Source organism: Mucilaginibacter polytrichastri (assembly GCF_001911425.1).
GTDB classification, from domain to species: domain Bacteria; phylum Bacteroidota; class Bacteroidia; order Sphingobacteriales; family Sphingobacteriaceae; genus Mucilaginibacter; species Mucilaginibacter polytrichastri.
This window is the reverse complement of the sequence record NZ_MPPL01000001.1, coordinates 3736412-3794082: the sequence shown is the minus strand read 5'-3', so window position 1 is coordinate 3794082 and position 57671 is coordinate 3736412. Positions and strand designations below refer to the sequence as shown.

Below are 57671 nucleotides of genomic sequence, written 5' to 3'. Positions count from 1 at the left end.
CTTCTATAACCGCCAAGGCGATAGAGCCGGGCAAGTATACCGTGATATTAGAGCCGGCCGCAGTAATTGTATTGCTGGAAAACATGCTTTACGAACTGGATGCCCGTAATGCCGATGAAGGCCGGAGCTTTTTAAGCAAGCCGGGCGGCACCACCAAGTTAGGCGACAAATTGGTAGACGAACGCATAAATATTTATTCCGACCCGCAAAATGCCGATCTTCCTACAGCAACCTGGGCCGGCGATGGCCGCCCGCAGGAAAAAATTGCCTGGATTGATAAAGGCGTGGTGAAAAACCTGTTCTACTCGCGCTATTGGGCGCAGAAAAAAGGCGTAAAGGCCACTCCGCAACCCGATGCCGTAATTATGGAAGGCGGTAGTGCATCGCTCGAAGAATTGATTAAAGGTACAGAGCGCGGTATATTGGTTACCCGTTTATGGTATATCCGCTCGGTAGATCCACAAACGCTGCTCTTTACCGGCCTTACCCGCGACGGTACTTTCTATATCGAGAACGGTAAAATCGCATTCCCAGTTAAGAATTTCCGTTTTAATGAAAGTCCGGTTATTATGCTCAACAACCTGGAAGCCCTTGGTAAATCAGAACGTACCGTAAGTGGCGAATCTGGCCAGGGGGCGATGATCCCACCGTTGAAGATCAGGGACTTTACGTTTACGTCATTGTCGGACGCGGTTTAGGAAGAGAATTAAAATTAATATATTAAAGGAAAGCCATTCTGGTTCAGAATCGCTTTCTTTGATTTAGCTTTTCACGTCATTGCGAACGAAGCAATGACGTGTTTTTATTATAAAGACTTTTTAGTTAACTTTATAAATATGAAAACGCTTACTTTTGATATACCTGAAGATGTTGATGAAAGCGAAGTAAGGTTATCTGTCGCTTATGTGTTGTTTGACAAAGGTAGTATGTCATCAGGCGAAGCTGCGCAGTTTGCAGGGGTTTCTAAAAGGTGGTTTCTGGAAAATGCTGCGCGTTATGGAACATCTATTTTTGGTGAATCAGAGGAAGATTTAAGATCTGCAGATTGAAGTGAGTAACATTGTGATATCTGATACAAGTTGCCTTATCGCTTTAGACAGAATCGGGTACTTAAATATTTTGCATGAAACTTTTCCTGTAATTTATATCACTCCCAAAATAAAAGAGGAGTTTGAATTCCCATTACCTGATTGGATATTAGTTAAACAAATTTCGAATCAAGAACAATTAAAGTCTCTTGAAAATATTCTTGACGCAGGAGAGGCGAGCGCAATTACATTGGCGTTGGAAATTAAGGCTATTTTAATTATTGACGAAAGGAAGGGACGGTCTGTAGCAAAAGCTATGGATATTAAAATAATGGGCACCTTAAAAGTTTTATTGCTTGCGAAACAAAAAGGAGTTATCAATTCTGTAAAGGAAATTATAGATTTATTAGAAGAACATTCTTTTAGATTTAGCAAGAATATTAAGGATGAAGTTTTAAAGCTCGCAAACGAGGACTAATCTACACCAACCTATCCTTCACCACCAAAGTCCCAGCCATCATATCATGCAAACACTGTTGCTTTTTGTTGAAAAAGTTGAGGACGTACCCAACCCCCAAAGTAAGCACAGAAAATATCTTGGCGAAGTTTCTACCTGTTGCAGCGCTGCTGTTAATGGGGTAGCCCTGCATGTCGGTTACTTTAATTTTTAAGATCTGCTTGCCGTAAGTGGCTTGCCTGGGGCCGCTTTCCATTACAATATGGTAAATGAGGTAGGCAATGGGGATTATAGCCAGTAAACTGCCGCTGAGTATCATGTTAAACATTTTGCCCTGCGATATTAATACGATGAGTAAGGCAGGTATCACAAATACTGCGGTAACAATCAGCCAGTCTATTACAGCAGCAAGCAAACGCTGGTCGAAACTGCCGAAGTATTGCGGAATAACCGGCGGCTTGCTAAAGCCAAGCACCTCGCGCAGTTCGGGTATTTCGTGGGCTTCTTTGTAATCAATCATGGCTTCGGTTTTAACAAAGTCGGCAGGTTTAAGTCCTTTGGCTTTTAGCTCTGTAATGCTGAAAGGGCCTTCGGGTTTACCGCCTATGACCATGATATATGTTTGAGACATTGTTTAAATATAAAAAAACCGCTTTGTAAATCACAAAGCGGTTAAACTATGGTAGTGTTTGGTTTTAGTATCTGCGAACTTTAAAATCTGATAAGCCACCGCTTATGGTAATGTAGATCTTGTTTTTGGCGGCATCAAATCCCGGGGTTTTGTATTCGTTATCGCCGTTATTGCTAAAACCGTCGAAGTTGTTTGACGACAGGCCTGTACTGCTATTAATCATGCAGGCTGCATCTTTAGGCACGCTCACGGTAATGTCAGACACGCCGGATGAAATATTAACCCGGGTATTGTTTTCTACCGGCTGGCCCAGCTTAATGCTGAATGAGGCTGCGCCGCCGCTTAATACCAACGACCGTACTTTAAACTTAGCGAGGTCAAAGTCCAAACTAGTTGCACCCGCTTTGATGTTTACATCCCATAGCGGGTTCGGGTTTAATTTCAGCGTGGCCGTATTGGCTTTATTATCGCCCCAGGTAAAGCTTTTGCGATGCTGATTGTTCATGTTAAAATCAACCACGCTTACAGAATCGTCGGTATGGTTTTTCAACGTGTAACGGCCCGAGAACTCTTTTACGTTAGCCGCAAACAGGTCATTAGTGGTATCGCTCAGGTTGTAAGTGGTACCGCCGCCGCTTAAGTTTAAACGCGCTATCCGGGTGCCTGGTGCAAAGGCGGTGTGGTAAAAACTATTGCCATCAACCTTAACAATATCGCTTGTATTAGTAGTAGTGCTGTCGCTATCGTCTTTATCATCGCCCAGGTCAATATCCATATCGTCGTCATCATTGTCTTTATGATGATGCCCGTTAAAGTAAAAGGTTGGGAAAAACCTGTTCCGGTCGCCAAAATCGCCAAATAGCAATAAACCAACACCAACCACTATAACAGTTAGCTTTATAACCGTAGCCCAGATGCTGCGGTTATTGGCAAATATGAGGTTAACACCACCAATCACTAAAAATATAGGCCACAGGTGCAGTATGTTGCTCCAGTGAAAGTGTAGGTATCCAAAATTTCTCAGCAGGACAACGGCCCCAATGAGCACCAGGATAACACCTGGTGTAAGTCTGTCTCTTCTCATTATAATTCGGTTGAAGGGTTATCGGTTGCTGGTTCTTCTTTTACTTCGGATTTTACAGGCTCTGCCGGTTGCTGCCATGCTTGTGCCGGTTTGGGTTTGTTGCCGCCTTTAAAAATTAAGGCAATACCAATTACCACCAATATTACCGGCCACCATTGGTCAAAACGCCAATCGGGGATAATGTCAAACTCGTCCAGTAAAAAACCTCCGCCTAAAAGTATTAATACTAAACCGCCAATTAATGCGGCTGTTGTTGGGTGCTTTTGTGGTTGCGGCACAAAAGTAGGCGTAGGCTGGTATGGGTTTGCAGCATTATATTGTTGATAAGGCGAACCCGAGCCCGGAGGCACGGTATAATCAACCGGAGGTACAAAGCTGAATGGTTTTTTAGGTAATACAATCCAAAGTACAATGTATAGCAAACCGCCGCCGCCTTTTAAAATTAAAGTTAATACAAAAACCAGGCGTACAATAGATACATCAATACCAAAGTAATCGGCTAGTCCGGCGCAAACACCACTTATTACTTTGTGCTGTTCGTCGCGATATAATTTCTTTTCCATAACAATTAGTTTTTTGAGTGATTTTATAACTGGCCGAAAACGGGTGTTATGGTGATCTCGTTAACATTGGCTCCGGCGCTCATATTATAAATCGCGATTACTGCCGAAGCGATGTCGTCTGGTAATACCATTTTGTTGGCATCAACCGCAACTCCATCCCAGGAAGAAGTTAAGGTTGAGCCCGGAATTACCGAGGTTACTTTTACACCATATTGTTGCATTTCCAGCCTCATTATACTACTAAGACTAAGTGTCGCTGCTTTTGTTACACTATACATACCGGCATTTACTACCGGGTTTATAGCCGCTATAGAGCAAATGTTAAAGATGTGCCCGTTTTGTGCAGCGGCCAGCTTTTTGCCAAAATAGCGATAAAGTTCGTAAGCCGGGCGCAGGTTGGCGCTTAACTGAAAATCGAAGGTGTCTTCGGCATCATCTAAAATAGAGGTAGGCTGGTAAATGCCCACATTATTAACAATTACGTGGATATAGCCCAGCTGAGCCTCGGCAGTTTGGGCAAAATTTAGCAGCTGATCTTTTTTGGTAGCGTCGGCTTCAACGGTTATTATGCTGATCTGTTGATTAATACTGAGCAGTTCTGCTTTTATTTGTTCTAAATCTTTTATATTTCGTGAACAAATTGCAAGGTTCAATCCTTGTTTAGCGAAAGCAAAAGCGATAGCCCGGCCCATGCCCTTGGTAGCACCTGTAATTAGAGCGGTTTTCATGCTTAAAATTACCCATTTGTTATAAGCTGTAAAGCCTGCTGATTAAAAAATGTATTTTTGAATCAAATTATTTAAAATAGTAGCATGTTTACTTCTTTTGGCAGATACATCTTGTTGTTGCGTTTAAGCTTCAGAAAGCCCGAAAAATTTAGTGTTTACTGGGGCGAAGTAATGCGCGAAATGGTATCAATCGGTATTGGGTCTCTCGGTATCATTAGTATCATTTCTGTGTTTATCGGTGCAGCAACTACCATACAAATTGCGTTTCAGCTGGCAAGCCCTTTAATACCACGCAGTATTGCCGGTAGTATTGGGCGCGATACCACCATCCTGGAGTTTAGCCCCACCATATCATCATTGGTGCTGGCGGGCAGGGTAGGCTCGAGCATTGCATCACAAATTGGTACCATGCGGGTTACCGAGCAAATAGACGCTTTAGAGATTATGGGTGTTAATGCGCCCGGATATCTCATCGCCCCTAAAATTATTGGTGGCATAACCATGGTGCCTTTGCTGGTAATTGTATCTATTTTTTTAGGTATTGGGGGTGGTTACTTGGCCTGTTTTACATCAAGTGATGTATCTACATCAGATTATGTTTCCGGTTTGCGAGATGGTTTCGATCCGCTTACCATCCAGGTAGCGTTAGTTAAATCATTGGTTTTTGGGTTTATCATCACTTCTATTTGTGCTTATCAGGGATTTTATACCAGCGGCGGCGCTTTAGAGGTTGGCCAGTCTGCCACCCGTGGCGTTGTATACAGCTGCGTAATGATTTTATTTGCTGACCTTGTTATTACCCGTTTAATGTTATGATTGAGATTAAAGATATTTATAAAACGTTTGGTGATAACGATGTTTTAAAAGGCATTACTGCAAATTTTAAACCCGGCAAAAATAATCTCATCATCGGTGGCTCCGGTTCTGGTAAAACTACTTTGCTTAAATGCATAGTAGGCTTACACGCCCCAACCAAGGGAGATGTAATTTTTGACGGTGAAAATTTTACCGATATGGATTTTGAGCAGCGTGTGCCTATCAGAAAGCAAATTGGTATGTTGTTTCAAAACTCGGCATTGTTCGATTCGATGACGGTGGAGGATAATATTATCTTCCCGCTCAATTTGTTTAGTACCATGTCCAAATCAGAAAAACTTGACCGTGCTAACTTTTGTTTAGAGCGTGTTAACCTGGAGGGGAAAAATAAGCTGTTTCCGTCAGAACTTTCGGGTGGTATGAAAAAACGGGTGGGTATAGCACGCGCTATTTCTATGGAACCCAAATATCTATTTGTGGATGAGCCAAACTCTGGCCTCGACCCACAAACATCTATTGTAATTGACGAACTGATTAGCGAATTAACCCTCGAATACAAGATCACAACCGTAATGGTTACCCACGATATGAACTCGGTAATGGGTATTGGCGATAATATTTTGTTTTTATACCAGGGTAAAAAATGGTGGGAGGGTTCTAACAAAGAAATAGCCCATACCGATAATAAAGAACTGAACGACTTTGTATTTGCCAGTAAATTTACACAGGCAGCCCGCGAAAAGTTATAATTCTTATGTCAGAAGTCATGAGTTCTTAGTCATTGGTAAATATTATCTTTGCAGTATATAAGTCTGTAATACGACTTCATATACAGGAAACTTTAAAACTTGTGGCCAGTAACCCTGACTCGCAATTCGGCACTCAAAACTAAAATATGATCCAACTCCTTACGCCTCAGCACTGGAAAGACTACGAATTAATTGATTGCGGCAATTTTGAAAAGCTGGAACGTTTTGGCGATGTAATATTGGTTAGGCCCGAGCCACAAGCCGTTTGGGCTAAAATATTGCCGGATAGCGAATGGCTGCGTTTGCAAACCATCCGTTTTAGAGGCCGGTCTGCCACATCGGGCGATTGGGTGAAAAAGAATCCTAAAACGGCCGACCGCTGGCACATTGGCTATAAGAATGATGATGTGGCTATCCAGTTTCGTTTAGCATTAACATCATTTAAGCACGTAGGTATTTTCCCCGAGCAGGCTGTAAACTGGGATTATATTTCCAGCCATGTTAAACAAATAAAAGCAAAAAGCCCCAAAGTACTTAACCTGTTTGCTTACACCGGTGGCGCCTCGTTAATAGCCAGGGCTGCAGGTGCAGATACCACACACGTAGATTCGATACGCCAAGTGGTAAGCTGGGCTAATGAAAACCAGGAACTGTCAAACCTCGAAAACATCCGCTGGGTGGTAGAGGATGCCTTGAAATTTGTGAAGCGCGAATTAAAGCGTGGTAAAAAATATAATGGTATCATCCTTGATCCTCCGGCTTACGGGCATGGCCCCAATGGCGAAAAATGGAAACTGGAAGATCATATCAATGAAATGATGCATGATGTAGTGCAACTCCTCGACCCCGAAGAGCATTTCCTCATCCTCAACACTTATTCAATGGGCTTTTCATCTGTTATTGTAGAAAACCTCATCCGCAGTGCTTTTCCGCAGGTAGAAAATCTGGAGTGCGGCGAGCTTTATCTACAAGCCACATCTGGTATTAAATTACCGTTGGGCGTATTTGGTAAGTTCTATAAAACAAAAAAATAACTGCTGGTTAATTATTGTACGAATGTTTTACGAAATTAAATCAACTATCAAATAATTTTAAGCATATTCGGGCCTAATTTGAAACCTTAGCGCTGCATACTTTACAATAACATCAAATGAAATTTAAAGCTTTCTTACTAACGGGCTCCATGGCTTTGGCATCCGTATTACTGTTTACCAATTGCAGTAACGGTACTAAAACCACCGCAAAAACTACCACCACCAAAACAACAACTAAAGACAGTACAGGCACTGCTGCGGCAACCGATACTGATACTTTATCTGTTGTAAAAACAACCTACCCGCCGCTTGACAAAGCTAAGTATGATTCATTAATGAAATATTTGGCAAATGGCGATACTACTGGTAAATGGCCTGTTAAAAATGCACCTTACCCGTTAGATGGCGCAATATTACCGTTTAAAAGGGTAGTAGCTTACTATGGTAACTTATATTCTAAAAAAATGGGCATTTTGGGCGAATTGCCACCCAATGAAATGCTTGCCAAATTAAAAGGCGAAGTAAAAGCATGGGAAAAGGTAGACCCGAAAATACCCGTACAGCCTGCCTTGCACTACATTGCAGTAGTGGCCAGCGGCGATGCCGGTAAAGATGGTAAATACCGCCACCGTATGCCGTTTAAACAAATTGACAGCATTTTGGTACTGGCCAAAAAAGCACATGCTATTGTGTTTTTAGATGTGCAGGTATCGTTAAGCACCATACAGGCAGAATTACCTTTGCTGGAAAAATACCTGATGATGCCGCAAGTGCATTTTGGTATGGACCCTGAGTTTTCGATGAAAGATGGCTCGCTTCCGGGTAAAAGAATTGGTACTTATGATGCTGCCGATGTAAATTATGTATCTGGCTACCTGGCTAACCTGGTTACTAAATACCACTTGCCTCCCAAAATTTTAATCGTACACCGCTTTACTAAAAAAATGCTGACTAACTATCAGAACATTAAACTGCGTAAAGAAATTCAAATGGTTATTGATATGGATGGCTGGGGCGAACCAGACCTGAAAACAGGTACTTACCGTTACTTTATCCATAATGAGCCGGTACAGTTTACAGGTTTTAAATTGTTCTACAAAAACGATATCAAGAAAGCGCCGCACCATATGTTTACGCCTGCCGAAGTGATAAAAAATTACAAACCACACCCTATCTACATTCAATACCAATAAAAGGTGTATGGTACGCTGGGGTATAATAGGTACCGGCCGGATATCGCACCGGTTTATGCAGGGGCTTGCCACTGTTAAAACTGCAACCTTAACGGGTGCATGGTCGCGCAGGGCAGCGCCGGTAGCAGAATTTATAACTCAGTACGGAGGCAGGGCATTTGCATCTGTCGATGAACTTTTAGCCGCATCAGATATTGATGCGGTTTATATTGCCACCCTGCCCGATAGCCACATGCAATACAGCATTGCAGCACTCAAGGCAGGCAAGCACATGCTTTGCGAAAAACCGTCGGCTGTAAACCTGGCTCAGTTAGAAGAAATATTGGCTGTTGCCAAACAGCAAAACTTATTATTTATGGAGGCCATGAAGCCTCCATTTTTTCCTTTATACCAAGCCCTCAAAAAACATCTCGAAACCGACCCGATCGGCCCGGTTGGTTATGTACGTGCCGGCTCGTCTGTCGCCGGTTTAGAGCCAGAGCATCCTAATTTTAGTCACGCAGGTATTGGCGGCGGCTTAATGGCTATTGCACCCTACGAAGTATTCCTGGCGGCCGACTGGCTCGGCCAAGCCCTCGAAGTGCAAACCATGGGGCATTTTGGCAATAAAAAGGTGGATATGTTCAGCATGTTTCAGACCAGGCACCAAGGCGGTTATGCCCAGCTTTATTGTGGGTTTGAGCTGCATGGCAAAGGCGATGCGCTTATTTGCGGTACGCTCGGTAATATCAAGATCCACAAAAACTGGTGGAACCCATCAAAAGCTACCATTGATTATTTAGACGGGCACGTGGTTGAATTGGACGAACCTTTCACCGCCGGCGGCCTTAATTATGAAATTGAGCATTTTTGCCGGTTGATTGAAAAAGGCTCAATTGAAAGCACGGTGATTACACATGATCTATCCCGTGAGATGATGAGTATGCTGGATAGAGCACGAGCGCAGATAGGGCTGAAATTTGATGGGGATTGAAGGCACGGCTGGCAGAAGCAGAGCGACACAATAGTTTGTTTCTCTTTTTGTTTTAACGTGGTTTTAAATTATGTATCTTGATTTTCAAATCATTACCCCAATGAAAATCAAATTCCTATTCCTCACATTTATACTATTTAGCCAGCTAAGCTTTGGCCAACTTACTGCTAAAACGAATGCAGTTATTAGCCTGATCGGCAATCAGATCAATAGTGATCTTCAAAAAGATAATCTGCATGGCAGCATTTCAGTAGCCATTTTGAAAAATGATCGGGTGATCTGGGCCGGTGCTTTTGGGCATTCGCAAATGGAAAAAGATGTGCCTGCTGATACCAATAATATTTACAGGATAGGCTCTATCACCAAAGTTTTTACCGCTACTTTATTGATGCAGATGGTAGAAGAGGGTAAAATTAAACTGGACGACCCGGTTGAAAATTACCTGCCCGAAATTAAGAATCTGAAGGATTATGATAAATACAGCAAAATTACCTTCAGGCAACTGGCCTCACACACCGCAGGATTAAAACGTGAACCCGAGCTACGTGGTGCCGATGTTGGCCCGCTGGATCAATGGGAACAAAAAGTTTTAGCATGTATTTCCAAAACATCCTATAATAGTAAGCCTGGCGAACAATTTCTGTACTCTAATATTGGTTTTGCCATGCTTGGGCTGGCTATTTCGAGAGCCGCCGGAGTGCCTTACATGCAAATGGTACAGCAGCGCATCCTGGATCCGCTGCATATGACCGATACTTATTTTGCGTTAACAGATGATAAACTATCGCGACTGGCGCAAGGCATGTCTAACGGAAACGGAGGAGTAAATATTGATTTACCGGCGCGCGAATTGAAAGGCCGTGGCTATCGTGTACCAAACGGAGGTATCTACTCAACCCCGCGCGATCTGGCTAAGTTTGCGATGTCGCTGACAGGCAAGCTTGCCTTGCTTTCAGCTAAAAGCTGGAAACAAATGCAGGAAGTGCCGCCTGGGGGTGAAAAATACGGACTTGGATTGATGCTCTACAAAAGTGCAGATCTGGATGTGATTGGGCATAATGGTTCGGTACCGGGTTATACTTCAGAAATGGGTATCGATCAACCAAGTGGTTATGCCGTTATCTTGATGCGTAATTATAATATAGGCAGTACTAATTTAACGAGCATAGCGCATTTGGCTTTGAAAGCGTTGAAGCAGGCTGATTAAATAAAAAAGCGGCACAAAATATTGTGCCGCTACATTCATGTTTTCCGTAGAGACACAATACCTTGTGTCTCTTTTTAAGTCCTTATTTAACCTTAATAGCCACACTCGCCCCCTGCAACCCTTCACTCTCCGCAGTTAAATTAACAACCCCGCCTTTTTCCTTCGCCTGTATAATGGCTAAGGCCAGGCCATGGAATGCTTTGCGGTAGCTGGCTTTAAACGGATCGTGGCTTACAGGATCGCCGTTATCAACACTGGCTATAAAACCCTGGCCGTTAATTTTAAAGTTAACGCGGTTCTCGGCATCTGGCACCACGTTGCCGTCTTTATCTAATATTTTAACGGTTACGAATGATAGGTCTTTGCCATCAGCTTTAATATTGCTGCGGTCTGCTGTCAGCTCAATTTTTGCAGCTTTGCCTGCGGTGTTGATAGTGCGGGTTAGTACCACTTTACCATTTAAGCGCGATACTGCTTTTAATGTTCCGGGCTCAAAAGGGATACGCCACATTACGTGCAGGTCTTCGCCTTGTTTCTTTTTAATACCTAGTGATTTTCCATTCAAAAACAATTCAACTTCATCGGCATGGTTGTAGTATGCCCAAACGTCAACCACTTTGCCGGGCTGCCAGTTCCAATGCGGGAAAATGTGGAGCACAGTTTTATCGGTCCACTCGCTTTGGTACATATAGTAAACATCTTTAGGGAAACCAGCCAGGTCAATAATACCAAAGTACGAACTGCGCGAAGGCCAGCTATAAGGCGTGGGTTCGCCCAGGTAGTCAAAGCCGGTCCAGATGTACATGCCCGACAGGTAATCGTTTTTCTTAATCAGTTTCCAGGTTTCTTCATGTAAAGATCCCCATGGGGCCGAAACATTGTCATAGGCAGATACCACGTTGCCCAACCCTCCAGGATGTTTAAAACTATCACCAATTGGCCACCTACGGATACTATCAGACGGCATCTCATAATAACCACGGGTTTCTAATGCTGAGGTAGTTTCGGTGCCGATGAATTTCATGCCCGGAAAATCGTCATGGAATTTCTCATAAATCTGGTGATGGTAATTATAACCAACCAAATCAAGAGCGCCAGATTTAATGATCTGGTTATTTTTATTAGGCCGGTCATTAGCTGTAGTAATTGGCCTGCTCACATCCAGGCTGTGTACAATACGTGCCAGTTCGGGTGCTATGCGCAATGCGGCAGTATCAGTCTGTTGCGGAATTTCGTTACCAATGCTCCAGATAAAAACGCTTGGGTGGTTACGGTCGCGCAGTATCTGATCTTCCAGATCGCGTTTGTGCCATTGTTTAAAATACAGGTGGTAATCATAATCAACCTTGCCTTTTTCCCAGCAATCAAAAGCCTCATCCATCACAATGAACCCCATTTTATCGCACAGGTCTAAAAGCTCGGGTGCTGGTGGATTGTGCGACGTACGGATACCGTTACAGCCCATCTCTTTTAAAATTTGCAGCTGGCGCTCCAAGGCACGGGTGTTAACGGCCGAACCTAAGCTGCCCAGATCGTGGTGATCGCATACGCCTAAAATTTTAAGCGGTTTGCCATTCAGGATAAAACCTTTATCGGCATCAAAAACAAAAGAGCGGATGCCTACCGTAGTTGCATAAGTATCGAGCAAGGTTTTGCCTTGGGTAATTTTGGTAACCGCATTGTATAAATAAGGTTGATCTACCGACCATAATACCGGGTTTTTAACCGTTAAGGTTTGATTTACGGTTGATATAGAATCTGACAGGTTAATATCGTTGTTAGTTATGGTTGATACGGCCTTGCCCTTGGCATCAAAAATGGTAGTACTTACAGTAACGTTTGATGAAGAAGACATTTTTAGCCTCACCTTAGTACTCAGCAATACTTCGGCAGCCGCTGCGCTTACCTTCGGCGTGGTTACATAAGTGCCCCAGTGATTTACCGCAATTTTGTTGGTTTTAACCAGCCATACATTACGATAAATGCCCGAACCGGAGTACCAGCGCGAGTTAGGCTGAACGGTATTATCAACCTTAACAACAATAACGTTTGTACCACCGAATTTTAGATAAGGAGTAAGCTCGTACCGGAAAGAGATATAGCCATTGGGCCTGAAACCCAGGTGATGCCCGTTGACCCATACATCGCTTTTTAGGTAAACACCGTCAAAATCGATATAAATAAGTTTGTTTTTGTCTGTAGCTGGTACAGTGAATGTTTTACGGTAAAAACCTAAGCCACCGGGTAAAGCGCCACCTTCTGGAGTAGCTTTGTTCTCTTTACTAAAGGTGCCTTCAATGCTCCAATCGTGCGGTAAATCGAGTGTGCGCCATTGCTGGTCGTTAAATGAGGTACTTTCTACATTTTTAACATCGCCCAAATGGAAACGCCAGCCTTTGTCGAAATTGAGTGTAGTACGGGGCGATTGTGCTTTAACCTCACCAAAAGATAAAAGTGTTACCGCAACAAGCAGTAACCGGCCGGCCTTATTGGGCCATGTTTTAAATGAATACATAGTTATTTGATATTAAATGTAATAACGACACTAATTAACAATAATTAAAACGTATTATCAAAAACTAAAAATGATAACGCTTCTAAAATTTGGCATAAACTACCTTGATTTTATTTAATTCGTCGTTTTTAATAAAGGTTCTTAACTTTTTATCGTAAGTTATTTTCAATACATCATTAGATAACCATGTTAACCGAACAGCATTTGAATCGAGCCTGGTCGAATCATGGTTTGCGTCGACTGTAAATACATTACCAACTGTAGTACTATCCATTTTATCTTTAGAATTTAAAATTGAAACCTGAAATGAATCTTCGCTTAATGCTGTGGTTTTTGAAAAGAGAACTGCTTGTAGAGATTTAGAAGGACAATATCTTTTATAAATTAGAGTATTGGGCCCCATGCCATCTAATTGAAAGCAACTGCTAATAAAGGTGCAACAAATTACTAATAAGCAGATATGCCATCTTAGAGAAATCATACTTTGGATTTATATTATCAAAAACTAAATGAAGCGTCAGCCTCGGGGTTATCCAGCTTGGTGCTTTTGCGTTCGCCGTTTACGGTGGCATGTATCATATTAATTTGTTCGGGGTGTGCAGGGTACAGCAAATCATCATGCACGGTAAGCTGTTTTACTTTGCTAATGCCCTTTACTTCGAAATAACTCCATGCACCATCTTCCTGTATTTCGTAACCTACAAAGCTTAAAGTTAATATTTTACCATCAGCTTTAATGGTCAGGTGTTTTTTTACATAGTCGGTAATCATGCGGTTTACTTCGGTCTTGTCTTTCGGTTTCACAATATCAATCTGGCTATGGTTGGTTTTATTCAACTCGCGCTCCAGATCGTCATAAAACATCCGGCAACTAATCTCTATCGATTGATTTTTGGCGTTATGGTTGATCTCGGTAACGCTTACATAGAAGGGGTGGAACAGCGAAAGCCAGCAAATAGTTAAAAATTGTAACATCATTGTGTTTAAACATGGAATTTAGGCCAAAATACACTAATATTATCCTTTTATTTTTAGCCCGTGCAAGATTTTGGTTTATATTTCGAGTTAGGTTGGCAACATATATGTAATTGGGCTGGTTATGACCATATTTTGTTTGTAACCGTACTCTGCGGAATGTATTTATTAGCCGATTGGCGTAAAGTTTTAATCCTGGTTACTGCATTTACCATAGGCCATTCGGTAACTTTGGCTTTGAGTGTACTAAATGTGATCCATATTAATAGTTCTTTGATCGAATTTTTAATTCCGGTTACTATTGTTTTTACCAGTTTGGTTAACATCCTGAAAACGCAGCGCAGCAGTGCCACCATGAAGCTGAATTATGTGCTTGCAATGTTTTTCGGGCTGATCCATGGCATGGGGTTTTCTAACTATTTAAAAAGTTTGCTGGGTACCAGTACTAATATTGTAGGGCAATTATTTGCCTTTAACCTGGGGCTCGAGTTTGGGCAGGTGCTTATTGTGCTGGCTGCCTTATTTATATCTTTTGTGTGTATTAATTTTATGAAGGTAAAACGGCGCGACTGGACCCTGTTCCTGTCGTCGGCCATATTTGGTATTGCCTTTATTATGTGTATAGAACGTTTTCAATTAATAAAATTTAGATGAGAAAAATCTACATTTCGGTTTTTGCTTTATTAGTAGGTTCTGCCGCGTTTGCGCAGAACGACAACAACCCCAAATCTAACCACGGCAACAAGTTTGAACAGTTGGGCCAAATGCTGGCCGACCCGAACATGTACCGTTCGGCATCAGGAGCCCCAGGGCCTAAGTACTGGCAACAAAAAGCCGATTACGACATTACCGCCACGCTTGATGATGACAAACAACGTTTGGATGGTGTTGAAACCATTACTTACTATAATAACTCGCCAGATCCGCTGAGTTATATGTGGATTCAGCTTGACGAAAACCAGCACAAAAAAGATGGGGAAAGCGCCAAGTTTGATGAAAGCAAAATGAAAGACAAAATGACCCTGCGCGATTTGCAAGGTATTATGGGACATAACCTCGATCTGGGCGACCATATTGTGAGCCTGAAAGATGCCGAAGGCAACCCGCTTACTTATATCATTAACGAAACCATGATGCGGGTAGAGCTGCCTAAAACATTGGCCCCTGGCGAGAAATTTAAATTTAAAATTGCCTGGTGGTATAACATATCAGACCGATTGACTATTGGCGGTCGTGGTGGTTATGAATACTTCCCCGAGGATAAAAACTACCTGTACACCATGGCACAGTGGTACCCGCGTATGGCGGTTTACAGCGATTTTCAGGGTTGGCAAAATAAGCAGTTTACCGGCCGTGGCGAGTTTGCGCTAACCTTTGGCGATTTTAAGGTACACCTTAATGTACCGGCAGATCATTTTGTGGGTGGCACAGGCGAATGCTCTAACTATGCGCAAACCCTTACTGCTGAACAACTACACCGCTGGGAACAAGCAAAAACCGCTAAAGAACCGGTAGAGATTGTAACCCTTGCCGAGGTTAAAAAGCAAATGCAGGGCCACGCTACTGCCCGTAAAACATGGGAATTGCACGCCGAAAACGTACGCGATTTTGCCTGGGTATCATCGCGCCGTGTAGTGTGGGATGCTATGGCTACGCATATTGATGGTGGTAAAACCGTAATGGCGATGAGTATTTACGGCCCGGAAGCTTACCCGTTGTACCGCCGTTATTCAACCAAACTGGTTGCGCATACGTTGAAGGTTTATTCTAAACATACCTTCCCTTATCCTTACCCGGCTGCAACTTCGGTTGAGGCATCAAACGGGATGGAGTACCCGATGATCTGTTTCAATAATGGCCGTGCAGATAAAGATGGCACCTACAGCGAAGCGGTTAAATATGCCATGACGGGGGTAATTATCCATGAGGTTGGCCACAACTTTTTCCCGATGATCGTTAACTCAGACGAGCGCCAGTGGAGCTGGATGGACGAGGGTTTAAATACTTTTTGCCAGTTTTTGGCCGAGCAGGAATGGGATAACAAATACCCATCGCAACGTGGCCCGGCTGCAAAAATTGTTGATTACATGAAACTGCCTGCCGATCAGCTGGAGCCGATTATGACCAACTCTGAGAATATTGTTCGCTTCGGCCCTAATGCTTATGCAAAACCGGCTACGGCGTTAAATATTTTGCGCGAAACCGTAATGGGCCGCCAATTATTTGATTATGCATTTAAAACCTATGCACACCGCTGGGCATTTAAGCATCCAACTCCTTCAGACTTTTTCCGCACCATGGAAGATGCTTCGGCAGTTGACCTGGATTGGTTTTGGAGAGGCTGGTTTTATGGGATAGACCCGGTTGATATTTCGTTAGACAGTGTTAAATATTACCGCGTAGATACCAAGAACCCCGAAATAGAAGGTACTTATAATAAGGCTTTGGCCGATAAAGGCTTGCAGCACATCAGCGCGCAGCGTAATAAAGAAGAGGGAATTAAATTTGCTGTAGAGGCCGATACTTCCCTGAAAGATTTTTATGGTAAGTATGATAAGTTTGCCGCTACCCCCTTAAGCAAACAAAGCTACCAGGCCATGTACGATGGTTTGAGCCCGGAAGAGAAAAAATTCTATGAAAATAAAAGCTATTTCTACGAGCTGGATCTGAGCAATAAAGGCGGTTGCGTAATGCCGCTGATTATCGAGTGGACCTATGCCGACGGCACCAAAGAAGTAGAACGGATTTCGGCCTACATCTGGCGTAAAAATGAAAAAAACATCACCAAGGTGTTCGCCAAGACCAAAGAAGTAAAATCGATCAAAATAGATCCGTTTAAAGAAACGGCCGATATTGACGAGAACAACAACTCGTGGCCGCGCGAATACACCCCATCGAGGTTCGAGCTGTTTAAAAGCCAGGCCGGCCCGAGGGGGGCATCATCAGGCAGTAATCCGATGAAAGAATCATTGCAAAAATCAAACTAATAACAAAGAAAGCCCCGATTTTTCATCGGGGCTTTCTTGTTTTAATACATTTACTAAAAGCTTTGTCATTCAGAGCGTAGCGAAGAATCTTCTTCATTTAGCATTTACGTCAATGCATTTACGCAGAAGATTATTCGCTACGCTCTGAATGACAAGAAAGAAATAATAAGTTTTACACCACTGGCTTTGCCGTAAACATTGGCTTGTAATAATTAAAGTACGCATACCCTAAAAATAGATGCACTGCCAATATTCCTACACCCATCGGCATGCCCGCAGGTGCCAGTATGGTATGGAACAAAAAGATATTAAGCGATATAGGGAACAGCACAATTAAAAAGAAAGCGGTAAAACGGTTAATCAATAAAAACAGGCCGCTAATAACTTCCGTCACTTTCAAAAACTGGAAGAAATAACCCGAGCCAAACAATCCACCCTGAAAAGCAGTTGCTGCTGCCGACATTGGTGGTGTTTTCATCGGTATAAAATGAAAGAAAAAATTCAGGCCGAATACCAGGTAAATTAATCCAAGTAATGAACGGGTAATTAATACTGCAATTTTCATAATGTAGTAGTTAGTTATTGGTTGAAGATAAATTTACCAGTTAAGAATTTAAATAGCAATACTTTATGAAAATGAATACGTATTGTTAACCCCTTCTTCTTTGGAGAGCACCGGGGAGAGGTTTTAATAACACAGCGTTAAAACCTTTAATATTTATAATCCTTATCTTTGCATTATCAATTGATTGCTTGTTTATGGATGCTGAAGCATTGAAATTATTACCCGGACGTTATTGTAATTCATTAACCGATTATTCGCGGTTTATTACCCGCGAGGTAACCATTGGCGATGTGCCGATGGGAGGGAACAACCCGATCCGCATTCAGAGCATGACCACCACCGATACCATGGACACCATGGGTACTGTAGCGCAATCCATCCGCATGATTGAGGCCGGTTGCGAATATATCCGTATCACCGCACCAAGCATTAAGGAAGCCCAAAACCTGGCTAATATTAAAAAAGAACTGCGCCAGCGTGGTTATACTGCGCCTTTGGTAGCGGATATCCACTTTACCCCAAATGCTGCCGAAGTAGCCGCCCGTATTGTTGAAAAGGTACGTGTAAACCCTGGCAACTATGCCGACAAAAAGAAATTCGACATTTTAGAATATACAGATGCAGAATACCAGGGAGAGTTGGAGCGCATCAACTCCAAATTTACGCCGCTGGTAAATATTTGTAAAGAGTACGGTACTGCCATGCGTATTGGTACCAACCATGGTTCGCTGAGCGACAGGATTATGAGCCGCTATGGTGATACCCCGCAAGGGATGGTAGAATCGGCTATGGAGTTTATCCGCATGTGCGAGGCCATGAATTATTATAATTTGTGCATCTCCATGAAATCGAGCAACCCGCAGGTAATGGTGCAAGCCTACCGCCTGCTGGTACAAACCATGGTTGCCGAAAATATGAACTACCCACTGCACCTGGGTGTAACCGAAGCTGGTGACGGCGAAGATGGCCGTATCAAATCTGCCGTAGGCATTGGTACTTTACTGGAAGATGGCCTGGGTGATACAGTCCGTGTCTCATTAACCGAAGAACCCGAAGCAGAAGCCCCGGTTGCTATTGCACTGGTAGAACGCTACTCAGCGCGCAGCAAAGCTGCTCAAGAGAATCAAACATCGAGAATCAATAATCAAAATAGCGAAGTCCTTTCCCCCGGAGAGGATTTAGGTGAGGCTTTTACTACAACGCACTCTCCCTACGAATATAAAAAGCGCGAAACCTACGAAGCCAATGCCTTCATTGGCGGCCACATGGTGCCCCGCGTGGTAGTTGATCTTTCTAAAGAAAACCTGAAAGATCCTGCTGTGCTTAACGCAGCCGGTTACCTGTATTCGGCCATGCTGGATAAATATAACATGGCAGACCAGTCGGTTGATTTTGCTTACATGGGCGATCAGTTGCCATCGTTTAACTTCCCCGGTAATTTAAAGCAGTTGTACAATTACAATACCTGGAAAACGCTGGCCAGCAAAACCAATTGCCATCCGTTGTTTACCTTGCAGGAATATATAAATGCCGATGACCGTACATCAACCTTAAACCTGGTACGCATAACCAATGCCGATCTGGAAACTGACCTGTTCGGGCAAATTCAATTGGATAAATCCCTGATATTTGTTTTAGAAACTACCAAACCACATGGCATGGCCGACCAACGCGCTTTCTTCTTCAAAATGGAAGAGTTTGGTTTGGATGTACCGGTGATAGTGAAGAGAACTTATGATTTTGTGGGAAATCAAGATTCTGAAGCCCTCTCCCCCGGAGAGGGTTTGGGTGAGGCTGAACAGACAACCTTCCTCCAACTCTACGCCGCCACAGATTTAGGCGCTTTACTGGTTGATGGTTTCGGCGATGGTATCTGGATCGATGCACCACAGCTATCAACTAACGTAATTACATCTACCGCTTTCGGTATTTTGCAAGCCACCCGCTCCAGGATCTCGAAAACAGAATATATCTCGTGCCCAAGCTGTGGCCGTACGTTGTTTGATCTGCAGGAAACCACACAAATGATCCGTACCCGTACAAGTCATTTAAAAGGTTTGAAAATCGCTATTATGGGCTGTATCGTCAATGGCCCCGGCGAAATGGCGGATGCCGATTATGGCTATGTAGGTGCAGGCCCGGGTAAAATTACCCTATACCGTGGTAAAGAGGTAGTGAAAAAGAATGTGAATACAGTTATCGCTGTTGACGAACTGATCAGTATTATTCAGGGAGATGGTAACTGGGTAGAGCCGGCTATTTAATCTATTTTTTGGAGCCTTTGCAGGCGGTGGAAATCGTGGCTGTAAACGTAGGCGCTCTTTATCATACGGAGGGGCTATCAAGGCCTTTCCAATAAATGAATCTTGCTTATTTAGGTGTTTGCTTTAAAATAACTTCTTTAAGGTTTTTGTCAGCATTACCACATCCGGCAAAATTAAAGCCAATCAACACCATCGCAGCAGAAAACCATCTTTTCCAAAAGGGAATAATTGCTGCGTTGTGTCTAATTGATCTGCTGTAAATCTTCCGAAAATATTGTAATTGTTTTCGGCCAAAATTTTTCTAAACTCATCCGCTTTGCTGTTGGTGAAATCATATACCACTTTATGGCATTGGGTGCAGTGCCTGCCTCCATTTTGGTGAGGTTGCATCGCATCCCATTTTTCTCCGCAGGAGAATTTGAGGTTTATGGAGGTAATATCTTCAGGCATTTGTAATAAAGATAGATGATTATCAAATATAGAAAACTTGAACCTGTTTTCTTAGTTATCTTGACATACATCATTCCCTCAACCCCATGGCTCAAAACGTAGCAGAACAACTGGTAGATATGCTGATATCAGCCGGTATTAAAAGAATTTATGCCGTTACCGGCGATAGTTTAAACGAAGTTAACGATGCCGTGCGCCGTACAAACGGTAAAGTACAATGGATCCATGTGCGCCATGAAGAAGCCGGTGCCTATGCAGCCGCTGCCGAATCTGAACTAAGCGGACTGGCTTGCTGTGCAGGCAGCAGCGGCCCCGGCCATGTGCATTTAATCAATGGTTTATATGATGCCCATCGCTCGGGTACGCCGGTTATTGCCATCGCGTCTACCTGTGCCACCAATGAATTTGGTTCGGAGTTTTTCCAGGAAACCAATACCATTAAACTTTTTGACGATTGCAGCCATTACAACCAGATAGCCACCACACCAGCCCAATTACCACGCATGTTGCAAGCCGGGATCCAGCATGCCTTAGGTAAAAAGGGGGTATCGGTTATCGGGTTACCCGGCGATATTACCAAGATGGATGCTGAGGAAATAACCACTTCGATCATCAATTATGTAACTGCCCCGGTTATTCGTCCGGCAGATCAGGAGTTGCAAAACCTGGCTGCACTGTTAAATTCGCACGAGAAGATCACTATATTTTGTGGTATCGGCGCATCAAAAGCACATGATGAAGTTGTCCAATTATCTAAGAAGCTCAATGCCCCGGTTGGATACTCCTTCCGTGGAAAAATGAGCATTCAGTATGATAACCCCAATGAAGTAGGAATGACGGGCTTGCTTGGCTTGCCATCTGCTTTTCATAGCATGCACGAGTCTGATTTGATTTTACTGCTGGGTACCGATTTTCCTTATACCCAATTTATACCTACTGATATTAAAATAGTTCAGTTAGAAACCAAGCCCGAGCGTATTGGCCGCCGTGCCAAAGTAGATATGGGCTTATGCGGAACTACCGAAGATAGCTTGAAAGCCTTATTGCCGCTGATTGAGCAAAAAGCAGATGATAGCTTTTTGCAAACCCAGTTGAAATTTTATGATAAGGTGAAAGACAATCTGCAAACTTATGTAGATGATAAAGGCACAAAAAATAAGATCCATCCCGAATATGTGGCCTCAACGATCAACAAACTGGCCACCAACGATGCCATATTTACCGTTGATACAGGCATGTGCTGCGTTTGGGGTGCACGTTATATTCACGCTACGGGTAAACGTACCATGATCGGTTCATTCAACCACGGATCGATGGCTAATGCTATGCCGCAGGCTATTGGCGCTGCATTAACCTGCCCCGACAGGCAGGTAATTGCCATGTGTGGCGATGGTGGTATCTCGATGCTACTGGGCGATCTGGCAACCATATCGCAGTATAATTTGCCAATTAAAATTGTGGTGTTTAACAACCGCTCGTTAGGTATGGTGAAACTGGAAATGGAAGTGGCAGGTTTGCCCGACTATCAAACCGATATGCACAACCCTGATTTTGCAATGGTTGCCCAAGCTATGGGCATTAAGGGTGTTACTGTAGATGACCCGGAAATGGTAGAGCAAGCATTACGTGAAGCCCTGATGTTTAACGGCCCGGTTTTATTGAATGTAATGACCGACCCTAATGCCTTGGCTATGCCTCCAAAAATCGAGTTCGACCAGGTAAAGGGGATGGCATTATCCATGTCTAAACTTATCCTGAACGGCCAGATGGACGAGGTTTTAAACACTGTGAAATCAAACTACAAGCATGTTAAAGATTTGCTCTAGTTCATAGATCATAGTTGATGGTTCATAGTAAAACTTAGCTTCGTCTATGAACTATGAACCATCAACTATGATCTAACTACCTATACCTTCTCCACCAGCCCGATATAAATGGGAGGTCATTGATCTGGGTAGGCTGTCCCGGTTCGGGAGCAAACAGCCGGATCTGTTTTTCTTTGGCTAATTGTATCAGGCGTTCAATGGGTTCATACCAGGCATGCAGGGCCAGGTTAAAAGTACCCCAGTGGATAGGCATCATCAAGCCGCCTTTCAGGGCGATATGTGCATTGGATGCATGGTCTGGCCCCATGTGTATATCCGGCCAGTTTGCACCGTAAGCGCCAATCTCCAGCATGGTGAGATCAAATGGGCCGTAGGCTTCGCCTATATCTGTAAAGCCCTCAAACCAGCCCGAATCTGCCCCGAAAAAGATGTTATGTTTATTGCCCTTAATTACAAATGCCGACCACAAAGTTTCGTTGCGATGGGTAATCCCACGGCCCGAAAAATGGCGTGTTGGCGTGGTAGTAATGGTTAGGTCGTCTCCTACTTTGGCGGTATCTCCCCAGTCCATTTCGGTAATACGGTTTTTGGCGATCCCCCATTTTTCGAGGTAAAAACCAACACCCAGCGAACAGTAAAACGGTACCGATAGATTTGCAAAATGTTCGATAGTTGCCTTATCGAAGTGGTCATAATGGTCATGCGAAACAATAATTGCATCTAAAGGCGGCAAGCTATCCAGTGCTATAGGTGCATCAAAAAAACGTTTTGGACCAAAACTTTGCGAGAAAGAGGCACGCTGGCTCCAAACAGGGTCGGTCAGGATTCTCTTTCCGTCAATCTCAATTAATATGCTCGAGTGGCCTATCCAGGTAATGCGCAATCCGCTTTCTGGCGGCGTGTTAAATATCTCGGGATTAGTTGTAAAGGGGCCTAATTGTTTTTTAGGGACAGTTTCGGCTTTGTTTTTGATGTACTCCCACAAAATGGATGGCATTTTGTCAAACCCTGCTTCATCAGTAGGGATCGGGTTTATATATTTCGCCCCTTCTTTTCGGGAGCCTTTTAAGTTGATTGGCATTGATGTTTTTTTCTTTAGTTTTTATTCCCCTCTCGGAGCACGCGCGAAAGCATGTGTTGTTGCAGGGGGGATCTGCGCGGTAAAGAACACACCCCCTAACCCCTCTCAAGAGGGGAATTATATTGTAAAGCTAGTTTTACCCTTTGTTTTGATCGTTCGCTTTTAAAAATGTTACAGATTTTTTGCACAATTCGTGTAATGCTGTCGGCAAGGTATCCTTAAAATACGGATGGTAAGCATTAAATGCATGGTCGGCATTGGGTAGTATCAATAATTCGGCATGGGGTTGCATACGTTTTAAATCGTGCGCATGGCTTATGGCCACGGTATTATCGGCGGTGCCATGTGTAATTAACCAGGGCTGTTTAACGCTGGCAGCTTGCGCAAGTATATTTAAGCGTGCCGCATTTTTATCCAGATCGTCCAGTAAAGTTGCCTTTACCGGCATCTGTTGCCCGGTGCGCGAATTAGGGAAATAGAATGTGCCTGTTAGCTTCCATTGCGCTTCCAGTTGTTTAGGCCACAGGTTACGGAAATTAGCTACCGATGCCATGGTAATTAAATGGCTTACGCGATCATCTTCGGCAGCTTTAATAATGCTGATGCCACCACCCATGCTGTGCCCCAGCAATATAACGCTATCGGCAATTGATATGGCCGAACCACCGGCCACAAAATCAATCACGTAGTTGAGATCTTCCAGTTCGATAGAAAAAGTGTTTTCACTAAAAGCGATCAGGTCACCAAACTCCAGCGGGGCATCGGGCGTTGTGCCATTATGCGAGAAATTAAATTTCAGCACCCGGTAACCGTTTTCGGCAAAGTAACTGGCCACCAGGTGGTGGGTTCCCCAATCTTTAAAGCCCTTAAAGCCATGCACAAAAATAATGAGAGGTGCATTAGGGTTAACATCGTTATAGGTAAGGTCGGCCAGCATTAAACGGCCTTTAGCGCCCGGTATGGTATAAGTTTTATTCTGGATCATTTGGGTGTTATAACGCATGTGAAGATACATTGTTACCAAATAATCATACTTTATACAGTAGGAAAACAAAACGGGAAAAACAAATGTAAATTTGGATATGGAAACAATGATTATGCACCCCAAAAACAAAGAGCAGTTAACTGCTTTGAAGGCAATTGCAAAAGCGTTGAAAATTGATTTTGAAACCAAAAAAAGCCCCTACGATCCGGAATTTGTTAAAGATATTTTACAAGCCAGAGAAGATATAAAAAATGGTAAAGGCGTAAAAACTGCCATTGAAGATTTATGGAAGTAGTTTTTGCTCCCAAGGCTGTTGTACATTTGCAATATTGGAAGCAAACCGGTAATAAATCTATTCAGAAAAAGATTCAACAATTGATAACTGCTATACAAGAAAATCCTTTTGAGGGTATTGGCAAACCCGAGCCATTAAAACATGAGCTTTCAGGTTCGTGGTCTCGGAAAATTAACGGGGAGCATAGGATCATTTATCAGATGTATGCCAAAACAAGATCGTAATTCTGGAAATACAATCGCTAAAAGGACATTATTAATATTAACCCAGCCTACACCCTCGTACTCCACCAGGCCCAATACATTAACGCCGGTTGCAAAAGCAGCCTTGCCCAGGCAATAAAGGGTGTAACTTCGAGCTTCCCTAGCCTCATCGGGGCGTCATAAACCATGGTAATGTGTACCGGTAAAAATGCAGCCAGCATGGCTACAATAAGCCATCCTGCAAGCGGCCGGGTTGCCGGAAAAATCATCATAACGCTGAATATCAGTTCACATGCGCCTGATAGGATGTTCATTAGCGAAGGGTAGGGAATATAATCGGGGATGATCTTGATATATCCCTTTGGATGCCAAAAATGATTGATGCCTGCAATTGCATAAAAAATGACGAGGATCACTACGTTAATATTTCTAAAGATTCGCATATTTGCTGGCTTTGTTTATGTACGTAAACAGCTTAAGTTACAGTTTTAATAACTATTTAAACCTAATTTAAAATCGTTCTATTTTGTTTTCCTTTGACAAATCATTGACAAAGGAAGGATATATTGAACGTAATTTTGTTGAGTCAAATTTATAACGGCATTGAAGTATTTAAAGGTTATAGCATTTTCACATAAACAGATCGAACTGAAGGAACTAGGCAAACTGGTTATTTGTCAGGAAGACCTGACCCCTAAGCTTAAACAAGTAAAGGAACTGTTTGACATTCCGGAGATTTTTTACCTTTCTACCTGCAACCGCGTTGCCTTTGTAATGGCTACCCCGCAAGTTGTAGACCGCGACTTCACCCGTAAATTTTTTCATGCTTTAGATATGGGCCTTTGCCCGGGTTATACCGAAACCTTTTTAGATGCCGCTAATATCTATGAAGATCAGGAAGCGTTGAACCACCTGCTGCGCACCTCTTGCTCTTTAGAAAGTTTAATTGTTGGCGAAAAAGAAATTTTAGCCCAATTACGTAAAGCTTACGAAAGCTGCCGCATGGCAGGCCTAACAGACGATTACCTGCGTATGGTAATGAGCTGTGTAGTTAAAGCTGCTAAAGAAGTTTATACCCATACCAATATTTCTAAAAATCCTATTTCGGTTGTATCATTAGCTTACCGTAAGCTTAAAGACCTTAAACTTTCTTCGGATGCACGTATCTTAATTATTGGTGCAGGCGAAACCAACCGTAATATTTCTAAATACCTGCAAAAGCATAAGTACTCCAACTTCTCGGTTTTTAACCGTACGCTAGGTAGCGCACAAGAATTAGCCGTAGAATTAAAAGGTACTGCTTATGATCTGGAAACATTAAAAACCTACAAAAAAGGTTTCGATGTAATTATTACTTGTACAGCTGCCACACAGCCCATTATTACACCGGAGATCTATGCTTCGTTGCTGAATGGCGATACGGATAAAAAAACCATTGTAGATCTGGCTATCCCTAATGATACTGATCCCGAAGTGCTGGTTAATTTTCCGGTTAACTTTATCGAAGTTCACTCGCTAAACGAAATTGCTAAAAAGAACATGCAGGAGCGTTACCAGGAACTGGTACATGCAGAAAAAATCATTGCAGAAAACATTCACGACTTTATCCCACAACTAAAGCAACGCCGTATTGAAGTGGCTATGCGCCAGGTGCCCGAGAAGATCAAAGAGATCCGCAATACCGCCATCAATTCTGTTTTTGCAGATGAAGTGCAGGGCATGGATCAACAATCGCGCGAAATACTTGAGAAAGTAATGAATTACATGGAGAAAAAGTACATCAGCGTACCCATGGTAATGGCCAAAGAGATTTTGATCGCTAATAATTAGTTTTATATTTTACAAAACATTCGTCTTCATTTCCGTCATTGCGAGGAGGTACGACGAAGCAATCCCCGAGCGATAAGTTCTGACTTTAATAGCGCAGAACCTATATTATATTGACTTGCCTTTTCTTAAGCCATTCCCGCCATTTATCCCCTAAAAATTCTTATTTTCAACAAAGCAAAGCTAATGTGTGATATGTAATATCCACACAGTCAGCTAATCTTCACATTGCAATAAAAATTGTGGGTACGTCCTTATAAAAATTAAATTTGCAGATCAAATAATTACACTCTTTGGAAAGAAAATTACTTATAGGAACACGCGGCAGCGATTTGGCTTTATGGCAGGCAAATTTTGTAAAAAATGAGCTGGCCAGCATTGGTATAACTGCCGAGCTTAAGATTATTAAAACACAGGGCGATCGTATCCTGAACCTCAGCTTTGATAAGTTGGAGGGTAAAGGGTTTTTCACCAAAGAGATTGAAGAAGAATTATTGGCAGGCAAAGTAGATATAGCGGTTCATTCGCACAAAGACCTGCCGACAGAGAACCCGCCGGGACTTATCATTGCAGCGGTTTCAGAAAGGGAAGACCCGTCTGAGTTGTTGTTGATCCTGAAAGACTGTGTGGATGTTCACCAAAAGCTGTCGGTAAAGTTTGGCGGCCGGGTTGGTACCTCTTCAAATCGCAGGCGTGCGCAGTTATTAGCTGTACGCCCCGATCTGGAAATTGATGACCTGCGCGGTAACGTAAATACCCGTATCCAAAAACTGCGCGACGAAAAATATGATGCCATTATGCTGGCTAAAGCCGGTATCTCTCGTTTGGGTTTAGACTTGAGTGAATTTCTGGTAGAAGAATTACCGCCAACAGAATTAATCCCGGCACCGGCACAGGGTGTTATGGCCATTCAGATTCGCGAGAATGACCACGAGCTGTTTGAACGTTTACAATCCATTAACCACCCCGATGTGGCCGAACAGCTATTTGTTGAGCGTAAAGTGTTAAACTTATTTGGCGGCGGTTGCCACTTACCATTAGGCGTTTATTGCCGCAAGCACGAGGGTGCTTTCCAGATATTTACTTCAAAGGCCGATGATGGCGAAGGTTTCCCCGATAGGTTGTTTATCCAAACTAATAACCTGGATGGTTTACCCGAGCAAATTGTTGCGCGCTTTAGTAAAGACCGCAAGTACCCGGCAAAAGTATTTATCTCCCGCGATCTGGGTTCGCAAAGTTATTTCCGCCGTGCGTTGGAGAAACATGGCATTGAGATAGAGGACCGCTCGCTGATCCGTACCGTACCGGTGATCAACAAGTTTGATTCTTATATTTTGCGCAGTGTGGAGTGGGTGTTTTTTACCAGCAAAAACGCTGTAGAATATTTTTTCCAACTGGAGCCTAAGTTTCCGCACCCGGTAAAATTTGGTGTAATGGGTAGCGGATCTGAAGACATGCTGCGTAAAAAAGGCCATTTTGCAGATTACGTAGGCCAAAGCAATGATACTGCCGAGGTTGCACGCGATTTTGCTAAACTGGCAAATGGCAGTACCATATTATTTCCAGGTGCCGAGAACCCGATGAGGAGTATCCACCAGGGCTTATCTGCCGATACCAAGATCATCGACTTACCGGTATATGAAACAGTTTTGGATGAAACCGCGCCTGCATCATCAGCCGATGTACTGGTATTTACCAGCCCATCTAACGTAGAGAATTATTTTGAGCGTCACCTGCTTGATAATCACCAGCAAATTGTGGCCATCGGTAAATCAACCGGCCGCACGTTGGATGAATTGAATATAAAATACACATTGCCTTTTTCGCCCGATGAAATCGGGTTGTCTGAGGCAGTGTTTGGGTTATAAATAGTTTTCAGTCCATGGTCTATAGTCGATAGTCCATGGCGTAATATTTATAAAGAAGCGTCTATCGACTATAGACCATGGACTATTGACTAATTATGTTACAGAGACCAAGAAGGAACAGGAAAAGTGAAGTGATACGCCAAATGGTGCAGGAAACACATGTTAGTGCAGCTAACCTTATTTTTCCACTGTTTATAGTAGAAGGTAATAATCAAAAAACAGAAGTATCATCTATGCCGGGTATTTTCCGTTATTCTATTGATAATTTACTGCGTGAAGTAGAAAGCTGTATGAACCTGGGCTTAAAGGCCTTTGATCTTTTCCCTAATATTGATGAGGCGCTGAAAGATAAGTACGCTACAGAAAGTCATCGCGAAGAAAGCCTTTACCTGCGTGCCATTAGTGAAGTGAAAAAACATTTCCCTGAAGCCTGTGTGGTAACCGATGTAGCGATGGACCCGTACAGCAGCGACGGCCACGATGGGATTGTTGAAAACGGCGAGATTCTGAATGACGAAACTTTAGCCGTTTTAGCCAAAATGTCGATAGCGCATGCACGCGCAGGTGCCGATATTATTGCCCCATCAGATATGATGGATGGCCGCGTGGGTTATATTCGCGAGGCATTGGATAATGAAGGTTTTACCAACGTATCCATCATGTCGTACACTGCTAAATATGCCAGTGCATTTTATGGCCCCTTTAGGGATGCGTTGGGTTCTGCACCCAAATTTGGTGATAAAAAAAGCTACCAGATGAACCCTGCCAACCAGCGCGAAGCTCTTATTGAGGCCCGTTTAGATGAGGCAGAGGGTGCCGACTTTTTAATGGTAAAGCCAGGTTTGCCATATTTGGATGTAATTAAATTATTGAAAGATAGTACTGAACTGCCCATTGCAGCGTATAATGTAAGCGGTGAGTATGCCATGATAAAGGCTGCTGTACAAAATGGCTGGTTAAATGAGCAACGTGCCATCACAGAAGTTTTAACAAGCTTTAAACGTGCCGGTGCAACATCGATATTAACCTACCACGCTAAAGAAGTATTGTTGAATAAATGGCTATAAAATGAGTTGTCGGTTGTCTGTTATCAGTTGTCTGCATTAAGCAGGGTCACTGACAACTGACAACTGATAACAGACAACTGAAACAAAAATGTTCGATTCGTTTAAAAAAATATTTTCTGGTAAAGAGGGTGAAGAGCCTGTGAATACCACAGGCAAGGCAGATATCGTTCGCGAAAAATCTGCCGAATTGTATGAGAAGGCTAAAACGTATTTTCCGGGTGGGGTAAACTCGCCGGTGCGTGCGTTTAAATCTGTATATGGTACGCCCTTGTTTATTGAAAAAGGCGATGGCAGCTACCTGTGGGATGCCGATGGTAACCAGTTTATTGATTACTGCTGCTCTTGGGGGCCGCTTATTTTGGGCCATAACAATGCCAAAATACGCGAAAAAGTAATTGATGTGCTGCAACATGGCATGTCGTTCGGTGCACCAACTGCGTTGGAAAATGAATTGGCCGAATTGATCCTGAAGAATAATAAATACATCCAGAAAATACGTTTTGTAAGCTCGGGTACCGAGGCAGTAATGTCGGCCATCCGTTTAGCCCGTGGCTTTACCAAACGCGATAAGATCTTAAAGTTTGAGGGCTGCTACCACGGGCACTCAGATTCATTACTGGTTAAGGCAGGCAGTGGTTTGGTTACCTTTGGCGAAACCTCATCAGCAGGGATCCCTAAAGCATTTGCCGAGCAAACCATTGTAGTATCATTAAATGACCGTGAAGCTTTAAAAGAAGCCTTTGCCGAATTTAAAGATCAGATAGCAGCGGTAATCATTGAGCCGGTACCGGCCAACAACGGTTTGCTATTACAGGAGAAAGAATACCTGCAGTTTCTGCGCGAGATCTGTACCGAAAGCGGAACCTTGTTAATCTTCGACGAAGTGATCTCTGGTTTTCGTTTAGGTTTTGAGGGTGCGGCTGGGTATTACCAGATTAAACCGGATATTCTTACCTATGGCAAAATTATAGGTGGTGGTTTGCCGGTTGGCGCTTATGGTGCCTCTGCCGAAATTATGGACCATGTTTCGCCTGTAGGTACCGTTTATCAGGCAGGTACCTTGTCTGGCAACCCGGTTGCTATGGCAGCAGGTATTGCCCAAGTAACAGAACTGTTGCGCATGGGTTTTTACCGCGACCTGAACAATAAAACAGAAGAATTTGCCGAGTCGATACAGCGTTTTGCTACGGCGCGTAACTATAAATTTAAAGTATTCTATATCGGTTCTATATTTTGGTTTGCGTTTACCGGCCAGGCGGCTATCCGCAGGGCCGAAGATATTGACCCGGCCAGCATGGAAAAATTCAAAAAAATGCACCGCGAGCTGCTAAACCGCGGCATTTATTTGGGCCCCTCGGGCTACGAAGTTGGATTTATTTCATCTGCCCACACAAAAACTGATCTGGAACGAACAAAACGTGCTATTTTTGATAGTTTAGATATTGTATTTAAAGACAAGTAAGCAATGAAAAGGCCTTTTGTAATTTTTTATGCACTCATTATCTACGCCGTTGCCGAGCTTGGCTGGTGGGGATATATGCTGGTACATCTGCAACCAGGGCGTTTTGGGATGATTATGGGCGAAGGATCGGTATTTGTATTGGTTTTTTTACTGGGCGCTTATAACCTGCATGCATCAATTAACAAAGAGCGCCGTTTACAGGAGCAAAAGCGAAATTTTCTGCTTTCGGTAACGCACGAACTTAAATCGCCGCTGGCTTCCATTAAATTATACATGGAAACCATCCAGAAAAGAAAACTCGAACATTCGCAGATCATCGACTTTACCGGCAAGTGTTTGCTTGATGTTGATCGTTTGAATGATATGGTAGAGAATATGTTACTTGCTTCGAAAATTGAAAACCGATCATATACTTTTCCTAAAGAACAGTTTAACCTTTCACTATTGGTAGATAGCGTGGTGAACCGCCTGCAGATTAACAAATGTGATTTTAGTCAGCAATTGATTAACGCGGAGATTGAACCCAAGGTAGAGATCACCGGTGATAAGTTTGCCCTTACATCTGTAGTAACCAACCTGATTGAAAATGCCGTTAAATACTCGCAGCCCTGTGCCGAGGTTAACGTTAAACTGTTTAGAAAAGACGGCCAGGTTTACCTCATGGTGGCCGACCAGGGGATAGGTATCGCTGATAATGAAAAAAGCCGTATTTTCGACAAGTTTTACCGTGTAGGCAGTGAGGATACCCGTAACACAAAGGGGACGGGGTTAGGTTTATACATAGTGAAGCAAGTTTTAGAAAAACATGAAGCCAGCATCAGGGTTAAAGATAACATCCCTGAAGGCAGTGTGTTCGAAGTTGTTTTTGGTTAACCTAAATTAGATATGTCAAAGAAAAGAATTCTATTGGCCGAAGATGAAGAGCATTTGCTCGAGGCCATCAAATTAAACCTGGAATTAGAGGGATACAAAGTATCAACTGCTAATAATGGTAAAAAAGCGTTACAGATCTTCAAAGAGGAGCGTTTTAACCTGATTATATTGGACGTAATGATGCCTGAGGTTGATGGCTTTGTTGTAGCCGAAACCATCAGGTTGGAAAACTCTGAGGTGCCGATCATGTTCCTGACGGCGAAAAATACGAATGAGGATAAAATTGCAGGCCTTAAAAAAGGTGCGGATGATTATCTGACTAAGCCCTTTAATCTGGAAGAACTAATTTTACGGGTAAATAACCTGGTAAAACGCAGCCTGAAAGGTGAGGACCTGAAAGAGTTTAACAGCTATAAAATTGGTGAGAAAACCATTCACTTCAATTCTTTCGAGTTGATTAATGAGGATGGATCAATCACCCCTTTAACTAAAAAGGAAACTATGTTGCTTAAATTACTGATAGAGCGCCGTAACGATGCTGTATCGCGCGAGCAGATCCTGGAAACTGTTTGGAACTATGATGTATATCCATCAACACGTACCATCGATAACTTTATACTTACCTTCCGTAAGTATTTTGAGCCAGACCCTAAAAATCCGGTTTATTTCCATTCTATCAGAGGCGTGGGTTATAAGTTTACCGATACACAGCATTAATGTTAACAAACCAGGCACGATTAATTATAGTCGGCATCTTTTTTCTGATGCTGGTGTTTTTTGTCCAGCAGCATGTTTATGAGCTGGCCGGGGTGGCGTTTATGTTTTGCATGCTGTTGATATGGGGCTATTTTAAAGAAGGCCCTATTGTTGTGGCAGCCAAAAGCTTCCATAATAAGGAATATGACAAGGCTGAGCAATTACTGCTGAGCATAAAAAAACCCGAATGGCTGAACAAAAAACGCCGGGGTTTTTACGAATTTATGCTGGGTGGTATTAGCCTGCAACGGCAGGATTATGACGCAGCCGAACGCCATTACGAAGTAGCTGTGCAGTACCCGCTACGGTCAATTAATGACCACGTGGCCGCACTGGCCCATGTGGCTAATATTAGCATCAGGCAGCATAATTATGACAAAGCTGAGGCTTATATCGGGCTGGCAGAAAAACACCATGAAAATATAACTGCAAAAATGAAAACGGTAATAGAGCGCTTGCAGACGGAATTAAAGAAACACAAAACTAAATAAAAGGAGGGGCGTGAGCCCTTTCCTGGTATTATATGAAAGATTCATTATTTATAAAAGCCGCATTTTCAGCGCAAACAGAGCGCCCACCTGTATGGATGATGCGACAAGCTGGCCGTTTTATGCCGGAGTATTGGGAAATTAAGAACAAGTACTCTTTTCTGGAAATGTGCAAAACCCCGGAGTTAGCCGCAGATGTAACCATGTTGCCGGTTAATTTACTGGATATTGATGCTGCTATTTTATTCTCAGATATTTTAGTTACCGGCGAAGCCATGGGCGGCGACCTGAGCTTTACCCAAAACGTAGGCCCAAGGTTTGCCAACCCTGTACGCACACAAGCTGATATCGATAATTTAAACGTTGACGTGATAGATAAGCTGCAATACGTGGCAGATGCTATTAAAGTAATTCAGCAACGTTTAAATGGTAAAATTCCCTTGATAGGTTTTGCAGGTGCACCCTTTACGGTAATGAGTTATTTGGTTGAAGGTGGATCTTCAAAAGATTTTAAACTAACCAAGCTCATGCTACACAACGAGCCCGCAATGGCCCACCAGTTGTTGGCTAAAATAGCTAAGGTTACGGCTGCTTATTTAAACCTGCAGATTGAAGCCGGCGTTAATGCCGTGCAGATATTCGATAGCTGGGCGCAGGCTTTGGCCTGGGACGATTACAAAGAGTTTTCCCACCGTTATATCCAGGAAATTATCGCTAACCTGGATAGGAAAGATATCCCGGTGATATCTTTCTGTAAAGGCAGTTCTGTTTTTGCGCCGCTAATGGCGGAGGCTAAACCCGATGTCATTTCTATCGACTGGAACGTTGACCTGCTGGATATTAAAAACCGTTTGCCACAAGGCATGGCTGTACAAGGCAACCTGGACCCACATGTTCTGTATGCCGGTAAGCCGGTGATTAAAGATCGCATCCACAAATTATTTGAGCGCATGCGTGGTGAGAAAGGCTTTATTTTCAACCTCGGCCACGGTATTATGCCGGATATTCCGTTTGATAACGTGAAATATGCGGTTGAAGTAATAAAGGAATATCGTTATTAATAATAAGTTTTGTCATTGCGAGCGATAGCGTAGCAATCTCGTCGCAGTCATTATTCGATATGCACAGCTACGAGATTGCTTCGTACCTCGCAATGACACATTTGAGAAGGCATGTATCTATACTTAAAATCCATACACATCATATTTGTAGTCAGCTGGATGGCGGGGCTCTTTTATATTGTGCGGCTTTTTATTTACCATACCGAAGCCCAGGAAAGGGTAGCGGCAGAGCGTAAAGTACTGTCAGACCAGTTTGAGATGATGGAGCGCAAGCTCATGAACATCATTACTACACCAGCCATGACGCTTACCCTCATTGCCGGTATCGGAATGCTATTTATACAGCCCGAATGGCTTAAACAACCCTGGATGCATGTTAAGCTGGCATTTGTAGGAGGCTTGGTTGCTTATCATTTTATCTGCATTTACAAAATGAAACAAATGCGTAGGGGTATCTACACCTGGACCTCTACCCAACTCCGCATCTGGAACGAGGTTGCTACGATATTCCTTTTTGCTATTGTGTTTTTAGTAGTACTTAAAAATGCACTAAGCTGGATTTTTGGAGTGTTAGGGATAATCGCCTTCTCGATGATCATCATGTCGGCGGTAAAGATCTATAAGTATTATAGGTTGAAGGGGGAGAAGAGGGACAAGAAATAAGAGGCAAGAGCCAAGACATACTTTAAATCTAAAATACGTCATGCTAAACTTGTCTCAGCACCCCACGTGCTAAGTGTACAGTATGATGATAGCCTATCCTCTGGGTTCCTGAAACAAGTTCGGGATGACGAGGGAACTCACTTTATTTACCCTCTCTTCAACACATACACAGCATAATTATCTTCCGCAGGTTCATTAGCATTCAGCTCAAAACCATTACGGTTTAAAACCTTTATCGAACTTTGATTATCTATCCTGGGGAAGGCCGTGATAGCATTCAACTGCATTGTCTCAAATCCGTAATCAATTACTTTTTTAATAGCCTCCTGCATAATGCCTTGCCCATGATAAGTAGGGTTCAGTTCGTAGCCAATTTCGGCAATGTTATTTTCTAAATCAAAATTGTAATAACATATAGTTCCTATTAGTGTATCGTTGGTATTAAGGGCAATAGCCCAGTAAACCCCTTCTTGGTTTTGGAGTATTTTTTTAATCTTTTGGATAAAGTCTTTGGCTTCCTGAATAGTTTTGGCTGGAGCTCTGTCGAGGTGAGCGTTTACAATATTGTTTGAGCGGAGATAGAATATTGCATCGGCATCTTTTGTATTAAGTTTTCGTAATGTGAGGCGTTCAGTTGTGAGTGTTGGGAAGGGGGAGAGGTTGATGTTCATTGTTTAGTTCTGTTATATAATTTGTCATTGAGGAGGTACGAAGCAATCTCGTAGCTGTGCATATTGAATAAGCATTGGAGACGAGATTGCCGCGCTATCGCTCGCAATGAAAAAAATTATTTAATTTGACTTTCTAAAATTCCATCAATTCTATAAATAACCCCATTCTTCATCACCAGCTTCACATCCTTCACCGCTTTAATATCTTCAACAGGGTTGCCATTTACCACCACAATATCTGCCAGATAACCGGCTTTAATGAGTCCTAATGCCTTCATTCCGAATACATCTGCATTGACAGATGTGGCCGATTTTAGCACTTCAATGGGTTTCATACCATACTCAGCCATTAAGATTATTTCGCGGGCGTTATCCCCATGGGCGAATACGCCAACATCGCCACCCATACAAATGGTAACGCCCGATTTTAGCGCTGCGGTAAACATGCTACGTTTGCGTTTAATATTTTCTGTCTCCGGGTCAATGCCTTTTCGCCATCCTCTATAGCTTGCAATGGCTTCTGTAGCTGCCAGTGTTGGGCAAAGCGCTATTCCTTTATCTTTCATTAGCTTAAATATTTCGGCATTGCCGCCGTCGCCATGTTCAATGGTTTTAACACCGGCGGCTATAGCGCGACGCATCCCTTCTTCGGTTGAGGAATGCACAACTACCATACGCCCGCTGCTGCCGGCAACCTGTACGGCTAGTTTCAATTCATCGGCGGTAAAAGTAGGTTCAGATGTGCCATCCAGTCCCCAGCGGTAATCGGCATATAATTTTATAACATCGGCCCCATAACCAATTTGTGAGCGGATTACGCGCGTTAACCCGTCAATGCCATCAGCTTCTTCTGCACCTTTAGGCAAAATGGATTCGGTTACAGTGCTTTTGGGCCCATAACTGCCGGTGGCCACAATGGCGCGGGTAGCTACCAGCAATCGTGGGCCGGGTATTACGCCTTTGTTAATAGCTGATTTTAGTCCTGCGTCATCATAACCTGCACCTTCGGTACCTAAGTCGCGGGCCGAAGTGAAACCGGCCATTAAAGTTTCGCGGGCATGGTTTACCGCACGGGCGGTTCGCTCTGCGCGGCTTTCGGTTAAAACCTGGTCGTCCCACTTTACTTCGTTATAAGGGTGCAGAAACATGTGTGAGTGCCCTTCAATAAAGCCGGGTAGCAGGGTGGTGCCTTTAAGGTCTATAACCTGTGTATTGGGGGCGATGATTATACTATTGGTTTCGCCTGCTGCTTCTATGTGATTGTCTTTAATTAAAACCGACCATCCCATATGCATGGTTTGCCCGTCGAAGACGCGATCGGGCTTTAAAAGGATCAATTTATGCTCTTGCGCCAACATGATTGAGGCACTTAAAACGAAGATAAACAGCAGGATAAACTTTTTCATGACACATAAAGATAAAAACATACCCCGAACCATAGTTAAAAGTATATTTATAAATAAAAAAAGATGTTAGCCCTTGCAACCATTTGCACTGATGTATCATCTTACTATTAAATGCTGTTTTTAAAACATAAACCATCTATCGACGATTTGATAAACGACTGCAAAGCAGGCAGTCGTAAGGCGCAGGAATTGCTTTATAAGCAGTTTGCGGCTAAGATGCTGGCGGTATGTATGCGATACGCGGTAGATAAGATGGAGGCGGAAGATATGTTGCAGAATGGTTTTGTACGGGTGTTCCAAAAAATGAATGATTACCGCGGTGAGGGTTCGTTTGAAGGATGGGTACGCAGGATTATGGTACACAGCTCGATAGAATATTATCGCAAGCATCACAAAATGATGCACGTAGAAATAGACGAGAATACCCCGCAGCAATCTGTTAATGCGGCGGCAGCGGCCAATTTGGATGCAAAGGATCTGCTGGTAATGATCCAGAAGCTATCGCCGGGTTACCGTATGGTGTTTAACCTTTACGCTATAGAAGGGTATACACACAGGGAAATCGGTGAGATGATGGGGATCTCGGAAGGGGCTTCAAAGTCGCAGCTATCAAGGGCACGCACTATTTTGAAAGAACAGATCATTAAAATGGAAGGAAGAAATTATGAGTATGCAGGATAAAGATATGGATGAGTTATTCCGCTCTAAACTGGATAATCTGGAGGTTGAACCTACCGGCAAGGTTTGGAAAGGAATTGTTGTGGAGCTCGACGGTGCAAAACGTAAGCGTTCGCTGGTACCGTTGATGCGTATTGCGGCAGGCATTGCCTTATTTACAGCTATTGGTTTGTTCTTTTTATTAAAAGATACTGAGCCGGACAATAGCCAGGCCAACAATCATATCCACGGGAAAAACCATATTATAAAACAACTGGATAAGGGCGAAACAGAAACAACCGATGAAAAGGATGAAGATTTGAGCCAGGCCAAACAGGATGCTCAGCAAATTGCTGCTGAAGCTGTTAAACAAGCGCAAATCGAACAAACTCAATCAGTAAAATCAAATCGTAATATAGCTGTAATTAATCAAGTGGCATACGTTAGCCGTACAAAACATCAGGGTATTAAAACTGCTCAGAAAACTGAAAAGGAAGTATCAGACGAACAACAAACATTGCCTGCAGAGCGCGAAAATTTAGCTGTGTTATCTGCCAATGACCATAAAATAATCCAATCTGTGGTGCCCGATGAGTCGCTTACCGCTATTAAACCGGTAATGCCTCTGACCGACGATTTTAAAACAACTAATCAGGTGGCTTCTATTCAATTGCCGTCCAACAAACCAACAAAGGCACCTGTTAAAAAACACGGTATCCGTAGCTTTGGCGACCTAATTAATGTGGTAGTAGCCAAGGTTGATAAACGGCAGGATAAAGTGATTGTATTTAGCGATACAGATGATGATGAATCTACCATAACCGGCATTAACCTGGGCTTTGTTAAAGTAAAAACAGATAAATAAGCTATACACTCAATCTAAATATATACCAACCATGAAACGATTAATAATTATCGCGATGTTATTTGCGGGTGCTACGGGTGCATTTGCACAAAGTACAGATACTACAAAAACTGTTACCGACACAGCCAAAACCAAAAAAGGCTTCCACATTAGCTTTGGCAAGGGTGAAGGCGCCAGCCATCTTAATCTCAATAATAAGGATACTACCGAATATCGTGAGCATAGTAAAGCGCCGGGTTTTGCATGGGGTATCACATTTACCAGGTTCGACCTGGGTTTAACCACCCTGGTTGATAATGGCAGCTTTAAACTATCTCCGCAGAATGATTTTTTAAGATACCGCTCCTGGAAAACTAGTAATGTTGGGTTTGATGTATTGCAGTTTAGCTATCGTTTCAACAGCACCTTTAAAATATATGTATCGGGTGGTTTCGACTGGACACTGATCCGTTTACGTGATAATATCACCATTCAACGCGACCAGTCAACGTTGACTTATGTGCAGGATAATATCGACTATAGCAAAAACCGTTTCTCATCTACTTATATCCGTGTACCCTTATCATTCGATTTTCGTACCCACGAGGATGCAAGCGGCCGCCGCTGGCACTTTGTAGCCGGCCCAGACTTAGGCTTTCTGATTAATGGCCGTGTAAAACAAATAAGTGACGAAAACGGAAAACAGAAAATGAATGGCGACTATCACTTTGCCAAAACACGTTACGGTGCCTTTACCCGTGTGGGTTACGGTTCTATGGGGATATTTGCCAAATATTACTTTAATGATATGTTTGAGAACAGCCCCGCACAGGAAGGACTTAAAAACTTTGCCTTTGGTATAATGGTTGGGTTTTAATAATCGCTTTAATAGGTATCACAAAGGCTCCGGGTATATCGGGGCCTTTGTTGTTTTATGTATCTTTACTGCCCATGGCAGATCAACCTTTTTTACAGGCCAAAGCAGTTAGCAAAATTTACAATGGCAAGCACGCTGCTGGTGTGCGCAATATTACTATAGATATTAAGCCGGCTATTATTACCGCCATTATTGGCGAAAGCGGCAGCGGCAAAAGCACCTTGCTTCGATTATTATATGGGCTGCTATCGCCGCAAGAGGGCAGGGTAAGTTTTAAGGGCGAAATGATTTGGGGGCCGGAAGAAAAACTGATACCCGGGCATGACCAGATGAAGATGGTTACCCAGCATGCAGATGACCTAAACCTGTTTGCCAACGTATGGGATAACATTGCCACCCTGCTACCCAATACCAATTTGGCCTATAAAAAGGAACGGTCTGAGCAGCTATTGCGGCAACTAAATATGTTGCACATGGCCGATAAAAAAGTAGCCATGTTAAGCGGCGGCGAAAAACAAAGGGTAGCCATAGCCCGTGCCTTGGCCTTAAAGCCCGAAGTGTTGTTTTTGGATGAGCCTTTTAACCAGGTAGATACTTCTTTCCGCGAGGGCCTTCAGCGTGATATCCGGCGGATTGTGGATGAAACAGGTATTGCCGTAATTATGGTATCGCATGACCCTGCCGAGGTGCTTTCGATGGCTGATGAACTGGTGGTGATTCGCAATGGGGAGATCATAGAACATGGCGCTCCGCAGGAATTGTATAATCATCCGCAGAATTTCTATACCGCCAAATTACTAAGTAATTGCACCGTGTTGGATAATCAGCAAGCCAAATCACTAGGTATCGAAACCGAACTGCAAAAAGTGGTGATCTACCCCGAATGGATTAGCATTGTACAAAGTTTTATGCCCAAGAAATGGATAGTAACGCACAGCCTTTTTAAAGGCCCTTATGAAGAACTGGTTTTAACGCATGATGACGTAAGCATTAAAATGTTTAACCTCGAAATGGGTAAATATCCGTTAGGCAAAGGGGTGAATATCAAGGTGAGTAAACATTTGGCGTATTGAGTACTGTAGAGTCAATAATAAGTTGTCATTGCGAGCGATAGCGTGGCAATCTTGTCACATGTTATTTGATCTGTATGGCTACGAGATTGCTTAGTACCTCAATGACAGAATTTAAATTATGGAGTTTTATCTCAATCTTACCGCTAAACTCAACGTACCCACCAATCTTTTACTAAATTTAGCTCCTGCTTGGTTCTTGTAATGGCCGTATACCACCATTTACAAAGTTCTGGTGCGGGCATGCCGTACATGCTTTTATCCAAAAAAAGGAATACATTGTTCCATTCGCCCCCTTGCGATTTGTGGCAGGTAACCGCATAGCCGAAAGTAGCTTTTAAGCAACTCAGGTATTCATCGGCCATCATGGCTTTCCGGTACTCGGGCGTGTTGGGCGAAACATTCTTCCGGCGCATCCGGTGATTAAAATCCATCATCAGTAAATGCGACTGATCTTCGTCCAGATTGCCGGTAATACTATTTAGGACATCGAGCGAAAGTAATAGGGTATATTCGAGCCCGGTAGTTACGGCTTTTACCGTAATCCGCTGAAAACGCAGATCTTCTTTGCTACTGATGCCGCCAATGTCGCAAACGGTAACAAAATCGCCGTTGGTAAGCGGCACTGCATAGTTATTTTGCGTAACCAACAATACATCGCCCAATTGCATAGGCATGTGCAGTTTCCCAAACAAATCGCGGCGCATGGCCATGTTAATGTTCTGTACAGTTTTGTTGCTTCGGGCTATAGCCAATGCCCCATTGGCGCCTTCGGTACGGTATTTTTTCTGATAACTTTTAAATAGCTCTTCTTCCGAGCTATGCAGCCTAACATGATTGAGATTATTGGCCGGAAGCCTGATAAAGCGTTCGAATGTTTTTTGCTGGCCCAGCGTACGTACCAATCCTGCTAGTTTTAAAATATCATTATCAGATGAAGTACGTTCAATTTTTTCTAAAGTAAAAGAAATAGCAACCCGCTCTTTAGCAGCCAGCCAATCGGTATCTAATGCCGGGCTGGTTACCTGCTTTACTGGTGGCAACTGGCAAGGGTCGCCCACAAAAACAATCTTGTTTTTCCCGGCAGCCATAAACAGGTCGTTTAACAGGTTGCCCGTACCAAATGTAGCAAAACTACTGTCCGTACTGGCCTCGCCCGATAGCATCGATGCTTCATCTACGATATAAAGCACTTGGTTTTCGTCGGGGACGCGTACAGTAAACTGCAGCGACATCTGGTTACTGTATGTAGCCGAAGCACTTTCTGCCTGCCCGCCATCGGCACCGTTTACCTTGCTGAAATTATAAACTTCGCTATGCACAGTTTTGGCATCAAAGCCGGTTTTACCCCTTAACACACTTGCCGCCCTGCCTGTAGAGGCCAGCATGCAAAAGCTATGATTATTGCTTTCGAGCCATTTGCCCAGATATTGCATCAGAAAGGTTTTTCCGGTACCGGCATAGCCTTTCAACACAAATGTGTTGGCGGTTGGGTGGTCAATAAATTTTTGGAGGGCTTTAAAAGCAATCTTTTGGTCGGCATTTAAGATTGGCTTATCGGCCATAAAAAAGATGGAGTTTTGAGGGGCTAAATATAATAGATTTTGCTATTTATTTTAGTATTTAAAATGTGAATTATTGTAGAGACACAATACTTTGTGTCTCTACAAATGCAGTTAAATAAAAAAGATACAAAGTATTGTGTCTCTAAGTATTGTCTTGATTGGGTTTATCGCAGGATGACGTAAGCATCAAAATGTTTAACCTCCAAATGCGTAAGTATCCGTTAGGCAAAGAGATGATATAAAGGTGAGTAAGCATATGGAGTTTTAAGCCCAATACTATTCTGATTTGCGGGCCTCTATTTTAAGGCCATAATTAATTAAGTAGCTATGTGCCACATTACCTTGTTTATCTAATTCAAACTCAATCTGGATATCTGCCCTATTGCTATAAAAAAACTTGGTGGGAGATTCGGGTTTGAGTTCAACATCCGAATTAATACTCCGGCCAGGTAAATGCCTGTACAGTTTTCCATCTCTTTTTACTAATTCAATTTTTAAAGTGAACATGTATGTCCCTACATATTTATCTAAAATTGCAGGATCAACATTGGTTTCCTGATGCCGGTAAGGCTGTACAACGGCACGGCCGTTTAATATATGGCAAAGTGCTTGTGAAATGCCTACAGCGTTAGATTCATTGTTCGATAAAACAATTACCGTATAATCTCCCGTTTCGTAATGAGTAAGCACAGAAGTGTAACCCGGCCAGCTGCCGCTATGTGTGGTAAAATTGCCCAATTCATCTTTCAATATATCAATCCCATAACCATAGTGGGCATTGGTAATTGTATCTGTAAGTACATGAGGGGAAAGCATATCTTTCTGATCAAGAGCGTTAATTAGCTTGTTGCTAAGCAATGCATTGTTCCATTTCAATAAATCTCTGGTGGTAGAGTTTACAGTGCCATCGCCGGTTATACCGTCGAGCCAATAAACAAAATCAAATTTCTTTAAGCTATCCGGCAGCACGTACTTTTTATACGCTGCGTTATAAACATAGCCGTAGGCATAATTGGCAATAGTATCTTGTTTGGATCGGCGGGTATTGTACACGCGTGAACTATCCATACCCAGTGGTTTAAATATCTGTTGCTTTAGATAATTGTTGTAGCTCTCCCCCGTCAATTTTTCGATAATGCTGGCTAATATAACGTAGCCTGTATTTGAATATTCGTACTGTGATCCTGGCGTAAAGAGTAGTTTTGGTTTATTAATGGCCAAAAAATCAATAACATCGTTATTAAAAGCTATTTGTTTATGATCCCACTTTTTAATCATTTGATTCAAATAATCGGGCAAGCCAGATGTATGAGTAAGCAGGTTTTGTATGGTGATATTGTGATAGGGAAGTTGTGGGAAATAAGCTCGTAGCGAATCAGTAAGTTTAAGTTTGCCCTGCTCCTTCAACTGCAAAATGCTTAGAGCGGTAAACTGCTTTGAAACCGAGGCTAACTCAAATACCGATGAATTATTAAGCGGTAGCTTTAAATCGATATTACGGTAACCAAATGCCTTCTGGTAAATAGTTTTACCATGCTGTGCGATTAGCACATTGCCATTAAAGCTTTGCTGGTATTCGCCGTTAAGATACAGGTCAATTAGTTTAATATTATTGGATTGTGCATTGCCCATAAAGGGTAGGCAGCAAAACAAGATAAGGGCTTTACGCATATTAAGGTATTGCTCTAAAGATAATTATTTAGAGATAAAATGTACGTATGTTAAAGATGTGCTAAATAAAAAAGACACAATGTATTGTGTCTCTACGGTTTCTTATCTCTTGCCTCTAACCTATACCAGGTACTCAAACAGCGTCTGGTCCCTGTTGATTTCAATTACCTCAAAACGGTTGGCTTCCATGCGTTCTAATAGGGCCTTGTAATCATCGGCAGATCTTAGTTCGATACCTACCAGGGCAGGGCCGCTTTCGCGCTCGGTTTTTTTGATAAACTCGAAACGGGTAATATCATCGTGCGGGCCTAAAACCTCGCTTACAAATAGTTTTAAAGCGCCCGGGCGTTGCGGGAAACGAACGATGAAGTAATGTTTCAATCCTTCGTAAAGCAGTGATTGCTCTTTAATATCCTGCATACGGTCAATATCGTTATTACCGCCGCTGATAATGCATACTACCTTTTTGCCCCTGATCTGCTCTTTGTACAGATCGAGCACAGCAACAGATAGCGCACCTGCGGGCTCAACCACTATCGCATCCTCGTTATAGAGCTTTAGCATGGCGGTACAGATCTTACCTTCGGGCACGGTAAGCATATCATCCAGTATTTGCTGGCAGATCTCGAAGTTGATACTCCCCACACGTTTAACCGATGCACCATCAACAAAGCGATTTACCTTAGCTAAGGTTATCGGTTCGCCGGCCTCCAGCGCCATAAACATAGATGGCGCACCTTCTGGCTCAACTCCGGCTAATATAATGTTGGGGTTTTGTTGTTTCAGGTAAGTACCGGCACCGGCTGCAAGGCCGCCGCCACCAATGGGCATAATTACCACTTCGGCATCGGGCAGGTCTTCATATATTTCAACGCCAACGGTGCCCTGGCCTTCTACAATCCGTTCATTGTCGAAAGGGGGTACAAAGGTCATGCCGTGTTCTTCGGTATACGCCAGGGCTTCTTTCAGGCAATCGTCGAAAGTGTCGCCCACCAGTATAATATCTATGCTGCCATTGCCAAACATCTGGGTTTGTTTAACCTTTTGGTTCGGGGTAATTTCGGGCATAAAGATTACGCCGCGTATACCTAATTTTTTGCAGGAAAAAGCCACACCCTGTGCATGGTTACCCGCACTTGCGCAAACAATGCCACGGCGCATCTGATCCTCATTTAGCTGACTAATCATATTATAGGCACCACGCAATTTGTAGGAACGTACTACCTGCAGGTCTTCGCGTTTCAGGTAGATCTCGCAATCGAAACGATCAGAAAGTACCTGGTTAAACTCCAGCGGTGTACGGCGTATAACACCTTTTAGCCTTTGCGCGGCCGACTCAAAATCAAGATGATATTTAGTTTCGGTACTCATTATTGTTTTACTAGCTGAGCAACCATCAGGCTTTTCAGATCATCATCATTAATGTCGAGCTTATTGTCGGCAAGGGTTAAAAATTTGGTATAAACATCGGCGAGGTCATCTTTGCTTAAGTTGTAACCCAAACGCTCTAAGTGAAATTTTAAAGCATGGCGGCCACTGCGTGCTGTTAGTACAATACTTGCACTCGGGAAGCCCACATCTTCGGGGCGAATGATCTCGTAGTTTTCCCTGTTTTTTAAGAACCCATCCTGATGGATGCCCGAACTGTGTGCAAAAGCATTGGCACCAACAATAGCTTTGTTAGCCTGCACAGGCATCCGCATTTGCGTGCTTACCATGCGGCTTAATTCAAAAAACATTTTAGTGTTGATGTTAGTATGCAGGCCAAGCACCTGGTGCGTTTTCAGCACCATGACGACTTCTTCGATAGAGGTATTGCCTGCACGCTCGCCAATCCCGTTAATGGTACCTTCTATCTGCCGGGCACCATTTTGCAAACCTGCGATAGAGTTGGCAGTGGCCAGGCCTAAATCGTTATGGCAATGTACCGAGATGATGGCTTTATCAATGTTTTTGACATTTTCTTTCAGGTACTTGATCTTGCTGCCGTATTGATCGGGCAGGCAATAACCATTAGTATCGGGGATGTTTACAACCGTTGCACCGGCAGCAATAACGGCTTCAACCATTTGCGCCAGGTAAACAATATCGGCACGGCCGGCATCTTCGGCATAAAACTCAATATCTTCTACCGATTTTTTAGCGTATTTAACCGCAGCAACAGCACGTTCCAGAATCTCTTCGCGGGTGCTGTTAAATTTGGTTTTAATGTGCATGTCAGACGAGCCGATACCGGTATGGATGCGCGGATGCTTAGCATATTTAAGGGCCTCAACAGCGGCATCAATATCTTTTTGATGTGCGCGTGTTAAAGCACAAATAGTAGGGTTATTTACAGCCTTGGCAATTTCAACAACGCTTTGAAAATCGCCGGGGCTTGATGCCGGGAAACCAGCCTCGATAATATCTACGCCCAGGAGTTCCAGTTCGCGGGCTATCTCTATCTTTTCAGGCGTTGTCAACTGGCAGCCCGGTACCTGCTCACCATCACGTAGGGTGGTGTCAAATACATAAACGCGGTTTGGATCGTGTAGCATATTTTCTTAAATTTTAGATGTGAGATATGAGATTTGAGACTTTTACTTGTCTGTCGATCCTGCTCTCACATGTGTTCTTTTTATTTCTTATTATCTTATACGTCTGCAAATGAATTTAGAGATTATCTCAAATCTCTTTAACAGCTATAAATCTTAATCTTTTATAATCGGCATACCATTGTCCGTTTTCGTCATAGTAGGGGCGAAGTATTTCGGTAATTTCTGCCAGTATTTGTTGTTTATCTTGCTCGGGGATATCTTTAAAATACACCGAGCCGAACATTTCTATCCATTTGGCCACGCCTTGAGCACCATCCTGCAACGGTGTTTTACGGTCGAAGTGCGAAGCAAAGGTTACGCGAAAACCATGCGACTCTAAACGGCTGGCATACTCGCCTAATGATGGGAAATACCATTGATTGATTTTGGCCTGTTCGTGGTAGCCGTATTTAGCCAGTGTGCTTTGTGTAGCAGCCAGTAGTTTATCAACATTACCTTTGCCACCCATTTCGGCCACAAAGCGGCCGCCGGGTTTCAGGCTGTTATAAACCGAAGCAATCATACCGTCCTGGTTTTTTACCCAGTGCAGCGCCGCATTGCTGAACACGGCATCAAAAGGTTCTATAAATTGATGGTTGCCCGCATCGGCTACAGCAAATTTTACTTCGGGATATAGCTTTTGCGCTTGCGCGATCATTTCCGGAGAGTAATCTGTACCCACAACATCAGCACCCAGATTTTTGATCTGCCGGGTGAGGTAGCCTGTACCACAACCTACATCATGGATGCGTTCGCCGGGTTTAACATCCAGCAGCTCCACCACGTTTTCACCAAATTGGTAAACGAATGCGTGTTTTTGATCGTATAAATCAGCGTTCCAGTTCATAAGAGCCTCTCCTAGCCCTCTCCAAAGGAGAAGGAATTATTATTTAATTTTTGTCCTTTGTATAAAAGTCCTTTGTCCTATTATCCCTTCAAGTATTCCAAAACTTTTTGTCCCATTGCCTGGGTACCTAGTATTTTGGCTTTGTCGGTATTGGCATCGGCGATGTCGCCGGTGCGGTAGCCGTCTTTTAATGTTTTGTCGATGGCGTCGGTAATCTTTTTGGCTTCGTCTTTCAGGCCAAAACTAATCTCCAGCATCAAAGCCACAGATAAGATAGATGCCAGCGGATTAGCTTTGTCCTGACCGGCAATATCATGCGCCGAACCGTGGATAGGCTCAAAGAAACCGGTACCGTCGCCAATAGAGGCAGATGCCAGCATACCCATCGAACCTGCAATTTGCGAAGCCTCATCAGTTAAAATATCTCCGAATAAATTGGCTGTAAGCACCACATCAAATTTTTTAGGGTTCTTAACCAGTTGCATGGCTGCATTGTCGATGAACATGTGCTCTGTTTCCACATCAGGGTATTGTTTAGCCAGTTCCTGTACCACTTCGCGCCATAGGCGTGACGATTCCAATACGTTAGCTTTATCTACAGAACAAAGGCGTTTACCACGCACTTGTGCAGCTTCGAATGCTTTTTTAGCAATTCGTTCCACCTCGTAACGATGATAGATCATTAGGTCTGATGCTGTGTTTCTGTCTTCGCTACGAGTTTTTTCGCCGAAGTAAACATCACCGGTCAGCTCGCGGAAAAACAAGATATCGGTACCGCGTAATACTTCTGGCTTTAAGCTCGATGCATCCAGCAGCTCATCAAACAGCATGATGGGGCGCAGGTTAGCATATAACCCAAGTTCTTTACGGATTTTCAATAACCCCTGCTCGGGGCGAACCTTTGCAGACGGATCGTTATCATATTTAATATGGCCAATGGCGCCAAACAGGATGGCATCGCTGGCTTTTGCTTTTTCTAAAGTCTCGTCGGGCAAGGGATTGCCAGTGGCTTCGATGCCCGCATGACCCATTAACGCCTCGTCAAAAGTAAATTCGTGATTGTATTGTGCAGCAATTTCTTCCAAAACAGCTTTGCCCCAGGTCGTAACCTCGGGGCCAATGCCATCACCTGGAATAACTAAGATGTGTTTTTTCATGTTTAGTTTTATCTAACCGTCATGCCGAACTTGTTTCGGCATCTCACGTGCAAAGTCTGCAAAATGCTTAGCAGATGGAAATGTCCTGTGGGATGCTGAAACAAGTTCAGCATGACGGTCCTTTTTATATTTAAAGATTTTGTCCTCTTGTTTCTTTCAATTTCATTATCATTTGCTTGGCATCGGTGGCAATCCATTGGTTGTAATCTTCAATGGCTTGCAGCCTGTCTGCGTCGCTGATGTAGCCTTCTTCCACAATCTGATTCATGGCTGCTACTTTACTCCAGATGCTGATCTTGTGCTCAAAATCAGGCTGACCTTTTTCGTATACTTCATCAGCATTCAGCACTTCGATGTTCTGGAAACCCAGTTCTTCGAAAAAGCCTTTAGCATCTTCGGCAACCTCGTTGTTCATGCCTGCATCAGATCGCCATCTTAAAAAAGTGGCGTAGAATCTGCGCATGCTTAAAGGTGGCTCCGGTATCCAGGCTAAAGCGGTATGGTCATAATCTAAAACAGATAACCAGCCGCCTGGCTTCAACATACTTTTCATTTTGGCAATAGCTTCCTGCGGATTACTTAACCACTGAATAGTACGTGCCGAAACTATGAGGTCGAATTTTTCTTCCGGATTAAAATCAAACAGATCTGTGTGGATCAGTTCCAGATTTTCGACATCATTATAAGTTTCCTTGCCACTTTCAATAAAATGACCTGTGTTATCGATGCCGGTAACTTGCCCCTGCGGCCCTATTATATTTGCTATATCTTTCGATATAGCACCTGTACCACAGCCAACATCAAGCACCTGCATGCCCGGTTTTAACAAAGACGCAAGCGTTGCGTAATCTCTTTGCAGACTACGCTCATCAAACAATTTACTTGTTGATGGATCACGTTTGATGAATTTGTTTGTGGTTGCCATATCTTTTACTTTGTCATTGCGAGGAACGAAGCAATCTCGTTGCGTTTATAATCTCCGACGAGATTGCCACGCTATCGCTCGCAATGACATATTGGTTAATTATCGTTTACTTTCAAATTCTTCTACCAGTGCCTTATTGCTAAGTATATAATCGATATCATCATACCCATTAGTAAGGCAAGCCTTTTTGTACGCGTTGATTTCGAAAGCTTCTTCATCACCTGTATTGCTGATGCGGATTACTTGCTGCTCCAGGTCAATTTCGATCTGGGCATCTTTGTCACTGTACAGTTCGTCGAAAATTTTAGCTAAAAAATCATCGCTTACCTGTACGGGTAGTAAGCCGTTGTTAAGTGCGTTGCCTTTAAATATATCTGCAAAAAAGCTGCTTACCACGGCGTCGAAACCATAGTCAGACAGTGCCCAGGCAGCATGCTCGCGGCTGCTTCCGCAACCAAAGTTTTTGCCTGCTACCAGTACCTTACCAGCGTAGGTTGGGTTGTTGAGTACGAACTCTTGTTTAGGGTTATCGTTCTCATCAAAACGCCAGTCACGGAAAAGGTTATTACCAAAGCCATCGCGGGTGGTGGCTTTTAAAAACCTTGCCGGGATAATCTGGTCGGTATCAATATTTTCAATCGGCAACGGTACTGCTGTTGATTGAATGTGTTTAAAAATTTTCGTTGACATTATATTTTCGTTTATGTCATGTAGTCAGCCTCACCCAACCCTCTCCAGAGGAGAGGGCTTTAAAGCGCCCCGTAATGACAATTTTTTTTTATTGATAATGTTCTACAGTTGGAAAAGGATCATAAAAATGATGCAATAAACTTTTCCATTCTATATATTCTTTTGATTTCCGGAAGCCTTCTGTATGGTCTGATAGTTTTACCCATTCGACCAGTAAAATGAATCGGCTTGCATTTTCTACACATCTTTTTAATTGATGCGAAATGTAACCGGCCATACCAGATATAATATGTTGTGCTTTTGCAAACGCAGCAATGAAATCATTTTCAGATCCCGGTATTACATCTAATATGGCAACTTCTAGTATCATATATTTTAGTTTTTGTCATTGCGTTGCCTCACCCAATCCTCTCCAAAGTAGAGGGCTTTAAACGTCTCGTAATGACAATGTTTATTTATCCTACTAATTCTCCTTCGGCAAGTAACTCACGTATATCCGTAATCTTACCAGTCACCGCCGCTGCTGCTGCAGTTAACGGACTTGCCAGTATCGTACGTGAATTAGGACCCTGACGGCCTTCAAAGTTTCTGTTTGAGGTTGATACGCAGTATTTACCTGCCGGGATCTTGTCCTCATTCATACCTAAGCAAGCACTGCAACCAGGTTCGCGTAGCGGAAAACCTGCTGCTTCGAAAACCTTGTCCAACCCTTCGGCAATGGCTTGTTCCTGTACTTGTTTAGAGCCCGGTACCACCCATACGGTAACGTGATCTGCTTTGTGGCGGCCTTTAAAAAAGGTTGCTACTTCGCGCAGGTCTTCGATACGGGAGTTCGTACAACTGCCTATGAATACATAATCAATCGGTTTACCGATCAATGATTCATCATCATGCACGCCCATATAGGCTAACGAGTTAGCATATGATTTTTGTTCTGTTGGATCAACATCAGCTGTAACCGGTACATGCTGTGTTACGCCGATGCCCATGCCCGGATTAGTTCCGTAGGTGATCATCGGCTCAATATCTTCGGCGTTGAAGTTTAATACACTGTCAAACTGTGCATCATCATCAGAGTAAAGCGTATTCCAGTAAGCAACTGCTTTATCCCAGTCTTCGCCTTTAGGGGCAAATTCGCGACCTTGTACGTATTCTATAGTGGTATCATCAGGCGCAATCAGTCCGCAACGGGCACCCATTTCGATGCTCATGTTACAGATGGTCATGCGGCCCTCCATGCTTAACGAGCGGATGGTATCACCGGCATATTCAACCGCATAACCAGTACCGCCGGCAGCGGTGGTTTTAGAGATGATGTATAGGATAATATCTTTAGCGCCAACACCGTTTTGCAGTTTACCGTTAACTTCAATTTTCATTCTTTTAGGGCGAGACTGAAGCAGGCATTGTGTAGCCATAACCTGTTCTACCTGCGATGTGCCGATACCAAACGCAATAGCACCAAACGCGCCATGGGTTGAAGTATGGCTATCGCCACAAACGTAAGTACCACCGGGGCGGGTAATACCAAGTTCGGGACCAATTACGTGTACAATGCCTTGGTAAGGGTGGCCTAAACCATAAAGCTCAACACCAAACTCAGCACAGTTTTTAGTCAGCATATCAACCTGGTAACGCGAAAGCTCTTCCTTGATAGGTAAGTGCTGGTCCCAGGTTGGCACGTTATGATCTGCTGTGGCAACAGTTTGTTGTGGCCTAAGTACTGGTAAACCGCGTTTACGCAAACCATCAAATGCCTGCGGACTGGTTACCTCGTGTATAAAATGGGTATCGATATATAAAATATCCGGAAATCCTTCCTTACTGCTCACCACGTGGGCATCCCAAATCTTATCGAATAATGTATTTCCCATAATTGAAAAATTTGTCAGTGCGAAAGAGCCTCACCCAACCCTCTCCGGGGGAGAGGGCTTTAAAAGCCTTTCGCAATGACAAGTAGTATAATTTATATTTAACCTTTTCTTACCTTCTTATTCTTCATGAGAGGGCCGGGTTGAGGCTATATTAGCTAATGCTTTCTACAGCCTGGTTCTCAGGGCGTAAGCTGCGTACAGTTTTACCTGCTTGCCATAATTCGCTATCGCGTAATTCTTTCAATTCTGCATCCAGTTTTTCGCGGTAATCCGGTTGGCTGTTCAGGTCGATAGAGCGTTGTGACTCTTTGCCTGTAGCAACACTTTCGTACAATTCTTCAAATACCGGTTTTGTAGCATCACGGAATTTTTTCCACCAGTCTAACGCACCACGTTGTGCAGTAGTAGAACAGTTTGCATACATCCAGTCCATACCGTTTTCTGCAACTAATGGCATTAACGATTGAGTTAATTCTTCAACAGTTTCGTTAAATGCTTCTGATGGCGTGTGGCCTTTGCTACGTAATACATCGTATTGAGCAGCAAAAATACCCTGGATACAACCCATCAGCGTACCACGCTCGCCTGTTAAATCACTGAATACTTCTTTTTTGAAATCTGTTTCGAACAGGTAACCACTACCTACAGCAATACCTAAGGCAACAACTCTTTCCCAAGCTTTACCAGTTGCATCCTGGAAGATAGCGAAGCTTGAGTTTAAGCCACGACCCTGCAAGAACATACGGCGTAATGAAGTACCAGAACCTTTAGGCGCAACTAAAAATACGTCAACATCTGCAGGAGGGATGATGCCGGTTTGCTCTTTAAAAGTGATACCGAAACCATGAGAGAAGTATAATGCTTTACCCGGAGTTAAGTGTTTTTTAACAGTTGGCCACAATTCAATTTGTGCAGCATCGCTTAATAAGTAGCAATAGATAGTTCCTTTTTCAAGGGCTTCTTCAATTTCGAAAAGGGTTTCGCCCGGTACAAAGCCATCACTTACAGCTTTATCCCAGCTTTTTGAACCTTTACGCTGACCAACGATAACATTAATACCATTGTCTTTTTGATTTAGCGCCTGGCCTGGCCCTTGAACTCCGTAACCAATAACGGCTACTACTTCTTTGCTTAATACTTCCTGTGCTTTCGAAAGTGGAAATTCATCGCGGGTTACTACGTTTTCTTCAGTGCCGCCAAAATTTAATTGTGCCATTGTTTTTTGTTTTTTTATTTCTTTGATTTCACCGATGTTTTTTGATTTCACCGATGGGTTTTATGATGTTACTTAATTGTTTTTAGTTCATAGTTAATGGTTGATAGTTCATAGTAGCTCTAATTCGGCTATGATCCATGATCTATTACTTATCAACTCACTACATGGTAAATACCTTTTGTCCTTTGTTCAGGTATTCGTTTTCGATAACCTCTTCGCTTGGGTCTAAACGTTCAAACTCGCGAATCTTAGAGTTAAAACCTTCGCTGTCTTTGATGATGGCGATACGCGCGCTGCGAACAAATTCGATCAGGCCGTAAGGTTGTAAAACTTTGATCAGGTTGTCGGTTTCCTCGCGGTGTCCGGTGGTTTCAAACACGATATAATCTTTACGGATCACTACCGCACGGGCACCGTTCTCGCGCAGTAAACGCTCAACGCTGGCCTTCTCGGCAATAAGCTCGGTAGGTACTTTATAAAGCGCCATCTCTTGCCAAATAACGTCGGCATTGGTATGGTAGTATGCTTTTAATACTTCCACCTGTTTCTCAATCTGGCGGCAAAGTTTGCGTACTACTTCTTCAGTTTCATCAATTACGATGTTGAAACGGTGGATACCATTGATCTCAGAAGGAGAGGTATTCAGGCTATCGATATTGATTTTCCTGCGGGTGAAAATGATGGCGATGCGATTCAGCAGACCAATCTGGTTTTCGGTATATACGGTGATGTTAAATTCCTGCTTGTCCATGTTTGTTTCTTTAAAACGCTCTGGGATTATTTTAATCTGATTTCGCTAACGCTGCATCCTTGTGGTACCATCGGGAAAACATTGTTTTCTTTAGTAACCATCACTTCTAATAAGAAAGAACCTTTGTTGTTAAGCATTTGCTCAAGCGCCGGTTGTAATTCTTCGCGTTCGCTTATGCATTTACCGGGGATGCGGTAACCTGCTGCCACCTGAACGAAGTCCGGGCTTTGGATGTCAACAAATGAGTAACGACGCTCGTTAAACAACTCCTGCCATTGGCGAACCATGCCTAAGAAACGGTTGTTTAAGATGATGATCTTTACATCAACACCGCTCTGCATAATGGTACCCAGTTCCTGGATGGTCATTTGCATACCACCATCGCCAATGATGGCTACCACGGTGCGATCTTGCGCACCATATTTTGCGCCGATAGCAGCTGGCAATGCAAAGCCCATGGTGCCTAAACCACCGCTGGTAATATTGCTACGGGTTTGTTTAAAGTCGGCATAACGGCAGGCTACCATTTGGTGCTGGCCTACGTCGCTCACAATAACAGCTTCGCCTTTGGTTAATATATTCAGCTGATTTATTACCTCGCCCATAGTCATTTCGCCTGTAGTTGGGTGTAGTTCTGCATCAATTACTGCTTCAACTTCTTTGGCAGTGTATTCGTTAAATAAATTTAACCACTCGGTATGTTGCTTCTGATCAACCAAGGCGGTAAGCAAGGGTAAAGTTTCTTTACAATCGCCCCATACCGGTACGGTACTTTTTACGTTTTTGTCGATCTCTGCCGGGTCAATATCCAAATGGATAACTTGTGCCTGTTTAGCGTATTTATCTAAACGGCCGGTTACACGATCATCAAAACGCATACCGATGGCAATTAGCACATCGCACTCGTTGGTTAATACGTTAGGGCCGTAGTTGCCGTGCATACCCAACATACCCACATTTTGCGGATGATCTGTAGGGATAGCGCCTGCCCCTAAAATGGTCCATGCGGCAGGGATGCCAGATTTTTCGACAAAAGTTTTAAACTCTTTTTCTGCTTCGCCCAAAATAACACCCTGGCCAAATAAGATAAATGGTTTTTTAGCCTGATTGATCAGCGCGGCTGCCTGCTCAACATATTCGTTACGAACAATTGGTTTTGGCCTGTAGCTGCGGATATGGTTGCAAGGCGTATAACCCTTGAACTGAAATTTCTGGATCTGTGCGTTCTTGGTAATATCGATCAAAACCGGACCCGGCCGACCGCTGCGGGCAATGTAAAATGCCTTAGCCAGTACTTCCGGAATTTCGGTAGCATCTGTAACCTGGTAGTTCCACTTGGTAACCGGTGATGAAATGTTGATGATATCAGTTTCCTGAAAAGCATCGGTACCCAACAGGTGTGCAAAAACCTGACCGGTGATACAAACCAATGGTGTGCTATCAATCTGTGCATCGGCCAGGCCGGTGATTAAGTTAGTAGCGCCTGGGCCGCTGGTTGCAAACACAACACCCACTTTACCAGAGGTACGTGCATAACCCTGACCGGCGTGGATACCACCTTGCTCGTGGCGAACCAGTATATGGTTAAGCTTTTCTTTATAATCATACAAAGCATCGTAGACGGGCATAATTGCGCCACCGGGGTATCCAAAAATAGTATCGACGCCTTCGACCAGTAGCGCTTCTAATAAAGCGGCCGATCCTGTAAGCTCTACTGCTACCTCGTTTTCGGGTGCAGTTACTAACTCCTGCTGTGCAATTGCTGTCTCGTTCATATTACTTTGTTTTTATTCTATTTGTTTGTCATTGGTCAATCATTACTTATTCTCGACCTCCGGACTTTTATTACTATTATATAATCTGTTGATTATATATATCTACTGCACGTTTCAAATGCTGCTTTTTCTTATTGGCAAAAATAAATTCGGGTATTATAATCCACATCCTACACCAAATAACACTTTACCCGAAGTGCTTTTCCATGAGCTTGAGCCTTTATCAACTATTAAAGATGCTACTAAGCATGACATCGCTGCCCCAAAAGAATAAGCGGTTAGGTGCTTATATTTATTGTACTCTTTAAGTTCATTAGCCGATGCCGTAGAATTTTTTAACTTGTTATAAACAACTTTATTAGTTGTTGGCACATCGCCAATCGTATAATTACCCCGAACCCAAAAACTACCTTTTTTCCATTGAATTGTGCTGTCTGAAAGTGATTTTGAGTCACTAACCTGGGCGTAAATAATGGTAGAAAAAAAACTAAAAATTAACAGTGATAAGATCTTTTTCATTTAGGTTTGGTCGGCTGTAAGGTTTCTTTATTCGTATCAGCAATATTATTTATTCGCCATCCGTTACACAACCCTCTGCAGCCGTGGTAACGCTTTTGGCGTATTTGTATAAAACGCCTTTAGTCACTTTTAATTTAGGCTGAACCCATGCTGCTTTGCGGGCTGCCATTTCTTCATCGCTGATGATGAGGTTGATCTGGTTTGTTTTTGAATCGATGATGATCTTGTCTTCATCTTTTACAAAAGCAATAGCACCGCCGTCAAATGCCTCGGGTGTGATGTGCCCTACTACGAAACCATGTGTACCACCAGAGAAACGGCCATCTGTAATTAACGCTACCGAACTACCCAAACCAGCACCGAAAATAGCAGAGGTTGGTTTTAGCATTTCTGGCATTCCTGGTGCACCCTTAGGGCCTACATTGCGGATAACCACTACATCGCCAGATTTAACACGGCCGCTTTGAATCCCATGAATCAGTTCGAACTCGCCATCAAATACGCGGGCGGGGCCTTCAAAGTGGTCGCCCTCTTTACCTGTAATTTTGGCAACGCTACCACCGGTAGCAATGTTTCCGTAAAGGATCTGTAAGTGACCGGTTGCTTTAATCGCTTCTTCTTTTGGTAAGAATACTTTTTGCTTATCGAAATCTAATGCAGGTACAGATTCCAGGTTTTCGGCAATGGTTTTACCTGTTACAGTTAAGCAATCGCCGTGTAACCAACCTAACGATAATAAATATTTCATTACTGCAGGGATACCACCTACTTTATGTAAATCTTCCATCATGTATTTACCGCTTGGCTTCATATCGGCCAGTAATGGGATCCGGTTACTGATGGTTTGGAAATCATCCTGAGTTAATGGTACATCAACACTTTTTGCCATGGCAATTAAGTGCAACACCGCATTTGTTGATCCACCCATTACCATAATGGTAACAATGGCGTTCTCAAATGCCTTGCGGGTCATGATGTCCGAAGGTTTGATATCTTTCTCTAATAAAGTTAAGATCGCTTTTCCTGCTGCAGTACATTCTTCCAGTTTCTCCGGGCTCAAAGCCGGGGTAGAAGAGGAGTAAGGCAAGCTCATACCCAAAGCCTCGATAGCGGCAGCCATGGTGTTAGCGGTATAAATACCACCACAAGCACCAGCGCCAGGGCAAGCATTTCTGATGATCTGCTGAAAATCGAACTCATCCATCTGGCCGGCAATTTTTTTACCTAAAGCCTCAAATGCAGATACAATGTTTAAATCTTCGCCTTTGTAATGCCCCGGTTTAATAGTACCACCGTAAACCATAATAGAGGGACGGTTTAAACGGCCCATTGCAATTACAGAACCCGGCATATTTTTATCACAACCGGGAATGGTAATTAAGCCATCATAATATTGAGCACCACAAACGGCCTCAATAGAATCGGCAATAATATCGCGGCTTACTAATGAGTAACGCATACCTTCTGTACCGTTGCTCATGCCATCGCTTACGCCAATGGTATTAAATATAAGGCCTACCATGTTTTCATTCCATGTACTTTTCTTCACCACTTTGGCTAAATCATTTAAGTGCATGTTACAGGTATTGCCATCGTAACCCATGCTGGCGATGCCAACCTGGGGTTTTTTCATATCATCATCAGTTAAACCAATACCATAAAGCATGGCCTGCGCAGCCGGTTGGGTAGGGTCGGCGGTTAAGGTTTTACTGTAGCGGTTTAATTCTACGCTTTGTTCGGTATCAGTAGTAGTACTCATTATTTGTTATATTTTTATTTGTGGGTTTACAGCAACTGGTATATTTGGTATGCGCTTGTGTCTATTTCAGCTGCTTGTAAATTTGTTATTTGTAAATTAGAGAGATGCAAATTAAGAAGCAATAGACAATCAAAAAAAATAAAATAA

The 57671-nt window shown here is 43.2% G+C and carries 57 protein-coding genes (1 of these 57 cut by a window edge); 28 read left to right on the top strand and 29 right to left on the bottom strand.

What is annotated here, in order from left to right; genetic code table 11:
• The 3 genes from RG47T_RS16080 to RG47T_RS16070 all read left to right on the top strand — a co-directional run.
• Positions 1-698, top strand: the 3' portion of a protein-coding gene (locus RG47T_RS16080) for a TldD/PmbA family protein (RefSeq protein WP_074490415.1). It extends 637 nt beyond the left edge of the window; the window shows 698 of its 1335 coding nt (coding positions 638-1335); its start codon lies beyond the left edge, outside the window; its stop codon occupies positions 696-698.
• A gap of 138 nt (positions 699-836) precedes the next feature.
• A complete protein-coding gene (locus tag RG47T_RS16075; protein ID WP_074493521.1) occupies positions 837-1049 on the top strand; it encodes a UPF0175 family protein in 213 nt (70 codons plus the stop codon).
• Between the two features lie 13 nt (positions 1050-1062).
• On the top strand, positions 1063-1506 hold the full coding sequence (locus RG47T_RS16070) for a PIN domain-containing protein (RefSeq protein ID WP_139302432.1): 444 nt from the start codon (positions 1063-1065) through the stop codon (positions 1504-1506).
• A gap of 1 nt (position 1507) precedes the next feature.
• Here RG47T_RS16070 and RG47T_RS16065 read toward each other — a convergent pair whose 3' ends face one another.
• The 4 genes from RG47T_RS16065 to RG47T_RS16050 form a co-directional block, all read right to left on the bottom strand.
• A complete protein-coding gene (locus RG47T_RS16065; protein ID WP_074490414.1) occupies positions 1508-2116 on the bottom strand; it encodes an RDD family protein in 609 nt (202 codons plus the stop codon).
• A gap of 64 nt (positions 2117-2180) precedes the next feature.
• Positions 2181-3200 carry a toast rack family protein gene (locus tag RG47T_RS16060; protein ID WP_074490413.1) on the bottom strand — a complete coding sequence of 340 codons (1020 nt, stop codon included), beginning with the start codon at positions 3198-3200 and terminating at the stop codon, positions 2181-2183.
• Entirely contained in the window at positions 3200-3763 is a 564-nt protein-coding gene (locus tag RG47T_RS16055) for a PspC domain-containing protein (RefSeq protein ID WP_074490412.1), read from the bottom strand. The genes RG47T_RS16060 and RG47T_RS16055 overlap by 1 nt, the downstream gene beginning before the upstream one ends.
• A 23-nt stretch (positions 3764-3786) precedes the next feature.
• Positions 3787-4491: an SDR family oxidoreductase gene (locus RG47T_RS16050; RefSeq protein ID WP_074490411.1), complete on the bottom strand. Its 705-nt coding sequence runs from the start codon at positions 4489-4491 to the stop codon at positions 3787-3789.
• Positions 4492-4575: 84 nt separating this feature from the next.
• Here RG47T_RS16050 and RG47T_RS16045 point away from each other — a divergent pair, with 84 nt between their 5' ends.
• The 6 genes from RG47T_RS16045 to RG47T_RS16020 all read left to right on the top strand — a co-directional run bounded on the left by RG47T_RS16045 (position 4576) and on the right by RG47T_RS16020 (position 10463).
• Entirely contained in the window at positions 4576-5307 is a 732-nt protein-coding gene (locus RG47T_RS16045; protein ID WP_074490410.1) for an MlaE family ABC transporter permease, read from the top strand.
• Complete coding sequence (locus RG47T_RS16040) at positions 5304-6056, top strand: ABC transporter ATP-binding protein (RefSeq protein ID WP_074490409.1); 753 nt, start codon at positions 5304-5306, stop codon at positions 6054-6056. Before RG47T_RS16045 ends, RG47T_RS16040 begins: the two co-directional genes overlap by 4 nt.
• 146 nt (positions 6057-6202) lie before the next feature.
• Positions 6203-7090 carry a class I SAM-dependent methyltransferase gene (locus RG47T_RS16035; protein ID WP_074490408.1) on the top strand — a complete coding sequence of 296 codons (888 nt, stop codon included), beginning with the start codon at positions 6203-6205 and terminating at the stop codon, positions 7088-7090.
• 116 nt (positions 7091-7206) lie between these two features.
• Positions 7207-8283: a hypothetical protein gene (locus RG47T_RS16030; protein ID WP_074490407.1), complete on the top strand. Its 1077-nt coding sequence runs from the start codon at positions 7207-7209 to the stop codon at positions 8281-8283.
• A 7-nt stretch (positions 8284-8290) separates the two neighbouring features.
• Complete coding sequence (locus tag RG47T_RS16025; RefSeq protein WP_074490406.1) at positions 8291-9256, top strand: Gfo/Idh/MocA family protein; 966 nt, start codon at positions 8291-8293, stop codon at positions 9254-9256.
• Between the two features lie 100 nt (positions 9257-9356).
• On the top strand, positions 9357-10463 hold the full coding sequence (locus tag RG47T_RS16020) for a serine hydrolase domain-containing protein (RefSeq protein ID WP_171972543.1): 1107 nt from the start codon (positions 9357-9359) through the stop codon (positions 10461-10463).
• Positions 10464-10545: 82 nt separating this feature from the next.
• Here the strand turns inward: RG47T_RS16020 and galB are convergent, their stop codons facing one another.
• From galB to RG47T_RS16005, 3 genes are all read right to left on the bottom strand, one after another.
• The gene (gene galB / locus RG47T_RS16015) at positions 10546-12978 is read right to left on the bottom strand and encodes a beta-galactosidase GalB (RefSeq protein ID WP_074490404.1); all 2433 of its coding nucleotides are present in this window, start codon (positions 12976-12978) and stop codon (positions 10546-10548) included.
• Between the two features lie 82 nt (positions 12979-13060).
• A complete protein-coding gene (locus RG47T_RS16010) occupies positions 13061-13252 on the bottom strand; it encodes a hypothetical protein (RefSeq protein ID WP_074490403.1) in 192 nt (63 codons plus the stop codon).
• A 224-nt stretch (positions 13253-13476) separates the two neighbouring features.
• The gene (locus RG47T_RS16005; RefSeq protein ID WP_245770887.1) at positions 13477-13956 is read right to left on the bottom strand and encodes a DUF6702 family protein; all 480 of its coding nucleotides are present in this window, start codon (positions 13954-13956) and stop codon (positions 13477-13479) included.
• A gap of 60 nt (positions 13957-14016) precedes the next feature.
• Here RG47T_RS16005 and RG47T_RS16000 point away from each other — a divergent pair, with 60 nt between their 5' ends.
• Positions 14017-14607, top strand: a complete 591-nt coding sequence (locus tag RG47T_RS16000) for a HupE/UreJ family protein (RefSeq protein ID WP_074490402.1) — start codon at positions 14017-14019, stop codon at positions 14605-14607.
• A complete protein-coding gene (locus RG47T_RS15995; protein WP_074490401.1) occupies positions 14604-16940 on the top strand; it encodes a M1 family metallopeptidase in 2337 nt (778 codons plus the stop codon). Before RG47T_RS16000 ends, RG47T_RS15995 begins: the two co-directional genes overlap by 4 nt.
• A 172-nt stretch (positions 16941-17112) precedes the next feature.
• Here the strand turns inward: RG47T_RS15995 and RG47T_RS15990 are convergent, their stop codons facing one another.
• Positions 17113-17505 carry a hypothetical protein gene (locus RG47T_RS15990; protein ID WP_074490400.1) on the bottom strand — a complete coding sequence of 131 codons (393 nt, stop codon included), beginning with the start codon at positions 17503-17505 and terminating at the stop codon, positions 17113-17115.
• Positions 17506-17699: 194 nt separating this feature from the next.
• Between RG47T_RS15990 and ispG the strand changes: the two genes are divergently transcribed.
• Positions 17700-19769, top strand: a complete 2070-nt coding sequence (gene ispG / locus RG47T_RS15985) for a (E)-4-hydroxy-3-methylbut-2-enyl-diphosphate synthase (protein WP_074490399.1) — start codon at positions 17700-17702, stop codon at positions 19767-19769.
• Positions 19770-19952: 183 nt separating this feature from the next.
• Here ispG and RG47T_RS15980 read toward each other — a convergent pair whose 3' ends face one another.
• On the bottom strand, positions 19953-20219 hold the full coding sequence (locus tag RG47T_RS15980; RefSeq protein ID WP_074490398.1) for a hypothetical protein: 267 nt from the start codon (positions 20217-20219) through the stop codon (positions 19953-19955).
• An 86-nt stretch (positions 20220-20305) separates the two neighbouring features.
• On the opposite strand from RG47T_RS15980, the gene RG47T_RS15975 reads away from it, so the two are divergent.
• A complete protein-coding gene (locus RG47T_RS15975) occupies positions 20306-22045 on the top strand; it encodes a thiamine pyrophosphate-dependent enzyme (RefSeq protein ID WP_074490397.1) in 1740 nt (579 codons plus the stop codon).
• A 76-nt stretch (positions 22046-22121) separates the two neighbouring features.
• On the opposite strand, the gene RG47T_RS15970 is transcribed toward RG47T_RS15975, so the two are convergent.
• Positions 22122-23126 carry an MBL fold metallo-hydrolase gene (locus RG47T_RS15970; RefSeq protein ID WP_074490396.1) on the bottom strand — a complete coding sequence of 335 codons (1005 nt, stop codon included), beginning with the start codon at positions 23124-23126 and terminating at the stop codon, positions 22122-22124.
• 136 nt (positions 23127-23262) lie between these two features.
• On the bottom strand, positions 23263-24111 hold the full coding sequence (locus tag RG47T_RS15965; RefSeq protein WP_074493515.1) for an alpha/beta hydrolase family protein: 849 nt from the start codon (positions 24109-24111) through the stop codon (positions 23263-23265).
• Positions 24112-24208: 97 nt separating this feature from the next.
• Between RG47T_RS15965 and RG47T_RS15960 the strand changes: the two genes are divergently transcribed.
• Together RG47T_RS15960 and RG47T_RS15955 are read left to right on the top strand one after the other, a co-directional pair.
• Positions 24209-24406, top strand: coding sequence for a DUF2683 family protein (locus tag RG47T_RS15960; RefSeq protein WP_074490395.1), 198 nt, complete (start codon positions 24209-24211; stop codon positions 24404-24406).
• Positions 24397-24630 carry a Txe/YoeB family addiction module toxin gene (locus RG47T_RS15955; RefSeq protein ID WP_074490394.1) on the top strand — a complete coding sequence of 78 codons (234 nt, stop codon included), beginning with the start codon at positions 24397-24399 and terminating at the stop codon, positions 24628-24630. The genes RG47T_RS15960 and RG47T_RS15955 overlap by 10 nt, the downstream gene beginning before the upstream one ends.
• 47 nt (positions 24631-24677) lie before the next feature.
• On the opposite strand, the gene RG47T_RS15950 is transcribed toward RG47T_RS15955, so the two are convergent.
• Positions 24678-25052: a DoxX family protein gene (locus RG47T_RS15950; protein WP_074490393.1), complete on the bottom strand. Its 375-nt coding sequence runs from the start codon at positions 25050-25052 to the stop codon at positions 24678-24680.
• 160 nt (positions 25053-25212) lie between these two features.
• Here RG47T_RS15950 and hemA point away from each other — a divergent pair, with 160 nt between their 5' ends.
• The 9 genes from hemA to hemJ all read left to right on the top strand — a co-directional run bounded on the left by hemA (position 25213) and on the right by hemJ (position 34674).
• A complete protein-coding gene (gene hemA, locus RG47T_RS15945) occupies positions 25213-26439 on the top strand; it encodes a glutamyl-tRNA reductase (RefSeq protein ID WP_074490392.1) in 1227 nt (408 codons plus the stop codon).
• A 290-nt stretch (positions 26440-26729) separates the two neighbouring features.
• Positions 26730-28304, top strand: coding sequence for a hydroxymethylbilane synthase (gene hemC, locus RG47T_RS15940; protein WP_074490391.1), 1575 nt, complete (start codon positions 26730-26732; stop codon positions 28302-28304).
• 95 nt (positions 28305-28399) lie between these two features.
• Positions 28400-29371 (top strand): porphobilinogen synthase, encoded by a 972-nt coding sequence (gene hemB, locus RG47T_RS15935; protein ID WP_074490390.1) that lies wholly within the window; start codon positions 28400-28402, stop codon positions 29369-29371.
• 88 nt (positions 29372-29459) lie between these two features.
• Positions 29460-30833 (top strand): glutamate-1-semialdehyde 2,1-aminomutase, encoded by a 1374-nt coding sequence (gene hemL / locus RG47T_RS15930; RefSeq protein ID WP_091691009.1) that lies wholly within the window; start codon positions 29460-29462, stop codon positions 30831-30833.
• A 3-nt stretch (positions 30834-30836) separates the two neighbouring features.
• Positions 30837-31706, top strand: coding sequence for a sensor histidine kinase (locus RG47T_RS15925; protein ID WP_074490389.1), 870 nt, complete (start codon positions 30837-30839; stop codon positions 31704-31706).
• A 12-nt stretch (positions 31707-31718) separates the two neighbouring features.
• Positions 31719-32423, top strand: coding sequence for a response regulator transcription factor (locus RG47T_RS15920; RefSeq protein WP_074490388.1), 705 nt, complete (start codon positions 31719-31721; stop codon positions 32421-32423).
• Positions 32423-32953 (top strand): tetratricopeptide repeat protein, encoded by a 531-nt coding sequence (locus RG47T_RS15915; protein WP_074490387.1) that lies wholly within the window; start codon positions 32423-32425, stop codon positions 32951-32953. Before RG47T_RS15920 ends, RG47T_RS15915 begins: the two co-directional genes overlap by 1 nt.
• Before the next feature lie 32 nt (positions 32954-32985).
• Positions 32986-34011, top strand: a complete 1026-nt coding sequence (hemE, locus tag RG47T_RS15910) for a uroporphyrinogen decarboxylase (RefSeq protein WP_074490386.1) — start codon at positions 32986-32988, stop codon at positions 34009-34011.
• A 111-nt stretch (positions 34012-34122) separates the two neighbouring features.
• The gene (gene hemJ / locus RG47T_RS15905) at positions 34123-34674 is read left to right on the top strand and encodes a protoporphyrinogen oxidase HemJ (protein WP_074490385.1); all 552 of its coding nucleotides are present in this window, start codon (positions 34123-34125) and stop codon (positions 34672-34674) included.
• Positions 34675-34820: 146 nt separating this feature from the next.
• Here the strand turns inward: hemJ and RG47T_RS15900 are convergent, their stop codons facing one another.
• On the bottom strand, positions 34821-35345 hold the full coding sequence (locus RG47T_RS15900; protein WP_074490384.1) for a GNAT family N-acetyltransferase: 525 nt from the start codon (positions 35343-35345) through the stop codon (positions 34821-34823).
• A 116-nt stretch (positions 35346-35461) separates the two neighbouring features.
• Entirely contained in the window at positions 35462-36751 is a 1290-nt protein-coding gene (locus RG47T_RS15895) for a metal-dependent hydrolase family protein (RefSeq protein WP_074490383.1), read from the bottom strand.
• 111 nt (positions 36752-36862) lie between these two features.
• Between RG47T_RS15895 and RG47T_RS15890 the strand changes: the two genes are divergently transcribed.
• The 4 genes from RG47T_RS15890 (at position 36863) to RG47T_RS15875 (ending at position 40202) form a co-directional block, all read left to right on the top strand.
• Entirely contained in the window at positions 36863-37432 is a 570-nt protein-coding gene (locus RG47T_RS15890) for an RNA polymerase sigma factor (protein ID WP_074490382.1), read from the top strand.
• Positions 37416-38273, top strand: coding sequence for a hypothetical protein (locus tag RG47T_RS15885; protein WP_074490381.1), 858 nt, complete (start codon positions 37416-37418; stop codon positions 38271-38273). Before RG47T_RS15890 ends, RG47T_RS15885 begins: the two co-directional genes overlap by 17 nt.
• A 31-nt stretch (positions 38274-38304) precedes the next feature.
• Complete coding sequence (locus RG47T_RS15880) at positions 38305-39129, top strand: outer membrane beta-barrel protein (RefSeq protein WP_074490380.1); 825 nt, start codon at positions 38305-38307, stop codon at positions 39127-39129.
• 74 nt (positions 39130-39203) lie between these two features.
• Positions 39204-40202 carry an ABC transporter ATP-binding protein gene (locus RG47T_RS15875; protein ID WP_074490379.1) on the top strand — a complete coding sequence of 333 codons (999 nt, stop codon included), beginning with the start codon at positions 39204-39206 and terminating at the stop codon, positions 40200-40202.
• A gap of 149 nt (positions 40203-40351) precedes the next feature.
• Here the strand turns inward: RG47T_RS15875 and RG47T_RS15870 are convergent, their stop codons facing one another.
• The 15 genes from RG47T_RS15870 to ilvD all read right to left on the bottom strand — a co-directional run bounded on the left by RG47T_RS15870 (position 40352) and on the right by ilvD (position 57524).
• Positions 40352-41764, bottom strand: coding sequence for an ATP-dependent DNA helicase (locus RG47T_RS15870; protein ID WP_074490378.1), 1413 nt, complete (start codon positions 41762-41764; stop codon positions 40352-40354).
• A gap of 276 nt (positions 41765-42040) precedes the next feature.
• Complete coding sequence (locus RG47T_RS15865) at positions 42041-43435, bottom strand: serine hydrolase (protein WP_074490377.1); 1395 nt, start codon at positions 43433-43435, stop codon at positions 42041-42043.
• Between the two features lie 120 nt (positions 43436-43555).
• The gene (gene ilvA / locus RG47T_RS15860; protein ID WP_074490376.1) at positions 43556-44806 is read right to left on the bottom strand and encodes a threonine ammonia-lyase IlvA; all 1251 of its coding nucleotides are present in this window, start codon (positions 44804-44806) and stop codon (positions 43556-43558) included.
• Positions 44806-45972 (bottom strand): 2-isopropylmalate synthase, encoded by a 1167-nt coding sequence (locus tag RG47T_RS15855; RefSeq protein WP_074490375.1) that lies wholly within the window; start codon positions 45970-45972, stop codon positions 44806-44808. The genes ilvA and RG47T_RS15855 overlap by 1 nt, the downstream gene beginning before the upstream one ends.
• A gap of 127 nt (positions 45973-46099) precedes the next feature.
• Positions 46100-46858, bottom strand: coding sequence for a class I SAM-dependent methyltransferase (locus RG47T_RS15850; protein ID WP_074490374.1), 759 nt, complete (start codon positions 46856-46858; stop codon positions 46100-46102).
• Positions 46859-46938: 80 nt separating this feature from the next.
• The gene (leuB, locus tag RG47T_RS15845; RefSeq protein WP_074490373.1) at positions 46939-48015 is read right to left on the bottom strand and encodes a 3-isopropylmalate dehydrogenase; all 1077 of its coding nucleotides are present in this window, start codon (positions 48013-48015) and stop codon (positions 46939-46941) included.
• A gap of 130 nt (positions 48016-48145) precedes the next feature.
• Positions 48146-48940: a class I SAM-dependent methyltransferase gene (locus tag RG47T_RS15840; protein ID WP_074490372.1), complete on the bottom strand. Its 795-nt coding sequence runs from the start codon at positions 48938-48940 to the stop codon at positions 48146-48148.
• A gap of 99 nt (positions 48941-49039) precedes the next feature.
• Positions 49040-49630, bottom strand: coding sequence for a 3-isopropylmalate dehydratase small subunit (leuD, locus tag RG47T_RS15835; RefSeq protein ID WP_074490371.1), 591 nt, complete (start codon positions 49628-49630; stop codon positions 49040-49042).
• A gap of 88 nt (positions 49631-49718) precedes the next feature.
• Positions 49719-50000: an antibiotic biosynthesis monooxygenase family protein gene (locus RG47T_RS15830; RefSeq protein WP_074490370.1), complete on the bottom strand. Its 282-nt coding sequence runs from the start codon at positions 49998-50000 to the stop codon at positions 49719-49721.
• 85 nt (positions 50001-50085) lie between these two features.
• Complete coding sequence (gene leuC / locus RG47T_RS15825; protein WP_074490369.1) at positions 50086-51504, bottom strand: 3-isopropylmalate dehydratase large subunit; 1419 nt, start codon at positions 51502-51504, stop codon at positions 50086-50088.
• Positions 51505-51655: 151 nt separating this feature from the next.
• Positions 51656-52720: a ketol-acid reductoisomerase gene (gene ilvC / locus RG47T_RS15820; protein ID WP_074493510.1), complete on the bottom strand. Its 1065-nt coding sequence runs from the start codon at positions 52718-52720 to the stop codon at positions 51656-51658.
• Positions 52721-52880: 160 nt separating this feature from the next.
• A complete protein-coding gene (gene ilvN / locus RG47T_RS15815) occupies positions 52881-53471 on the bottom strand; it encodes an acetolactate synthase small subunit (protein ID WP_074490368.1) in 591 nt (196 codons plus the stop codon).
• Between the two features lie 26 nt (positions 53472-53497).
• On the bottom strand, positions 53498-55246 hold the full coding sequence (gene ilvB / locus RG47T_RS15810) for a biosynthetic-type acetolactate synthase large subunit (protein ID WP_074490367.1): 1749 nt from the start codon (positions 55244-55246) through the stop codon (positions 53498-53500).
• Between the two features lie 156 nt (positions 55247-55402).
• Positions 55403-55765 carry a hypothetical protein gene (locus tag RG47T_RS15805; RefSeq protein ID WP_074490366.1) on the bottom strand — a complete coding sequence of 121 codons (363 nt, stop codon included), beginning with the start codon at positions 55763-55765 and terminating at the stop codon, positions 55403-55405.
• 49 nt (positions 55766-55814) lie between these two features.
• Positions 55815-57524 carry a dihydroxy-acid dehydratase gene (gene ilvD, locus RG47T_RS15800; RefSeq protein ID WP_074490365.1) on the bottom strand — a complete coding sequence of 570 codons (1710 nt, stop codon included), beginning with the start codon at positions 57522-57524 and terminating at the stop codon, positions 55815-55817.
• Positions 57525-57671: the final 147 nt, after the last annotated feature.

Bases quoted from the DNA above. Each gene is read 5' to 3' on its own strand.
- RG47T_RS16075 (WP_074493521.1), top strand. From the start codon at position 837: ATGAAAACGCTTACTTTTGATATACCTGAAGATGTTGATGAAAGCGAA.
- RG47T_RS16065 (WP_074490414.1), bottom strand. From the start codon at position 2,116: ATGTCTCAAACATATATCATGGTCATAGGCGGTAAACCCGAAGGCCCT.
- RG47T_RS16060 (WP_074490413.1), bottom strand. From the start codon at position 3,200: ATGAGAAGAGACAGACTTACACCAGGTGTTATCCTGGTGCTCATTGGG.
- RG47T_RS16055 (WP_074490412.1), bottom strand. From the start codon at position 3,763: ATGGAAAAGAAATTATATCGCGACGAACAGCACAAAGTAATAAGTGGT.
- RG47T_RS16050 (WP_074490411.1), bottom strand. From the start codon at position 4,491: ATGAAAACCGCTCTAATTACAGGTGCTACCAAGGGCATGGGCCGGGCT.
- RG47T_RS16045 (WP_074490410.1), top strand. From the start codon at position 4,576: ATGTTTACTTCTTTTGGCAGATACATCTTGTTGTTGCGTTTAAGCTTC.
- RG47T_RS16040 (WP_074490409.1), top strand. From the start codon at position 5,304: ATGATTGAGATTAAAGATATTTATAAAACGTTTGGTGATAACGATGTT.
- RG47T_RS16035 (WP_074490408.1), top strand. From the start codon at position 6,203: ATGATCCAACTCCTTACGCCTCAGCACTGGAAAGACTACGAATTAATT.
- RG47T_RS16030 (WP_074490407.1), top strand. From the start codon at position 7,207: ATGAAATTTAAAGCTTTCTTACTAACGGGCTCCATGGCTTTGGCATCC.
- RG47T_RS16025 (WP_074490406.1), top strand. From the start codon at position 8,291: ATGGTACGCTGGGGTATAATAGGTACCGGCCGGATATCGCACCGGTTT.
- RG47T_RS16020 (WP_171972543.1), top strand. From the start codon at position 9,357: ATGAAAATCAAATTCCTATTCCTCACATTTATACTATTTAGCCAGCTA.
- galB (WP_074490404.1), bottom strand. From the start codon at position 12,978: ATGTATTCATTTAAAACATGGCCCAATAAGGCCGGCCGGTTACTGCTT.
- RG47T_RS16010 (WP_074490403.1), bottom strand. From the start codon at position 13,252: ATGGATAGTACTACAGTTGGTAATGTATTTACAGTCGACGCAAACCAT.
- RG47T_RS16005 (WP_245770887.1), bottom strand. From the start codon at position 13,956: ATGATGTTACAATTTTTAACTATTTGCTGGCTTTCGCTGTTCCACCCC.
- RG47T_RS15995 (WP_074490401.1), top strand. From the start codon at position 14,604: ATGAGAAAAATCTACATTTCGGTTTTTGCTTTATTAGTAGGTTCTGCC.
- RG47T_RS15990 (WP_074490400.1), bottom strand. From the start codon at position 17,505: ATGAAAATTGCAGTATTAATTACCCGTTCATTACTTGGATTAATTTAC.
- ispG (WP_074490399.1), top strand. From the start codon at position 17,700: ATGGATGCTGAAGCATTGAAATTATTACCCGGACGTTATTGTAATTCA.
- RG47T_RS15980 (WP_074490398.1), bottom strand. From the start codon at position 20,219: ATGCCTGAAGATATTACCTCCATAAACCTCAAATTCTCCTGCGGAGAA.
- RG47T_RS15975 (WP_074490397.1), top strand. From the start codon at position 20,306: ATGGCTCAAAACGTAGCAGAACAACTGGTAGATATGCTGATATCAGCC.
- RG47T_RS15970 (WP_074490396.1), bottom strand. From the start codon at position 23,126: ATGCCAATCAACTTAAAAGGCTCCCGAAAAGAAGGGGCGAAATATATA.
- RG47T_RS15965 (WP_074493515.1), bottom strand. From the start codon at position 24,111: ATGATCCAGAATAAAACTTATACCATACCGGGCGCTAAAGGCCGTTTA.
- RG47T_RS15960 (WP_074490395.1), top strand. From the start codon at position 24,209: ATGGAAACAATGATTATGCACCCCAAAAACAAAGAGCAGTTAACTGCT.
- RG47T_RS15955 (WP_074490394.1), top strand. From the start codon at position 24,397: ATGGAAGTAGTTTTTGCTCCCAAGGCTGTTGTACATTTGCAATATTGG.
- RG47T_RS15950 (WP_074490393.1), bottom strand. From the start codon at position 25,052: ATGCGAATCTTTAGAAATATTAACGTAGTGATCCTCGTCATTTTTTAT.
- hemB (WP_074490390.1), top strand. From the start codon at position 28,400: ATGTTACAGAGACCAAGAAGGAACAGGAAAAGTGAAGTGATACGCCAA.
- hemL (WP_091691009.1), top strand. From the start codon at position 29,460: ATGTTCGATTCGTTTAAAAAAATATTTTCTGGTAAAGAGGGTGAAGAG.
- RG47T_RS15925 (WP_074490389.1), top strand. From the start codon at position 30,837: ATGAAAAGGCCTTTTGTAATTTTTTATGCACTCATTATCTACGCCGTT.
- RG47T_RS15920 (WP_074490388.1), top strand. From the start codon at position 31,719: ATGTCAAAGAAAAGAATTCTATTGGCCGAAGATGAAGAGCATTTGCTC.
- RG47T_RS15915 (WP_074490387.1), top strand. From the start codon at position 32,423: ATGTTAACAAACCAGGCACGATTAATTATAGTCGGCATCTTTTTTCTG.
- hemE (WP_074490386.1), top strand. From the start codon at position 32,986: ATGAAAGATTCATTATTTATAAAAGCCGCATTTTCAGCGCAAACAGAG.
- hemJ (WP_074490385.1), top strand. From the start codon at position 34,123: ATGTATCTATACTTAAAATCCATACACATCATATTTGTAGTCAGCTGG.
- RG47T_RS15900 (WP_074490384.1), bottom strand. From the start codon at position 35,345: ATGAACATCAACCTCTCCCCCTTCCCAACACTCACAACTGAACGCCTC.
- RG47T_RS15895 (WP_074490383.1), bottom strand. From the start codon at position 36,751: ATGAAAAAGTTTATCCTGCTGTTTATCTTCGTTTTAAGTGCCTCAATC.
- RG47T_RS15890 (WP_074490382.1), top strand. From the start codon at position 36,863: ATGCTGTTTTTAAAACATAAACCATCTATCGACGATTTGATAAACGAC.
- RG47T_RS15885 (WP_074490381.1), top strand. From the start codon at position 37,416: ATGAGTATGCAGGATAAAGATATGGATGAGTTATTCCGCTCTAAACTG.
- RG47T_RS15880 (WP_074490380.1), top strand. From the start codon at position 38,305: ATGAAACGATTAATAATTATCGCGATGTTATTTGCGGGTGCTACGGGT.
- RG47T_RS15875 (WP_074490379.1), top strand. From the start codon at position 39,204: ATGGCAGATCAACCTTTTTTACAGGCCAAAGCAGTTAGCAAAATTTAC.
- RG47T_RS15870 (WP_074490378.1), bottom strand. From the start codon at position 41,764: ATGGCCGATAAGCCAATCTTAAATGCCGACCAAAAGATTGCTTTTAAA.
- RG47T_RS15865 (WP_074490377.1), bottom strand. From the start codon at position 43,435: ATGCGTAAAGCCCTTATCTTGTTTTGCTGCCTACCCTTTATGGGCAAT.
- ilvA (WP_074490376.1), bottom strand. From the start codon at position 44,806: ATGAGTACCGAAACTAAATATCATCTTGATTTTGAGTCGGCCGCGCAA.
- RG47T_RS15855 (WP_074490375.1), bottom strand. From the start codon at position 45,972: ATGCTACACGATCCAAACCGCGTTTATGTATTTGACACCACCCTACGT.
- RG47T_RS15850 (WP_074490374.1), bottom strand. From the start codon at position 46,858: ATGAACTGGAACGCTGATTTATACGATCAAAAACACGCATTCGTTTAC.
- leuB (WP_074490373.1), bottom strand. From the start codon at position 48,015: ATGAAAAAACACATCTTAGTTATTCCAGGTGATGGCATTGGCCCCGAG.
- RG47T_RS15840 (WP_074490372.1), bottom strand. From the start codon at position 48,940: ATGGCAACCACAAACAAATTCATCAAACGTGATCCATCAACAAGTAAA.
- leuD (WP_074490371.1), bottom strand. From the start codon at position 49,630: ATGTCAACGAAAATTTTTAAACACATTCAATCAACAGCAGTACCGTTG.
- RG47T_RS15830 (WP_074490370.1), bottom strand. From the start codon at position 50,000: ATGATACTAGAAGTTGCCATATTAGATGTAATACCGGGATCTGAAAAT.
- leuC (WP_074490369.1), bottom strand. From the start codon at position 51,504: ATGGGAAATACATTATTCGATAAGATTTGGGATGCCCACGTGGTGAGC.
- ilvC (WP_074493510.1), bottom strand. From the start codon at position 52,720: ATGGCACAATTAAATTTTGGCGGCACTGAAGAAAACGTAGTAACCCGC.
- ilvN (WP_074490368.1), bottom strand. From the start codon at position 53,471: ATGGACAAGCAGGAATTTAACATCACCGTATATACCGAAAACCAGATT.
- ilvB (WP_074490367.1), bottom strand. From the start codon at position 55,246: ATGAACGAGACAGCAATTGCACAGCAGGAGTTAGTAACTGCACCCGAA.
- RG47T_RS15805 (WP_074490366.1), bottom strand. From the start codon at position 55,765: ATGAAAAAGATCTTATCACTGTTAATTTTTAGTTTTTTTTCTACCATT.
- ilvD (WP_074490365.1), bottom strand. From the start codon at position 57,524: ATGAGTACTACTACTGATACCGAACAAAGCGTAGAATTAAACCGCTAC.